The 57,671-nt window shown below is 72.3% G+C and carries 44 protein-coding genes (2 of these 44 cut by a window edge); 33 read left to right on the top strand and 11 right to left on the bottom strand.

Annotated elements, in window-relative coordinates:
• On the top strand, positions 1-25 hold the final stretch of the coding sequence (locus ACIGDI_RS30580; RefSeq protein WP_399903310.1) for a chitinase. Its footprint begins 1,781 nt before the window's first position; the window shows 25 of its 1,806 coding nt (coding positions 1,782-1,806); the start codon falls outside the window, past its left edge; it ends in the stop codon at positions 23-25.
• Here the strand turns inward: ACIGDI_RS30580 and ACIGDI_RS30575 are convergent.
• Positions 13-813: a phosphatase PAP2 family protein gene (locus tag ACIGDI_RS30575; RefSeq protein ID WP_399903307.1), complete on the bottom strand. Its 801-nt coding sequence runs from the start codon at positions 811-813 to the stop codon at positions 13-15. The genes ACIGDI_RS30580 and ACIGDI_RS30575 overlap by 13 nt on opposite strands.
• Positions 814-986: 173 nt before the next feature.
• Positions 987-2,321 (bottom strand): 4-aminobutyrate--2-oxoglutarate transaminase, encoded by a 1,335-nt coding sequence (gene gabT / locus ACIGDI_RS30570; RefSeq protein ID WP_399903304.1) that lies wholly within the window; start codon positions 2,319-2,321, stop codon positions 987-989.
• 296 nt (positions 2,322-2,617) lie between these two features.
• On the opposite strand from gabT, the gene ACIGDI_RS30565 reads away from it, so the two are divergent.
• The 3 genes from ACIGDI_RS30565 to ACIGDI_RS30555 all read left to right on the top strand — a co-directional run bounded on the left by ACIGDI_RS30565 (position 2,618) and on the right by ACIGDI_RS30555 (position 8,115).
• Positions 2,618-4,732 carry an ATP-binding protein gene (locus ACIGDI_RS30565; protein WP_399903301.1) on the top strand — a complete coding sequence of 705 codons (2,115 nt, stop codon included), beginning with the start codon at positions 2,618-2,620 and terminating at the stop codon, positions 4,730-4,732.
• Between the two features lie 146 nt (positions 4,733-4,878).
• Positions 4,879-6,540, top strand: coding sequence for a PucR family transcriptional regulator (locus ACIGDI_RS30560; RefSeq protein ID WP_399903298.1), 1,662 nt, complete (start codon positions 4,879-4,881; stop codon positions 6,538-6,540).
• Positions 6,541-6,669: 129 nt separating this feature from the next.
• Positions 6,670-8,115: an aldehyde dehydrogenase family protein gene (locus tag ACIGDI_RS30555; protein WP_399903295.1), complete on the top strand. Its 1,446-nt coding sequence runs from the start codon at positions 6,670-6,672 to the stop codon at positions 8,113-8,115.
• Between the two features lie 114 nt (positions 8,116-8,229).
• On the opposite strand, the gene ACIGDI_RS30550 is transcribed toward ACIGDI_RS30555, so the two are convergent.
• Positions 8,230-11,067, bottom strand: coding sequence for a glycoside hydrolase family 3 C-terminal domain-containing protein (locus ACIGDI_RS30550; RefSeq protein ID WP_399903292.1), 2,838 nt, complete (start codon positions 11,065-11,067; stop codon positions 8,230-8,232).
• 327 nt (positions 11,068-11,394) lie between these two features.
• On the opposite strand from ACIGDI_RS30550, the gene ACIGDI_RS30545 reads away from it, so the two are divergent.
• Genes ACIGDI_RS30545 through ACIGDI_RS30515 form a run of 7 tightly spaced genes read left to right on the top strand, consistent with a single transcriptional unit; the run spans position 11,395 to position 20,701 of the window.
• Positions 11,395-13,098, top strand: a complete 1,704-nt coding sequence (locus ACIGDI_RS30545) for an extracellular solute-binding protein (protein WP_399903290.1) — start codon at positions 11,395-11,397, stop codon at positions 13,096-13,098.
• Positions 13,099-13,126: 28 nt separating this feature from the next.
• A complete protein-coding gene (locus tag ACIGDI_RS30540) occupies positions 13,127-14,158 on the top strand; it encodes an ABC transporter permease (protein WP_399903288.1) in 1,032 nt (343 codons plus the stop codon).
• An 8-nt stretch (positions 14,159-14,166) separates the two neighbouring features.
• On the top strand, positions 14,167-15,090 hold the full coding sequence (locus tag ACIGDI_RS30535) for a carbohydrate ABC transporter permease (RefSeq protein WP_399903285.1): 924 nt from the start codon (positions 14,167-14,169) through the stop codon (positions 15,088-15,090).
• Positions 15,091-15,139: 49 nt separating this feature from the next.
• Positions 15,140-17,134, top strand: a complete 1,995-nt coding sequence (locus ACIGDI_RS30530; protein ID WP_399903282.1) for a beta-galactosidase — start codon at positions 15,140-15,142, stop codon at positions 17,132-17,134.
• Complete coding sequence (locus ACIGDI_RS30525) at positions 17,131-19,326, top strand: glycosyl hydrolase family 95 catalytic domain-containing protein (protein ID WP_399903279.1); 2,196 nt, start codon at positions 17,131-17,133, stop codon at positions 19,324-19,326. Before ACIGDI_RS30530 ends, ACIGDI_RS30525 begins: the two co-directional genes overlap by 4 nt.
• Positions 19,327-19,364: 38 nt before the next feature.
• Positions 19,365-20,081, top strand: a complete 717-nt coding sequence (locus ACIGDI_RS30520; RefSeq protein ID WP_390629816.1) for a hypothetical protein — start codon at positions 19,365-19,367, stop codon at positions 20,079-20,081.
• A gap of 35 nt (positions 20,082-20,116) precedes the next feature.
• Positions 20,117-20,701: a chorismate mutase gene (locus ACIGDI_RS30515; protein WP_399903275.1), complete on the top strand. Its 585-nt coding sequence runs from the start codon at positions 20,117-20,119 to the stop codon at positions 20,699-20,701.
• A gap of 65 nt (positions 20,702-20,766) precedes the next feature.
• Here ACIGDI_RS30515 and ACIGDI_RS30510 read toward each other — a convergent pair whose 3' ends face one another.
• Together ACIGDI_RS30510 and ACIGDI_RS30505 are read right to left on the bottom strand one after the other, a co-directional pair.
• Positions 20,767-22,806: a TIM-barrel domain-containing protein gene (locus ACIGDI_RS30510; protein ID WP_399903273.1), complete on the bottom strand. Its 2,040-nt coding sequence runs from the start codon at positions 22,804-22,806 to the stop codon at positions 20,767-20,769.
• 72 nt (positions 22,807-22,878) lie between these two features.
• Positions 22,879-23,895 (bottom strand): LacI family DNA-binding transcriptional regulator, encoded by a 1,017-nt coding sequence (locus ACIGDI_RS30505; RefSeq protein ID WP_272177397.1) that lies wholly within the window; start codon positions 23,893-23,895, stop codon positions 22,879-22,881.
• Positions 23,896-24,284: 389 nt separating this feature from the next.
• On the opposite strand from ACIGDI_RS30505, the gene ACIGDI_RS30500 reads away from it, so the two are divergent.
• The 12 genes from ACIGDI_RS30500 to ACIGDI_RS30445 all read left to right on the top strand — a co-directional run bounded on the left by ACIGDI_RS30500 (position 24,285) and on the right by ACIGDI_RS30445 (position 37,159).
• Entirely contained in the window at positions 24,285-26,228 is a 1,944-nt protein-coding gene (locus tag ACIGDI_RS30500; protein WP_399903270.1) for an acyl-CoA dehydrogenase family protein, read from the top strand.
• 95 nt (positions 26,229-26,323) lie between these two features.
• Positions 26,324-27,637 carry a 1-deoxy-D-xylulose-5-phosphate reductoisomerase gene (gene dxr, locus ACIGDI_RS30495; protein ID WP_399903267.1) on the top strand — a complete coding sequence of 438 codons (1,314 nt, stop codon included), beginning with the start codon at positions 26,324-26,326 and terminating at the stop codon, positions 27,635-27,637.
• Positions 27,638-27,645: 8 nt separating this feature from the next.
• Positions 27,646-28,938, top strand: coding sequence for a M50 family metallopeptidase (locus ACIGDI_RS30490; protein ID WP_399903836.1), 1,293 nt, complete (start codon positions 27,646-27,648; stop codon positions 28,936-28,938).
• Between the two features lie 167 nt (positions 28,939-29,105).
• Entirely contained in the window at positions 29,106-30,263 is a 1,158-nt protein-coding gene (gene ispG / locus ACIGDI_RS30485; RefSeq protein WP_272177400.1) for a flavodoxin-dependent (E)-4-hydroxy-3-methylbut-2-enyl-diphosphate synthase, read from the top strand.
• Positions 30,264-30,482: 219 nt separating this feature from the next.
• Positions 30,483-31,331 carry a GNAT family N-acetyltransferase gene (locus tag ACIGDI_RS30480; RefSeq protein ID WP_200705018.1) on the top strand — a complete coding sequence of 283 codons (849 nt, stop codon included), beginning with the start codon at positions 30,483-30,485 and terminating at the stop codon, positions 31,329-31,331.
• 54 nt (positions 31,332-31,385) lie between these two features.
• On the top strand, positions 31,386-31,958 hold the full coding sequence (locus ACIGDI_RS30475) for a GNAT family N-acetyltransferase (RefSeq protein ID WP_399903262.1): 573 nt from the start codon (positions 31,386-31,388) through the stop codon (positions 31,956-31,958).
• Between the two features lie 73 nt (positions 31,959-32,031).
• Positions 32,032-33,735: a proline--tRNA ligase gene (locus ACIGDI_RS30470; protein WP_390629822.1), complete on the top strand. Its 1,704-nt coding sequence runs from the start codon at positions 32,032-32,034 to the stop codon at positions 33,733-33,735.
• A gap of 132 nt (positions 33,736-33,867) precedes the next feature.
• Positions 33,868-34,158, top strand: a complete 291-nt coding sequence (locus ACIGDI_RS30465) for a hypothetical protein (RefSeq protein WP_399903259.1) — start codon at positions 33,868-33,870, stop codon at positions 34,156-34,158.
• A complete protein-coding gene (locus ACIGDI_RS30460) occupies positions 34,158-35,156 on the top strand; it encodes an FAD:protein FMN transferase (RefSeq protein WP_399903256.1) in 999 nt (332 codons plus the stop codon). The genes ACIGDI_RS30465 and ACIGDI_RS30460 overlap by 1 nt, the downstream gene beginning before the upstream one ends.
• Positions 35,153-35,734 carry a ferric reductase-like transmembrane domain-containing protein gene (locus ACIGDI_RS30455; protein WP_399903253.1) on the top strand — a complete coding sequence of 194 codons (582 nt, stop codon included), beginning with the start codon at positions 35,153-35,155 and terminating at the stop codon, positions 35,732-35,734. Before ACIGDI_RS30460 ends, ACIGDI_RS30455 begins: the two co-directional genes overlap by 4 nt.
• A complete protein-coding gene (locus ACIGDI_RS30450; RefSeq protein WP_399903250.1) occupies positions 35,731-36,945 on the top strand; it encodes an NADH-ubiquinone oxidoreductase-F iron-sulfur binding region domain-containing protein in 1,215 nt (404 codons plus the stop codon). Before ACIGDI_RS30455 ends, ACIGDI_RS30450 begins: the two co-directional genes overlap by 4 nt.
• A 1-nt stretch (position 36,946) precedes the next feature.
• Positions 36,947-37,159 carry a ferredoxin gene (locus tag ACIGDI_RS30445; RefSeq protein WP_399903247.1) on the top strand — a complete coding sequence of 71 codons (213 nt, stop codon included), beginning with the start codon at positions 36,947-36,949 and terminating at the stop codon, positions 37,157-37,159.
• Between the two features lie 30 nt (positions 37,160-37,189).
• On the opposite strand, the gene ACIGDI_RS30440 is transcribed toward ACIGDI_RS30445, so the two are convergent.
• From ACIGDI_RS30440 to ACIGDI_RS30430, 3 genes are read right to left on the bottom strand one after another with little or no spacing between them, the layout of a single operon-like run.
• Positions 37,190-38,083 carry an aminoglycoside phosphotransferase family protein gene (locus ACIGDI_RS30440; RefSeq protein ID WP_399903244.1) on the bottom strand — a complete coding sequence of 298 codons (894 nt, stop codon included), beginning with the start codon at positions 38,081-38,083 and terminating at the stop codon, positions 37,190-37,192.
• A gap of 26 nt (positions 38,084-38,109) precedes the next feature.
• Positions 38,110-38,568 carry a ferritin-like domain-containing protein gene (locus ACIGDI_RS30435; protein ID WP_399903241.1) on the bottom strand — a complete coding sequence of 153 codons (459 nt, stop codon included), beginning with the start codon at positions 38,566-38,568 and terminating at the stop codon, positions 38,110-38,112.
• On the bottom strand, positions 38,565-39,089 hold the full coding sequence (locus ACIGDI_RS30430) for a hypothetical protein (RefSeq protein WP_399903238.1): 525 nt from the start codon (positions 39,087-39,089) through the stop codon (positions 38,565-38,567). The genes ACIGDI_RS30435 and ACIGDI_RS30430 overlap by 4 nt, the downstream gene beginning before the upstream one ends.
• A 201-nt stretch (positions 39,090-39,290) precedes the next feature.
• Here ACIGDI_RS30430 and rimP point away from each other — a divergent pair, with 201 nt between their 5' ends.
• From rimP to ACIGDI_RS30385, 9 genes are all read left to right on the top strand, one after another.
• Positions 39,291-39,803: a ribosome maturation factor RimP gene (gene rimP / locus ACIGDI_RS30425; RefSeq protein WP_200705029.1), complete on the top strand. Its 513-nt coding sequence runs from the start codon at positions 39,291-39,293 to the stop codon at positions 39,801-39,803.
• Between the two features lie 2 nt (positions 39,804-39,805).
• Entirely contained in the window at positions 39,806-40,792 is a 987-nt protein-coding gene (gene nusA, locus ACIGDI_RS30420; RefSeq protein WP_142142876.1) for a transcription termination factor NusA, read from the top strand.
• Positions 40,793-40,882: 90 nt separating this feature from the next.
• Positions 40,883-41,164 (top strand): YlxR family protein, encoded by a 282-nt coding sequence (locus ACIGDI_RS30415; RefSeq protein WP_351480844.1) that lies wholly within the window; start codon positions 40,883-40,885, stop codon positions 41,162-41,164.
• A gap of 162 nt (positions 41,165-41,326) precedes the next feature.
• A complete protein-coding gene (infB, locus tag ACIGDI_RS30410; RefSeq protein ID WP_399903233.1) occupies positions 41,327-44,431 on the top strand; it encodes a translation initiation factor IF-2 in 3,105 nt (1,034 codons plus the stop codon).
• Between the two features lie 144 nt (positions 44,432-44,575).
• Entirely contained in the window at positions 44,576-44,869 is a 294-nt protein-coding gene (locus ACIGDI_RS30405; protein WP_399903230.1) for a DUF503 domain-containing protein, read from the top strand.
• A 35-nt stretch (positions 44,870-44,904) separates the two neighbouring features.
• Positions 44,905-45,357: a 30S ribosome-binding factor RbfA gene (rbfA, locus tag ACIGDI_RS30400; RefSeq protein ID WP_399903227.1), complete on the top strand. Its 453-nt coding sequence runs from the start codon at positions 44,905-44,907 to the stop codon at positions 45,355-45,357.
• Positions 45,354-46,259 carry a tRNA pseudouridine(55) synthase TruB gene (gene truB / locus ACIGDI_RS30395; RefSeq protein WP_399903224.1) on the top strand — a complete coding sequence of 302 codons (906 nt, stop codon included), beginning with the start codon at positions 45,354-45,356 and terminating at the stop codon, positions 46,257-46,259. The genes rbfA and truB overlap by 4 nt, the downstream gene beginning before the upstream one ends.
• A 323-nt stretch (positions 46,260-46,582) precedes the next feature.
• Complete coding sequence (locus ACIGDI_RS30390; RefSeq protein WP_399903221.1) at positions 46,583-50,134, top strand: trypsin-like peptidase domain-containing protein; 3,552 nt, start codon at positions 46,583-46,585, stop codon at positions 50,132-50,134.
• A gap of 127 nt (positions 50,135-50,261) precedes the next feature.
• A complete protein-coding gene (locus ACIGDI_RS30385) occupies positions 50,262-51,209 on the top strand; it encodes a bifunctional riboflavin kinase/FAD synthetase (protein ID WP_399903219.1) in 948 nt (315 codons plus the stop codon).
• Between the two features lie 71 nt (positions 51,210-51,280).
• On the opposite strand, the gene ACIGDI_RS30380 is transcribed toward ACIGDI_RS30385, so the two are convergent.
• From ACIGDI_RS30380 to eccE, 3 genes are all read right to left on the bottom strand, one after another.
• Positions 51,281-54,373 (bottom strand): SCO5717 family growth-regulating ATPase, encoded by a 3,093-nt coding sequence (locus tag ACIGDI_RS30380; protein ID WP_399903216.1) that lies wholly within the window; start codon positions 54,371-54,373, stop codon positions 51,281-51,283.
• 328 nt (positions 54,374-54,701) lie between these two features.
• Positions 54,702-55,544 carry a hypothetical protein gene (locus tag ACIGDI_RS30375; protein ID WP_399903213.1) on the bottom strand — a complete coding sequence of 281 codons (843 nt, stop codon included), beginning with the start codon at positions 55,542-55,544 and terminating at the stop codon, positions 54,702-54,704.
• Positions 55,544-56,866: a type VII secretion protein EccE gene (gene eccE, locus ACIGDI_RS30370; protein ID WP_200702655.1), complete on the bottom strand. Its 1,323-nt coding sequence runs from the start codon at positions 56,864-56,866 to the stop codon at positions 55,544-55,546. Before eccE ends, ACIGDI_RS30375 begins: the two co-directional genes overlap by 1 nt.
• 497 nt (positions 56,867-57,363) lie before the next feature.
• Here eccE and eccB point away from each other — a divergent pair, with 497 nt between their 5' ends.
• Positions 57,364-57,671 carry the start of a type VII secretion protein EccB gene (eccB, locus tag ACIGDI_RS30365; RefSeq protein WP_399903210.1) on the top strand. 1,270 nt of this gene lie beyond the right edge of the window, so only the first 308 of its 1,578 coding nucleotides appear in the window; its start codon is at positions 57,364-57,366; its stop codon lies off the right edge, out of view.

The raw sequence follows: 57,671 nt of genomic DNA, 5'->3' as shown, positions 1-57,671 counted from the left end.
GACGTTCGACGGCTACTTCGGCTGACGGCCGCTGCGGCCGAGGAACACCCACAGGCCCGTCAGCAGCATCGCGCACAGGCACCAGCTGGCCACGACGTCCAGTGGCCAGTGGTAGCCGCGCCGGACCAGGCCGAAGCCGACGGCCAGATTGACGACGGCGCAGGCGGCGACGACCGCGCGGCGGATGTTGATGCCGCGCAGCCAGGGGAGGAGGAGCAGGGTCGCCGCGCCGTAGGCGACGGAGGCGGTGGCGGTGTGGCCGGAGGGGTAGTAGCCGGTGCCGGGGCCCGTGACCGGCGGGCCCGGACGGTCCACCAGCAGCTTCAGCGGAACCACCAGCGCCGGGACCAGGGCCATCAGCACGGCCGCCGCGAGGGGCGGCAGCCACCACCGGTGCAGACCGGCGATACGGCCCTGCCGGGCGACGTACCCGATGACGACGGCGAGCACGGGCACCGCGACGGTGATGTCGCCCAGGTCGGCGAGGGCGCCGTAGAAGCGCTGCGGGTCGACGAGGGCGTGACTGACCCGCTCGTCCACGCGCAAGAGCAGGCCGCCGGAGACGACCTGCCAGGTGATGAGCGCGAAGCACAGGGCCGGAAGCCCGAGAAGGAGGAAGAGGAGGGTCGGCCGCCCCGGAACAGGGGGGGTGGTTCCGAGGCGGCCGTCCAGACCGGATCGACGCCCACCCCGGGGGGTTTGGGGCGGGCGACTGTCCGATCGGTGAGGAGATCCGAAGCCGGAAGCTCCGGGAGTGTGCGCGAGGGCACGACCAGGTCGTAGCTGGGGAGGCCACGGCCTGAGTTCGCCCACAGTCCCCTGTGGGCGGGGTGTATCTCTCATCTGGGTAGAACCTACGGCAGCTCGGTGGCCGAAGACAGACGGAAACCCGTCCCGCCATCCACCCCGCACACGTTCTTCACACGGCCTGCCGCTCACCGGAAGCCGCACGGCGCGCACCCTGTGGATGAGCTGCGGATTCCGGCTCAGATGCGCGCGAACGCCTGCTCGATGATGTCGAGGCCCTCGTTGAGGAGGTTCTCGCCGATCACCAGCGGGGGCAGGAAGCGGAGCACGTTGCCGTAGGTGCCACAGGTCAGGACCAGCAGGCCCTCCTGGTGGCAGGCCTTCGCCAGCGCGGCGGTCGCCTCCGGGTTCGGCTCCTTGGTCGCGCGGTCCTTGACCAGCTCGATGGCGATCATCGCGCCGCGGCCGCGCACGTCGCCGATGATGTCGAACTTCTCGGCCATGGCGTTCAGGCGGGACTTCATGACCGCCTCGATCTCCTTCGCCCGGGCGTTGAGGTCGAGCTCCTTCATCGTCTCGATGGAGCCGAGCGCACCGGCGCAGGCCACCGGGTTGCCGCCGTAGGTGCCGCCCAGGCCGCCCGCGTGCGCGGCGTCCATGATCTCGGCGCGGCCGGTGACGGCGGCGAGCGGCAGACCGCCCGCGATGCCCTTGGCCGTGGTGATCAGGTCCGGGACGATGCCCTCGTCCTCGCACGCGAACCACTGGCCGGTCCGGCAGAAGCCGCTCTGGATCTCGTCCGCGACGAAGACGATGCCGTTGTCGGCGGCGAACTTCCGGATCGCCGGCAGGAAGCCCTTGGCGGGCTCGATGAAGCCGCCCTCGCCGAGCACCGGCTCGATGATGATCGCGGCGACGTTGTCCGGGCCGACCTGCTTGGTGATCTGGTCGATGGCCTGCGCGGCGGCCTCCGGACCGGCGTTCTCCGGGCCGGTGGGCCAGCGGTAGCCGTACGCCACCGGCACGCGGTACACCTCGGGCGCGAACGGACCGAAGCCGTGCTTGTACGGCATGTTCTTCGCCGTCAGCGCCATCGTGAGGTTGGTCCGGCCGTGGTAGCCGTGGTCGAACACGACGACGGCCTGCCGCTTGGTGTACGCGCGGGCGATCTTGACGGCGTTCTCGACGGCCTCGGCGCCGGAGTTGAACAGCGCCGACTTCTTCGCGTGGTCACCCGGGGTGAGCTCGGCGAGCGCCTCGGCGACCGCCACGTAGCCCTCGTACGGGGTGACCATGAAACAGGTGTGGGTGAAGTCCGCGAGCTGCGCGGACGCCCGGCGTACGACGGCCTCGGCGGAGGCGCCGACGCTCGTCACGGCGATGCCGGAACCGAAGTCGATCAGCCGGTTGCCGTCGACGTCCTCGATGATCCCGCCGCCCGCGCGCGCGGTGAAGACGGGCAGCACGGAGCCCACGCCCTGCGCGACCGCGGCGGTACGGCGGGCCTGCAGCTCCTGCGACTTCGGACCGGGGATGGCGGTGACGACGCGGCGCTCCTGCGGAAGTGCGCTCATGAGGGGCTCCTGGGGGGAATTGCGGTTTCTTGCCTTCTTTTCTCGCAGGCTAGGGCTGGGGGAGGGGAGTGGGCATGCTCCATGTGGGCGTTGTCGGCGATTCGCGTTGTCCGGGTTGGACATAGCGCGCCGGCCGGGTGGCCACCACCGGGCCGGGGCGGCGGCGCGGCACCGGCGCCGGACCCCGTCCGGGCCGTCCCGCGGCGCCCGGCCCCGTAATCGGTGAACTCCCTTGCCGAGGGCGTTAGATTGACCGCTGAAGGTCGACGGAAGCGGCTGGTCAGGGAGCGAGGGCGATGGACAGCGACGGGACGCAGGACGCGCGGGGTACGCATGCGAATCCTGTGCCACGGGCACGCTCCGCCGTACCACCGAGGCCCACGGAGGCGCCGGGCGTGCCGCCGCGGCCCGACGGTTCGGCGTTCCTGGCCTGGCTCCGCACGCCGCGGCCCGAGGCGCTGCCCGGTGTGTGGCGGTTCGGGCACCGGCCCCGGGCCGCGGAGGAACCGGAGCTCATCCCCGCCCGCCAGCTGATCAGCGGTGCGCTGATCGCCTTCCTCGTCGGCTGGCTGATCTGGTCGCTGCTGTGGAACGGCTACCTCGGCGGCTGGTGGCTGCTCCCGCTCTACGCGATGATCCCCGACTCCTGGGCCTCGCCCCACAGCTTCGCCTCCGTCGTGGTCGTCTACGCCTACTACGTGCTCATCGCCGTGGTCATCATGATCGGCGTGGGCCGGCTCGGCCGCTGGTCGGAGATCTGGCGCCGCTACGGCCCGCCGGCCTGGAGCGGCAAGTCGTCCGCCGCCCGTACCGAACGGCCGTCCACCCCCGACCAGGATCCCGCCGAATGGCCGCAGCTGCGCGCCGTCGGCGCCGTCGACGCGGCCGAACGGCTCGCCGCCGAGGCCCGCGCCGGTCTGATGCGCGACGTCGACCACGCCCGCATCTCCCGCGCCTGGCAGGGCGTGCGCAACGGCCGTCACGACCTCGCCGCCTTCACCGGCGCCGTGCTCGAGAACGGCTCCGCCGCCTGCCTGCACCCCTCCGGCGAACGCGACCTGCCCGCCCGCATCGCCCGCCACGACCTCCTCACCGGCCAGGTGCGGCTCGGCACGGCCGCCGACGACCCCCGCAACCCCTACGCCTACCGCGGCGCCGGGCTCGCCCTCGGCCCCGACCTGCTCGGCACCTCCCTGCTGGCGGTCGGCCCGGCCGGCTCCGGCAAGACCGGCACCGTGATCCGGCCGCTCGCCGAGTCGCTGTGCCTGCACGCCCTCGCCGGACGGGCCGCGGTCGTCGTGGTCGGCGCGGCGGGCGCCGGGCTCGGCCCGACCGACGCCTACGACGTGGTCGTACGCATCGGCAACCCGGAATCGGTGTACGACCTGGACCTGTACGGCGGGACGAGCGACCCCGACGAGGCCGCCGCCGTGCTCGCCGAGGCGCTCGTCGGGGATCTCGCCGACCCGCACCCCGGCAGCGACAGCCGGCGCTCCACGACCGTGCTCGCCCAGCTCCTCGGGCCGTTCCGGGCGGTCCACGGCCGCTTCCCCTCCGTACCGGAGCTGCGGCAGCTGCTGGACGGGGCGCCCGGTCCGCTGGCCGCGCTGCGGACGGCGCTCGAGGGCTCCGGGCAGGAGTCGCTGGTGCGCGAACTGGACGCCCGGGAGCGGCAGTCGGCGCACCCCGGAGACGTCGCGGCGGTCCTCGCGGACCGGGTGGCGCTGCTCGACCGGCCCGCCTTCGCCGGGTTCTTCGACACATCGGGGCAGACGCAGCCGTTCTCGCTCAAGGCCCTCGACCACCCCGTGCGGGTCCGGGTCGACCTGCCCGAGCGCGGGCACGCGGACGCCTCGCGGATGCTGGCCCGGCTGGTGCTCGCGCAGTTCACGGCGAGCGTGGCCGTGCGCGAGGACCGGTCGCTGTTCGCCTGTCTGGTGCTGGACGACGCGACCGGGGTCGTCACCCCGGAGGCGGTGCGCGGCATCCAGCGGCTGCGGTCGGCGAACGCGGGCGCCGTGCTCACGCTGCGCACGCTGGACGACGTACCGAGGTCGCTGCGCGGTCCGCTGCTCGGCGCCGCCGGGTGCCGCATGGCGCTGTCCGGGCTGACCCCGTGGGACGGGCAGGACTTCGCCGAGGTGTGGGGCAAGGAGTGGATCGAGGCACGGGACGTCACCGACCGGCAGATCATCGCCGAGACGCCCGCCGGGAAGGCCCTGCACATGCTGCGCCGCGTGATCACCGGCAAGGCGCCGACCCAGCGTGCCGTCACCGTGCGTCAGGTCGAACGCGAGCGCTGGTCGGCGTCCGAACTGGCGCACGGGGTGCCGCCGGGCCACGCGGTCCTGTCCCTGACCGACGTCAAGGGCGAACACGCACCGCCGCTGCTGGTGGATCTGCGGGGTTAGGCGGCTCCGGGTCCGGGCTTTCGGGTGACCGGGTGACCTTACGGTGAGGCAGAATCGCCATAGGGCGTTCATACGTGACGGCCAAATGATCACAAGGTTCGCCCGATCCCCGCAGCCCGCCCGAGCCTCGCAGACCTGAAGGCCTCATGCCCCTGACCCTCGCCGCGCTCGTCCACCACTCCGCGCTCAAGCTGACCGTGCGGGCGGGTGAGGACCGTCTCGACGTGCCCGTCCGTTGGGCCCACGTCAGCGAGCTCGCCGACCCCGTGCCGTACATGGAGGGCGGGGAGCTGCTGCTGATCACCGCGCTGAAGCTGGACGCGGAGGACCCGGAGGCGATGCGCCGGTACGTGAAGCGGCTGGTGGGGGCGGGCGTCGTCGGGCTCGGCTTCGCCGTCGGCGTCAACTACGAGGAGACCCCCAAGGCGCTCGTCGACGCGTCCGAGGAGGAGGGGCTGCCGCTCCTCGAAGTACCCCGCCGCACACCCTTCCTGGCCATTAGCAAGGCCGTGTCCGCGGCCAACGCGGCGGACCAGTACCGGGCGGTGACCGCGGGCTTCGCCGCCCAGCGCGAGCTGACCAAGCAGGCCATCGCCGAGGGCCCGGAGGGCCTGCTGTCCGCGCTCGCCTCGCAGGTCGACGGCTGGGCGGCGCTCTACGACGCCTCGGGCACCGTCGTCGCCACCGCGCCGGAGTGGGCGGGCCGGCGGGCGGCGCGGCTGACGGCGGACGTGGAGCGGCTGCGCGAACGGCCGGCGCCGGCGTCGTCGGTGGTGGGCGGCCCGGAGAACGAGGACCGCGTCGAGCTGCACTCGCTCGGCACCGGCCGGCGGCCGCGCGCCGCGCTGGCCGTCGGGACGGCCGCGGCACCGGGCACGGCCGAGCGCTACGCCGTCCACTCGGCGATCGCGCTGCTCACCCTCACGACGGAACGGTCGCGCTCGCTGCACGCCGCCGAGCAGCGGCTCGGAGCCGCGGTGCTCAGGATGCTGCTCGCCGGGGAACCGGACCACGCGCGGGCCGTGGCCGGCGGCCTGTACGGCGGGCTGCTCGACGCGCCGTTCCGGATGGTCGTCGCCGAGGCGGCCACGTCGGCGCCGCGGATGTCCGTCGACTCGCACGCCCCCGCGGCGGTGGCCGCCAACGCCACGCACGGCGATCCGCTCGCCGCGCTCACCGAGGCCGTGGAGTCGGCCGCCGCTCGGGCCGGGGAGGCGGTGCTGGTGGTGCCCGAGGGGGACGGCGACGGAATGCGGCTGGTCGTGCTCGCGGCGGACGGGGGCGCGGCGGTCGGGGCCTGCGCCGAGTACGCGGCGGCGCTGGAGGCCGCGCGGACCGGAACGTCGGTGCGCGAGCAGACGGGCGGCACGGACGAGGACGAGCTGGTCCTGGGGGTGTCCGCGCCCGTGGGGCCGGTCGCCGCTGCCGCCGCCTACAAGCAGGCCGAGCAGGCGCTGTCGGTGGCCCGGCGGCGGGGCCGGGCGTACGTGGAGCACGAGCAGCTGGCGGCGGGCTCGGTGGTGCCCCTGCTGGCCGACGACGCGGTGAAGGCGTTCGCCGACGGGCTGCTGCGGCCGCTGTACGAACACGACGCGACCGGACGGGGCGACCTGGTGGCCTCGCTGCGGGCCTGGCTGTCGCGGCACGGACAGTGGGACGCGGCCGCCGCGGACCTGGGGGTGCACCGGCACACGCTGCGCTACCGGATGCGGCGGGTGGAGGAGATCCTCGGGCGCTCGCTGGACGATCCGGACGTGCGGATGGAGCTGTGGCTGGCCCTGAAGGCGGTGTCGGCGGAGCACGGCTGAGGCGCCAAACCGTAGCGTCGGCGGCCGCCACTGCTACACCCTGGACAAACACCTCCCCGGACGGCCCGTCCTACCGTGGACCCCAAAGCCACGAACAGCACCCCCAACGGGAAGGGCCGGGACTCGTACATGACTTCCACCACCGCCTTCTGGCTCGCCGGCCGCCAGGTCACCGGCGAGGACACCTTCGACGTCACCTCCCCCTGGGACGGCCACCTGGTCGGAAAGGTGAGCGTGCCGACGGACGCGCAGGTCGAGGAGGCCGTCGCCGCCGCCCACGCCGTGCGCGACGAGTTCGCCGCCACCCCGGCGCACGTGCGCGCCGCCGCCCTGGACCACGTGAGCCGGCGTCTGGCCGAGCGCACCGAGGAGATCGCCCGGCTGATCTCCGCCGAGAACGGCAAGCCGATCAAGTGGGCGCGCGGCGAGGTCGGCCGTGCCGTGTCCGTCTTCCGGTTCGCGGCCGAGGAGGCCCGGCGCTTCAACAGCGGTGAGGCCCAGCGCCTCGACACCGACCTCGGCGGCCAGGGACGGCTCGCGCTGACCCGCCGCTTCCCCAAGGGCGTCGTCCTCGGCATCGCGCCCTTCAACTTCCCGCTCAACCTGTGCGCCCACAAGGTCGCCCCCGCGATCGCCGCCGGCGCGCCCATCATCCTCAAGCCGGCGCCCGCCACCCCGCTCTCCGGCCTGATCATCGGCGACCTGCTCGCCGAGACCGAACTGCCGGCCGGCTCCTGGAGCATCCTGCCGGTCGCCAACGACAAGATGGCCGCCCTCGTCCAGGACGAGCGCCTGCCGGTCATCTCCTTCACCGGTTCCGAGAAGGTCGGCTACGCGATCATGGACTCGGTGCCGCGCAAGCACTGCACGCTGGAGCTGGGCGGCAACGGCGCCGCGGTCGTCCTCGGCGACTACGCTTCCGACGCCGACCTGGACTGGGCCGCCACCCGCATCGCGACCTTCTCCAACTACCAGGGCGGCCAGTCCTGCATCTCCGTGCAGCGCGTGATCGCCGACGCCTCGGTGTACGACCGGCTGCTGCCGCGCGTCGTCGCCGCCGTCGAGGCCCAGGTCACCGGCGACCCGAGCGACGACAAGACCGACGTCGGCCCGCTGGTCAGCGAGGACGCGGCGAAGCGCGTCGAGTCCTGGGTGAAGGAGGCCGTGGAGGCCGGCGCGACCCTGCTCACCGGCGGCGACCGCGACGGCGCCTCCTACGCGCCCACCGTCCTCACCGACGTGCCGGCCGACGTGACGATCTCCTGCGAGGAGGTCTTCGGGCCCGTGCTGACCGTGCAGAAGGTCGACGGGGAGGACGCGGCCTTCGCCGCCGTCAACTCCTCCAAGTACGGCCTCCAGGCAGGGGTGTTCACGCACGACCTGCAGGCCGCCTTCCGCGCCCACCGGGCGCTGGAGGTCGGCGGTGTCGTCATCGGCGACGTCCCCTCCTACCGCGCCGACCAGATGCCGTACGGCGGCGCCAAGCAGTCCGGCGTGGGCCGTGAGGGCGTGAAGTTCGCGATGGACGACTACACCTACGAGCGGGTGCTGGTGCTGACCGGCCTCGCGCTCTGAAACCTCCCGCACCCTGGTTGATGGGAACCGTTTCCAGCTAGGCTGCTCGAAGAAGCCCGGCACCGCTGCCTTCCGGTGCCGGGCCCCTTCATGTCGTCGGCCCGCTCCGGACCCTCAACCGGAGAAGCCGACATGCGCGAGCCGCAGTGGGCCGCGCAGCCTCAGGTGCACGTCGTGCACGCCCTCGACGGCGACACCGGCGCCGATCGAGGTGTAGTCGTACGGCGTCGCCGTGGCGGTGTCGAGGGGCAGTACGGCAACGGGCGCGCCCCCGTTCAGGCACAGCTCCACGACACCCTCGCCGGCGACCGTCGCGACGACCCGCGTGACACCGTCCCCGAAGTCGCAGTTCCGGTAGACCAGTTCGGCCGTCCGGCCCTCCTGCGGCGTCACCGCGTCACCGGCCGTCCTCGTCCGGTCGACGATCGCGACCCCGCTCTGCTCGTCGAAGTCGGCCGCCTCCAGGCCCCGTCGGAACACCGGACGCGGGGTGCCGGCCTCGCCGTCGAGCCGCAGGGTCGTCCGCAGGCGGACGTCCTCGCTGGAGGCGCCGACCAGGATGTCGTAGGAGCCCGGCTCGAGACGTGGGCCGCCCCGGGACACGTCCCAGAACTCGAAGGCGGACAACGGGACTTCGAAGGAGAGCTCCCTCTTCTCGCCCGGGCTGAGGGTGACGCGCTCGTGGGCGAGCAGCTCGCGGCGCGGACGGGTCACGGAGGGCTCCACGGCGCGGGTGTACAGCTGGGGCACCTCGTCCGCGGTCATGTCCCCGCTGTTGGTGACGGTGAAGGTGACGTGCAGCGAGCCGCCGTCCACCCGTGCCGTCAGGTCGCCGTAGGAGAACGAGGCGTACGACAGACCGTGCCCGAACGGGAACAGCGGCGTGCCCTCGAAGTACAGGTACGTCTGGCGGCCACCGATCACGTCGTAGTCGAGCAGCCCGGGCAGGTCGGCGTCGTCCGCGTACCAGGTCTGCGGCAGGCGGCCGGCGGGGGAGACGTCGCCGGACAGGACGCGGGCGAGCGCGGTCCCCGCCGCCTGGCCGCCGTGCGCCGTCCAGAGCACGGCGGGCAGGGCGGTCGTGTCCACCGCGTACGGGTACGCCGAGACCAGCGCCAGGGCCGTGCGCGGGTTCACCGAGCGGGCCGCGCGCAGCAGCCGCTCCTGCTGGGCCGGCAGGCGCAGCGTCGTACGGTCCTCGGTCTCGCGGCCGTTGATGTGCGGATCGTTCCCGGCGAAGACCAGGACCGCGTCCGCCCGCTCGGCGACCCTGCGCACGGCCTCCTCACCGCGCTCGGCGATCACCAGCTCCCACACTTCCGGATCGCCGTCGGCAACCTTCACCCCCTCGGCGGCGACGCAGACGTGACGACCTGTGCCCACATGCCTGAGGAGGTGGCCGTGTTCGTGGGGTTCCAGCCGGAACGTCTCCTGGACGACCCAGCCGCCGGGCTGGTCGGCGGAGGCCCGCACGTATCCGTCGTCGGCCACCGAGAGGTAGCGGCCGTCGGGCGCGCGGAGGGTCAGCAGGCCCTCGCCCCAGTCGACCAGGGCGAGTTCGGTGCCGGTGGCGTCGGTGGTCAGCGGGGGCAGGTCGGTGCGGCCGGCCAGCAGGGCCGGGTCCAGGGCGCCCTCGGCGCCGCGCACCCCGTCCGCCGCCGCGGGCGCCTCGGGCACGTGCAGGAAGGTCCCGGCGGAGGTCTTCAGGCGGACGCGGTCCACGCCCTCCGCGAACTCCACGCGTTCGGCGCCGAACCGCTCGTACAGGCCCTCCAGCGGGGTGGAGCGGTGGATCAACGTGCCGCTGTACCAGTCGAGTTTGCACTCGTCGGCCAGCAGGCCGACCACCGCGATCCGGGTGTCCGGGGCGAGCGGCAGCAGGCCGTCGTTGCGCAGCAGCACGATCGCCTGCTCCGCCGCCTCCCGGGCCAGGGCGCGGTGGGCCGGGGTGTCGAACTCCCCGGTGCCGGCGTGCGGGTCGTGGTGCGGGTCGAACTCGCCGAGCCGGAAGCGCACGGAGAGCTGGCGGCGGACGGCCGTGTCGATGTCGGCCTCCGTCAACAGGCCCTGCTCGTACGCCCTCCTGGCTCGGCCCAGGATCTGCGAGCTGTCCGTGCCGTGGTCGGTGAAGCTGTCCACGCCGGCGATCAGCGCGGCCGCCGTCGCCTCCTCGTGGGTGTCGAAGTAGTGCTCGTGGTCGACCAGGTTGGAGGGCGCGCCCGCGTCCGAGCAGACCAGCAGCTCCTCGTCCGTCCAGGCACGCAGGTGCTCGCGCAGGTACGGGGAGACGTGGTTGGGGCGGCCGTTGACCAGGTTGTACGCCGGCATCACCCCGGCGACGGCGCCCGCCTCGACCGTCTCCCGGAAGGCCCGCAGGTCGTACTCGTGGAGCACGCGCGGGCGGACCGAGCTGGACGAGGTCGCCCGGTCCGTCTCGTTGTTGTGGGCCAGCCAGTGCTTCAGGACGGGGGCCGTGCGCCAGTACGTCGGATGCTCGCCGCGCAGGCCGCGGGTGTAGGCCGTGGCGATGGCGGAGGTCAGCCTCGGGTCCTCCGAGTAGCCCTCCTCGTTGCGGCCCCACAGGGGGTGGCGCAGCAGGTTCACCGTCGGGGACCAGACGTTGAGGCCCACGCGGTCGTCGTGGGCGCGCATCGCGCGGACCTCCTTGGAGACCGCCTCGCCGACCCGGCGCACCAGGTCCGTGTTCCAGGTGGAGCCGAGGCCGACGGCCTGCGGGAAGACCGTCGCCGGACCCATCCAGGCGACGCCGTGCAGGGCCTCCTGTCCGGTGCGCCAGGCGGCGACGCCGAGGCGCTCCACGGCGGGCGTGAACTGGTGCAGGAAAGAGAGCTTCTCATCGAGCGTCAGCCGCTGCAGAAGGTCGTCGATGCGCTTCGCGAACGGCAGGTGCGGATCGCGGAACGGCGGCGTGGACGGCGTCTGTTCGGTCACGTGGGGATCCCCTTGCGATGGAGCGGCCGGGCGCTTTCGAAGCGCTTCGATGCTCATTCGACCGACGGCCGGGTGTCAAGGGTCGCTCACCGACACTTCAAGCGGTGTATGAGAAAAAGGTCGACTGTGACGGCTCCGAGGAATGTTGGGAGCGACCCTTGTGCACCCATGGGTGTTCACTTAACCTCACACCAACATCGAAGCGCTTCGACTGATACCGCGAGCCGCAGTCGTCGAAGGATCGCTTCAGCTCAGCCAGTTCCACTCGAGACACCACAGCCGACGGCCACCGCCGGGTGTCCTGGTGCGCCATGAAGGGTTGACGCAATGACGCCGAACGCCGCTTCCGGATCTTCCGGCTCCTCCGGAACCAGCCGGAGAAGCTTCCTCGCCTCCACCGCGGTCGCCACCGCAGCGGTGGCGGGCGGGATGCCACTGCTCGCCGCCTGCGGCAGCTCGGACGGCGGGTCGCGCGGAGGGACCACCTCGGGCAAGAACGCCAAGAAGATCCTGCCGGCCTACGTGGCCAGCAACGTGGTGAGCCCGGACATCCCGTCCAAGAACGGCTCGTCCATGGGCTTCACCGGCAAGCTCGACGTCGACACCCTCAAGACCTCGGTGCCCAAGAAGCTCGGCAAGGGCGGCAAGGTCACCATCATGTCGCCGTTCTGGGGCTCGCCGCCGAAGGGGAACTGCGCCTACTACACGGCGGCGAACTCCATGATCGGCGTCGACGTCCAGTGGCAGAACCAGGACGGCAACACCTACGACCAGAAGCTGGGCGCGGTCCTCGCCTCCAGCGACATCCCCGACGTGGTGGTCATCCCGGGCTGGAACATGACCGCCAAGATACCCAGCGCCATCATCGGCAAGTTCGCCGACCTCGGCCCGTACCTGTCCGGGGACAAGGTCAAGGAGTACCCGAACCTGGCGGCGATCCCGTCCGACGCCTGGCAGCGCTCCATCTTCGGCGGCAAGCTCATGGGCCTGCCGATGCCGGCGTCGTACGTGCAGAACATCGTGCCGCTGTACCGCCAGGACGTCTTCGACAAAAAGGGCTACCAAGTACCCAAGTCCGCCGACGAGTTCATGGCGCTGGCCAAGGAGATCACCAGCCCCAGGACCAAGCGGTGGGCCTGCGGTGACATGAAGTGGACCGCGTTCAACACCTTCGGCGTGATCAGCGGCGGCGAGAAGGCGCTCAGCTGGACCATGGTCGACGGCAAGATGACCCACCGCATGGAGACCCCGGAGTACCTCGAGGCGCTGGAGTGGACGCGCAAGCTGTTCGCCGCAGGGTACGTCCACCCCGACTTCAAGCTGGGCAAGAGCCAGGCCACCGACCCGAGCGCGAAGTTCGCCGCCGGCGAGTTCCTGATCTGGAACAACGACATCTCCAACTGGTACGGGCAGCAGGCCATCCAGGCCGCACAGAACCCCGGCTTCAAGGTCTGGGGCATGGACCTGTGGGGCCACGACGGCGGCAACCCCGTCCTGTGGGCCGCCAACCCGGCCGGCATCTTCGCCTTCGTCAACAAGAAGGCCTCCGAGTCCGTCATCCGCGACGTGCTGGCCGTCGCCAACGTCACCGCGGCGCCGTACGGCACCAAGGAGTGGATGATGACCAACTACGGCGTCGAGGGCACCCACTACACCCTCAAGAACGGCGTGCCCGTCAAGACCGACAAGGGCAACCTCGAGGTCGCCAACGCCTTCGTCATGGTCGCGAGTCCCGCCTCGACCATCGCCCACCCCGACCTCCCGGAGTACACGAAGGGCATGGTCGGCTGGCAGCAGCGGATGGGCGCCTTCACCAAGAAGTCGTCCTTCTGGGGCCTGCAGATCGTCGAGCCCAACCGCTACACCAACCTCACCAACGACATGGAGCAGTTGGAGGACGACATCGTCCGGGGCCACAAGAAGATGAGCGACATGCAGCAGTTCATCTCCGACTGGAAGAGCAAGGGCGGCGACAAGCTGCGCGACTGGTACAAGAAGCTGCTCGACGAGAACGGCTCGGCGGCGAGCTGACCCGGTACCCGAGGCAAGGAGATCCGCCGTGTCCCACAGCACGGTGCCTCGGAGGGCCGAGGCCAGCACACCGGTCGATACCCCGGTGGCGTCCGACGACGCCACCGGTTCCCGGGAGAAGACCGAGCCGGGCAGGCTGAGCCTCCGGCTCAGGTTCCGACGCGACCGCACCCTGCTCCTGATGACGGTGCCGGCGATCGTGCTGGTCCTGGTCTTCAACTACCTGCCGATCCTGGGCAATGTGGTCGCCTTCCAGGACTACGACCCCTACGTCAGCGACAACGGCATCGTCTCGATCCTGCACAGCCCCTGGGTGGGCCTGGAGAACTTCCAGCAGATCTTCCAGGACTCGGCCTTCTGGAACGCGGTCCAGAACACACTGGTGCTCTTCTTCGTCCAGCTCCTGCTCTTCTTCCCGATCCCGATCGTGCTCGCGCTGCTCATCAACAGCGTCGTCAGGCCCCGGGTCCGGGCGATCTCCCAGGCGATCCTCTATCTGCCGCACTTCTTCTCCTGGGTCCTGGTCATCGCCGTCTTCCAGCAACTCTTCGGCGGTGCGGGGCTGTTGTCGCAGCTGCTGCGGCAGCACGGCTTCGACGGGCTGGACATCATGACCGACCCGTCGACCTTCAAGTTCCTCGTCACCGCGCAGAGCGTCTGGAAGGACGCCGGCTGGGGGATCATCGTCTTCCTCGCCGCCCTGGCCTCCGTCCCCCCGGACCTCTACGAGGCGGCCGCGATGGACGGTGCCGGGCGCTGGCGGCGGATGTGGCACGTCACCCTTCCGGCGCTGCGGCCGGTGATCGCCCTGCTGCTGGTGCTGCGCGTGGGTGACGCGCTGACCGTCGGCTTCGAACAGATCCTGCTGCAGCGGGACGCCGTGGGCCCCGGAGCGGGCGAGGTCCTCGACACCTTCGTGTGGTGGAACGGCGTCCGCAACCAGGACTTCGGCTACGCGGCCGCCGCGGGCCTCGTCAAGGGCGTCGTCAGCATCGGACTGGTGCTCGCCGCGAACAAGGTGGCCCATCTCATGGGCGAGCAGGGGGTGTACAAGAAGTGACCGCCGTGATGACGAAACCGGCACGCGAGGAGTCCCGTTGGGCCGCTCCGCCCCGGCCGTCCTGGGAGGAGGAGCCCAGCAGGGCCGGAGTGGCGGGCAAGGGACTCGTCCTCGCCCTGGCCTGCCTGGGAATCCTCTTCCCGCTGTGGATCGTCGTGGTCACCAGCCTGTCCTCGCGCAAGACCATCAACGAGGCCGGCGGACTGGTGATGGTGCCCAAGGGGATCACCTTCGTCGCCTACAAGGAGCTCCTCAGCGGGGGGCAGGTCACCCGGGCCGCGATCATCAGCGTCCTCATCACGCTCGTCGGCACGCTGTTCTCCATGGCCGTGTCCGTGCTGTGCGCGTACGGACTGTCGCGGACCGGCTCGCTGGGGCACCGCTGGATCCTGATGATCCTGCTGGCGACCATGTTCTTCAGCGCCGGTCTGATCCCGACGTACCTGCTCGTGCAGTCCATCGGGCTGACGGACAGCTATCTGGCGCTCATCCTGCCCAGCGCGATCAGCGTGTTCAACATCCTCGTCCTGCGCGGCTTCTTCATGGGCATCTCGCAGGAGCTCATCGACAGCGCGCGGATCGACGGGGCCGGGGACTTCCGGATCCTGTGGCAGATCGTGATGCCGTTGTCCCGCGCGGTGCTGGCGGTGATCACGCTGTTCTACGCCGTCGGCTACTGGAGTGCCTGGTTCAACGCGTCGCTGTACCTGAACGACCAGGACATGATGCCGCTGCAGAACGTGATGATCCAGCTGGTGCAGAAGCAGCAGGCGCCGGTGGGGCTGGGGCAGGCCATCAGGACCGGGCAGCTGTCGGGACTGGCCGTGCAGATGGCCGTGATGGTGATGGCGCTGCTGCCGGTGGCCGTGCTGTCGCCGTTCGTGCAACGGCACTTCAAGAAGGGCATGTTGACCGGCGCGATCAAGGGTTGATCCCTTCGGGCCGCCGCGGTCCCCCTCTTTTCACAGATCGAGGTATGTCATGCTCGCGTCTCGTTCCGGCCGTCGGGCCGCCCTGGCCGACGCCACCCGAGGCCGCATCCTCTTCGGCGGCGACTACAACCCGGAGCAGTGGCCCGAGGAGACCTGGCACGAGGACGTCCGGCTGATGAAGGACGCCGGCGTCAACTCCGTGACCCTGGGCGTCTTCTCCTGGGCGAATCTCGAACCCCGGCCGGGGGAGCGGGACTTCGGGTGGCTGGACACGCTGATGGACCTGATGCACGACCACGGCATCGGCGTCGTCCTCGCCACCCCCACCTCCTCGCCCCCGCCCTGGCTCGGCCGCCTGCACCCCGAGACCCTGCCCCGCGACGAGGACGGCCGGACCGAGTGGTGGGGCGGCCGCCAGCACTTCTCGCACTCCAGCGCCGTCTACCGCCGGCACGCCGCCGCCATCACCGAGGATCTCGCCGCCCGCTACGGCCGGCACCCCGCCCTCACGATGTGGCACATCAACAACGAGTACTGCACCTACGACTACGGCGACGAGGCCGCCGCCCGCTTCCGCAGCTGGCTGCGGGACCGCCACGGCAGCCTCGACGCCCTCAACTCGGCCTGGGGGACCGCCTTCTGGAGTCAGGGCTACGGCGACTGGGAGGAGATCCTGCCGCCCCGGCACGCCCACTATCTGAAGAACCCCGGCCAGGTACTGGACTTCAAGCGGTTCACCTCCGACATGCTCCTGGAGTGCTACGTCGCCGAGCGCGACATCGTCCGCCGGCACACCCCGCCCCACATCCCGGTCACCACCAACTTCATGCCGCTGTGGGCCGGACAGGACGCCTGGCGGTGGGCCGAGGAGGAGGACGTCGTCTCCGTCGACCTCTATCCCGACCCGCGCGATCCGTTCGGCGCCCAGCAGGGGGCCCTCGTGCAGGACCTGACCCGCTCCCAGGCCCGCGGCCCGTGGATGCTGATGGAGCAGGCGGCCGGAGCGGTCAACTGGCGCGGGGTGAACCACCCCAAGCCCCGCGGCCTCAACCGCCTGTGGTCCCTGCAGGCCGTCGCCCGCGGCGCCGACGCCGTCTGCTACTTCCAGTGGCGCCAGTCCCGGCAGGGTGCGGAGAAGTTCCACTCCGGCATGGTCGGTCACGCCGGGGAGCAGGGGCGGACGTACCAAGAGATCAAGCGGCTCGGCAGCGAACTCGCGCTGATCGGCGCTCAGGTGACGGGCAGTCACTCCCGAAACGACATCGCGATCCTGCACGACTGGGACTCCTGGTGGGCCGGCGCCCACGAGGGCCGCCTCTCCACGCTCGTCGACCACACCCGAATCCTCACCGCCTGGCACCGCGCGCTCTGGCAGGCCCGTCTCGCCACCGACTTCGCCCGTCCGGAACACGACCTGAGCGCCTACAGGCTCGTCGTCGTCCCGCAGGCGTACGCCCTCACGGACGCGGCGATCGACAACCTCCTCGCCTACGTCCGTGACGGCGGCACCCTCGTCAGCGGCTTCCTGACCGGCATCGCCGACGAGCACGACCGGGTGCGGACCGGCGGCATGGACGCCCGGCTGCGCGAACTGTTCGGCATCCGCACGCTGCACGAGTGGTGGCCCCTGGACGAGGGCGACAGCGTCGAGACCGACGCATTCCCCGGCACCCTGTGGTCGGAGGAGATCGAGAAGGACGAGGACGCCTCGGCGGAGGTCACGTACAAGGGCGGCGAACTCGACGGGATGCCCGCCGTGCTGCGCAGGGGACGGGCGCACTACCTGTCCACGCTGCCCGAGCCGGACGCCCTGCGCGAGCTGCTCACCGGGATCGCGGCCGAGGCCGGCGTCCACCCCGTCCTGCCCGGGCTGCCCGACCAGGTCGAGGCGGTACGCCGGGGCGACCTGCTGTTCCTGCTGAACCACGGCCGCGACGCGGTGACCGTGGAACTGCCCGGCAGCCATCGTGACCTGCTCACTCAGGCGACTATCGAGGGCTCGTGCACGCTGGATCGCTACGGCGTGGTGGTGTTGGGCCCATGAACATCATGCACGGCACCTGGGAAGCACGGCCCGCAGCGCGCTGGGAGGACGGCTTCCTGAGCGGCAACGGCCGACACGGCGCACTCGTGTTCGGCGATCCGAACGACGAGCGGGTGGTCGTCACCCAGCACACCCTGGTCCGCCCCAACGGCGGCGAGAGCGCCCGCCCGCCGAAGCTCGCCGACCGGCTCCCGTCGCTGCAGGACCGCCTGCTCGCGGGCGAGGCCCACGCCGCCGAGACCTTCACCGACGGACGCGACCTGCAGTGGGTGCAGCCCTTCCACCCCGCCTTCCAGGTACGGCTGCGCAGGACGCCCGGCGACCCGCCGCACCGCTACCGCCGCGCCGTCGACTTCCCCACCGGCGTCGTGGAGGAGACCTGCGACGACTGGCTCAGCAGTGTCTTCGTCTCACGCGCCGACGACGTCGTCGTCCAGCAGGTCACCGCCGACGACCTGCACATCGCCCTGGACCACCGCCTGCCGAACGCCCCCACGCGGCTCGCCGTCGGTGACGGCGCCGTCCTCACCGCGGACGGCGCCCTGCTCACCCTGCGCGTCCGCTACCACGGCAGCGACACGGCGTACACCGGGCTGACGCTCGTCCTTGTCACCGGAGGGGCCGCGACCCTCACGCCGCCCGGCGTCCGGGTCACCGGCGCGGCATCCGTCCTGCTGCTCACCCGGGTACTGCGGCACACCGGCGAGCTGGACATCACCCCGCACGCCCGCGCCCTGCGCGACCTGCTGCCGGCCGACGAGGACCCGTACGCCACCCTGCTGTCCCGCCACACCGCCCTGCACCGCACCGCCTACGAGCGTGTCACCCTCGACCTGGGTGGCGACCCCGCCGAACGCGCGCTGCCGGGCTCGGAGCTGCTGACCCGCCCGGGCAGCCCCGCCCTGCTGGAACGCCTCTTCGCCGCCGGTCGCTACCACCTGCTCTCCGCGAGCGGCCTCAACCCGCCTCGCCTCACGGGCCTGTGGGCAGGCGACTGGGACACCGCCTGGTCCGGCGCCTTCACCAACGACGCCAACCTCAACCTTCAGACCGCCTCGGCCGCGGCCACCGCGCTCCCCGAAGTCACCGCCGCCCTGGCGGCCCTGATCGGCCGTCAGCAGACGGACTGGGCCGAGAACGCCCGTACCGTCCTCGGCTGCCGCGGCGTCGTCGCCCCCGCCCACACCGACGGCGAGTCCGGGCTGTCGTACCACTTCAGCCGCGAATACCCGCTGCACCTGTGGACCGCCGGCGCCGACTGGCTGCTCAAGCCGCTCGTCGACCACGACGAGACCCGCGGCGAACGCGACCCCCGCACGGCCGGCATCCTCGCCCGGATCGCCGTGTTCTACGAGGACTTCCTCAGCCGGGTGGACCAGGACGGGCGGCTGGTCGTCGTCCCCTCGTACTCGCCCGAGAACCGTCCGGCGAACGCCGGCTGGGGCACGATCAACGCGGCCATGGACCTCTCGGCCGCCCGGCACGCCCTCACGACCGCCGCCGCGTACCACCCCGGCACCCCCGAGGCCGACCGCTGGCGCGCGCTCGCCGAGCGACTGCCCCCGCACCGGGTCAACGCCGACGGAGCCCTCGCCGAATGGGCCTGGCCCGGCCTCGAGGACACCTACGACCACCGTCACCTCAGCCACCTCTACGGCGTCTGGCCGCTCGACGAGATCAACCCCTACGACACCCCGGACCTCGCGGCCGCCGCCCACCGCGCCCTCGAACTGCGCGGCGCCGAGAACGACTCCGCCCACGGACATCTCCACCACGCCCTGGTCGCCGCCCGCCTGCGCGACGGCGAACGGGTCGCGCACGCCCTCGGCCAGGTGCTCGAGGGGGACTTCTTCCACGCCTCCCTGATGAGCGCGCACTACCCGCACCGCGACGTCTACAACGCGGACGCCGCCCACACCCTGCCCGCCCTCGTCGTCGAGACGCTCGTGCAGTCCACCCCCGACCGGCTGGTCCTGCTGCCCGCGCTCCCGGCGGCCTACCCGACCGGCCGGCTCACCGGCCTGCGCACCAGGTTCGGGGCCGAACTCGACCTCACCTGGAACCCGCGGCAAGCGACCGCGGTGGTCCGCCCCACCCGGACCCACCGCGTCGAACTCCGGACTTCCTCCGGCGCGACCCCGCTCGACCTCGTCGCCGGAGAAGACCACGTCCTCACCTTGGAGGCGTGGTGACCACCCCCGCAACTCCCCCCACCCATGGAAGGGACACCATGGCAGCAAACACCCTCCGCCGCCGGATCACGATGGCAGTGATCGCCCCCGCTCTGGCGCTCGGAGCCACCGTCGGCCTCGCCTCCGCCCCCGCCTCGGCCGCCGTCTGGAGCTCCTGCGACCAGTGGGCCAGCACGACCCTGAACGGCTACACGCTCTACAACGACATCTGGGGCTCCGGCGCCGGCACCCAGTGCATCTGGGCCAACTCCGGCACCAACTGGGGGGTCAACGCCAACCACCCCAACACCGGCGGCATCAAGTCCTACCCCAACGCCAAGAAGGTGATCAACAAGTCGATCACCTCGCTCGGTTCGCTCTCCAGCAGCTACAACGTCACGGTCCCCTCGTCCGGCGCGTACGAGACCGCCTACGACATCTGGGACACCAACTACAAGTACGAGATCATGCTCTGGATGAACAAGACCGGAGCCGTCGGTCCGCTCGGCACCTCGCAGGGCACCGTCACGCTGGGCGGTCACACCTGGACCGTCTACAAGGGCAACAACGGCTCCAACGACGTGTTCTCCTTCGTCCGCACCTCCAACTCCAGCTCCGGCACCGTCAACATCCTGCCGATCCTGAAGTGGATCAAGGACACCAAGGGCTGGTTCGGCAACGTCACCATCGGCGACCTGCAGTTCGGCTTCGAGATCACGTCATCGTCCGGTGGCCTGAACTTCACCGTCAACAGCGAGAGCGTCAGCAGTAGTTGACCCGACAGCGGTCGGGGGTGGGGTTTCATGAACGCATGCGAATCTCCACCCCCCACCGCACCGTCCTGACCGTCGCCGCCGCGCTGCTCGCCGTGCCGGGCACCGCGGCGGCGGCCTCCGCGACCGACCGGCACCCGGCCGACGCCCTCCGGCCGGTCACCGCCCTCGCCGCCGACCGCCTGGCCACCGCCGACCTGGTCGCGGCCGCCAAGTGGGGCACCGACAGCCCCATCGACGACCCGGCACGCGAACAGCAGGTCCTCGACACCGTAGCCACGCAGGCACAGCGGATCGGCGCCGACCCCGACGAGATGCGGCGCATCTTCCGCGATCAGATCGAGGCCAACAAGCTCGTCCAGCGCGGACTGTTCGCCGAGTGGACCGCCCACCCCGACCGGGCCCCGACCACCAAGCCCGACCTGAACGTCGTCCGCCGGACCATCAACCGCATCAACACGGACCTGGTCCGGTCCCTGGCCGACACCACCGCGGATCGCACGGCGCCGGCCTGCCGCCCCGAACTCCTCGTGGCCGCCGTCGAGGTCCACCACGAAAAGCACCTGGACCTGCTGCACACGGCAGCCCTGGCCCGCTCCCTGGCCCAGATCTGCCGGAACTGACCCGCTTTCAGGGGCGCGGGGAACCGCGCGACAAGCCACGACGAGCAGCGGCCGCCCGACGCTGCTCAGCCCCGCACGGGCAACCGCGCCCCGTCCCGCAGGAACAGCGGGATGCGGTCCAGCGGGGCGTCGACCGTCACCCGGGCACCGCCCTCGTAGGTCTGCCCGGTCCACGCGTCCGTCCAGGTCGCGCCCGCCGGAAGGTAGGCCGTACGGGCCGTCGCGCCCGCCGTCAGCACGGGGGCGACCAGCAGATCCCGGCCGAGGAGGTACGCGTCGTCGACCGACCAGGCCGTCGAGTCCTCCGGGAACTCCAGGAACAGCGGCCGCATCACCGGCAGCCCCTCCTCGTGCGCCTCCCGCATGACCTGGAGCACGTACGGCTTCAGCCGCTCGCGCAGCCGCAGGTACCGCTCCAGGATCGCGCCCGTCTCCTCGCCGTAGGACCACACCTCGTTCGGGCCGCCGGTCATCTCCGGGCCGAGCGGCATGCCCGGGTCGCGGAAGCCGTGCAGCCGCATCAGCGGGGACAGCGTCCCGAACTGGAACCAGCGGACCATCACCTCGCGGTACGCCGGGTCGTCCGGGTCGCCGCCGTGGAAGCCGCCGATGTCCGTGTTCCACCAGGGGATGCCGGACAGCGCGGTGTTGAGACCGGCCGCGATCTGGCGGCGCAGCGTCGGGAAGTCGGTGCCGATGTCGCCGGACCACAGGGCGGCGCCGTAGCGCTGACTGCCCGCCCACGCCGAGCGGTTGAGGGTGACCACCTCCTCGCCCGCCGCCCGCAGGCCCTCGTGGAACGTCCGGGAGTTCTCGGCCGGGTAGATGTTGCCGACCTCCAGCCCGGGCCCCGCCCAGTAGCGCAGGTTCTCCTGGAAGCCCGGCTTCAGCTCGGGCTCGCACGCGTCCAGCCAGAACGCCGTGATCCCGTACGGAATCAGGTAGTTGTCCCGCACCTTCGACCACACGAAGTCACGGGCCTCCGGGTTCGTCGCGTCGTAGAAGGCCACCTGGACCGTCGAGGCGACCTCCTTGTCCGGCCAGTCGGCGTGCGCCGTCGGACCGTACTGGGTGCCGATGAAGTAGCCGCGCTGTTCCATCACCGGATGGTTCTCGGAGAGCGGGGACACCGACGGCCACACGCTGACCACCAACTTGATGCCCAGGTCCTCCAGTTCACGGACCATCGCCGCCGGGTCCGGCCACTCGGCCGGGTCGAACTTCCACTCGCCCAGGTGCGTCCAGTGGAAGAAGTCGCAGACGATCGCCGAGATCGGCAGGCCCCGGCGCTTGTACTCCCGTGCCACGGCGAGGAGTTCGTCCTGGGTGCGGTAGCGCAGCTTGCACTGCCAGAAGCCCGCCGCCCACTCCGGCAGCATCGGCGTACGGCCGGTCACCGCGCTGTAGCGACGCTGGCCGTCGGCCGGAGAGCCGGCCGTGATCCAGTAGTCGATCTGCCGGGCGGAGTCGGCCACCCACCGGGTGCCGTTGCCCGCCAGTTCCACCCGGCCGATCGCCGGGTTGTTCCACAGCAGGGTGTAGCCGCGGCTGGAGGTCAGCACCGGGATGCCGACCTCGGCGTTGCGCTGGACCAGGTCCAGGACCAGGCCCTTCTGGTCCAGACGGCCGTGCTGGTGCTGGCCCAGGCCGAACAGCTTCTCGCCGTCGTAGGCGGCGAACCGCTGCTCCAGACGGTGGTGGCCGTTGCCGACGGCCGTGTACAGCCGCGAGCCCGGCCACCAGAAGTGGGCGCGCTCCTCGGCCAGCAGCTCCCCGAGGTCGTCCGTGCGCAGAAAGCGGACCAGACCTTCGGCGCCGACGTGCACGGTCAGCGCGCCGACCGTCAACTGCCCTTCGCCGTCACCGATCTTGACGCTGCTCTCGGTGGCCGGCGCCTCGTCGAGGAGGGCACCCGGCAGACCGTCCAGGATCGGGCCGCCGAGCCGCGCCCGGACCCGGACCGCGTCCGGGCCCCACGGCTCGATACGGAGGGTCTCCTGGCGGCCGCTCCACTCCAGCGCACCGTCCCGCTCACGGAAGGTGCCGACGGTGGGGGACGACTGCGCGAGCGAGACCTGAGTCTGGTTTTCGGCAGGCTGATTCACGAGGGGTGCTCCCGAAAGGACATGTCCCGGCCGGGACACGGTGGTGCCCCGCAGGGCGATGGAAGGCGGGTCTCAGGAAGAGCCGGAGGGCGCCGGACCCGTGCTCGCCCGTACCGTCAGCTCCGGTGCGATCAGCACGACGTCGTCCGTGCCGCGGCCGTCCAGCTTGGCGACCAGGTACTCCACCGCGTACCGGCCCATCTCCTGCGCGGGGATGGCCACGGACGTCAGCCGCACCGAGGCCTGCACGGCCACCTGCTCCGGACAGATCGCCACCACGGACACGTCCTCGGGGACGGCCCGGCCCTGCTGGCGCAGCAGGGCGAGCATCGGCTCGACCGCCGACTCGTTCTGCACGACGAACCCGGTCGTGCTCGGGCGCTCGTCGAGGATGCGGGCGAGGGTGACGGCCATCGCGTCGTACCCGCCCTCGCACGGCCGGTGCAGCAGCCGTACGCCCAACTCCTGTGCCCGCGACCGCAGTCCGTCGAGGGTGCGCTCGGCGAAGCCGGTGTGCCGCTCGTACACCGCGGGCGCCTCGCCGATGACAGCGATGTCGCGGTGCCCGAGCATCGCGAGATGCTCCACGCACAGGGCACCCGTCGCCCTGAAGTCCAGGTCGACGCAGGTGAGACCGGACGTGTCGGCGGGCAGTCCGATCAGGACCGACGGCTGGTCGGTGCCGCGCAGCAACGGCAGCCGCTCGTCGTCGAGTTCGACGTCCATCAGGATCATCGCGTCGGCCAGCCCGCTGCCGGTCACCCGGCGCACGGCGTCCGGACCCTCCTCGCCGGTCAGCAGCAGGACGTCGTAACCGTGCGTGCGGGCCGTCGTGGCCACCGCGATGGCGATCTCCATCATCACCGGCACGTACATGTCGGTGCGCAGCGGGACCATCAGCGCGATGATGTTCGACCTGCTGCTGGCCAGCGCCCGTGCGCCCGCGTTCGGGTGGTAGCCGAGCTCGCGGATGCTCTGCTCGACCCGCTGCCGGGTGGTCGTGGAGATGGACCGCTTGCCACTGAGGACATAGCTCACCGTGCTCGCCGAGACTCCGGCGTGCTGGGCGACCTCGGCGAGGGTGACCATCCAGCCTCCAAGCGGTGTGAAGCGCTTCGACAGTGCGCATGACGTACAGGGGCGGGTGTGAGGGTGGTTCGACACTAGCTCTAGCGCGGGTGGGTGTCCATAGTCTGTCGAAGCGCTTCGACAGCTTTTCTCGCGCGGGGGGAGCCTGTGCCGTGGGGGTCAGCACGAACAGTCCCCCGGTAAGGGCTTCCGACGCAACACCGCGGACGCAACACGGCAGACCCGCACCGCGGACGCGACATCGCGGAACGCACCCCTGCACGCGTCTCTTCGGCCGAACGGCTGCGCGCGGGGTGGTGGGGCCGCCCGGGATCGGGTACATACGATCGGGTAGCACCCGTCGGTAACCAAAACGGCCCAAGATCCCGATTCGCGGCGAGGTGAGCCTCATGTCCGCCAGTCCCTCCGAGTCCGCTGGACGTCCCACAGTCTCCGAACGTGAGGCCCGTCAGGTGGCGGAGGCCGCCCGGGAACAGGAATGGCGCAAGCCCAGCTTCGCCAAGGAACTGTTCCTCGGCCGCTTCCGGCTCGACCTGGTCCATCCCCACCCCACCCCCTCCACCGAGGCCGCCCAGCGCGGCGAGGAGTTCCTCGCCAAACTCCGCGACTTCTGCGAGACGAAGGTCGACGGCTCGCTGATCGAACGCGAGGGCCGCATCCCCGACGAGGTCATCAACGGCCTCAAGGAGCTCGGCGCCCTCGGCATGAAGATCGACACCAAGTACGGCGGCCTCGGCCTGACCCAGGTCTACTACAACAAGGCCCTGGCACTGGCCGGTTCCGCCAGCCCGGCGATCGGCGTACTGCTGTCGGCCCACCAGTCGATCGGCGTACCCCAGCCGCTCAAGCTGTTCGGCACCGACGACCAGCGGGAGCGGTTCCTGCCGCGGTGCGCCCGCACCGACATCAGCGCCTTCCTCCTCACCGAGCCCGACGTCGGCTCCGACCCGGCCCGGCTCGCCACCTCCGCCGTACCCGACGGGGACGACTACGTCCTCGACGGAGTGAAACTGTGGACCACCAACGGCGTCGTCGCCGACCTGCTCGTCGTCATGGCCCGCGTGCCCAGGAGCGAGGGCCACAAGGGCGGCATCACCGCCTTCGTCGTCGAGACCAACTCGCCCGGCGTCACCGTCGAGAACCGCAACGCCTTCATGGGCCTGCGCGGCATCGAGAACGGCGTCACCCGCTTCCACCAGGTCCGCGTGCCCGCCGCCAACCGCATCGGCCCCGAGGGCGCCGGCCTCAAGATCGCGCTGACCACCCTCAACACCGGCCGCCTGTCACTGCCCGCCTCCTGCGTGGCCGCCGGCAAGTGGTGCCTGAAGATCGCCCGCGAGTGGTCGGCGGCACGCGAGCAGTGGGGCAAGCCGATCGCCCGGCACGAGGCCGTCGGCGCGAAGATCTCCTTCATCGCGGCGACCACCTTCGCCCTGGAGGCCGTACTCGACCTCTCCTCGCAGATGGCCGACGAGAACCGCAACGACATCCGCATCGAGGGCGCCCTGGCCAAGCTGTACGCCTCCGAGATGGGCTGGCTGATCGCCGACGAACTGGTCCAGATCCGCGGCGGCCGCGGCTTCGAGACCGCCGACTCCCTCGCGGCCCGCGGCGAACGGGCCGTCCCGGCCGAGCAGGTCCTGCGCGACCTGCGCATCAACCGCATCTTCGAGGGCTCGACGGAGATCATGCACCTCCTCATCGCCCGCGAGGCGGTGGACGCCCACCTCACCGTGGCCGGCGACCTGATCGACCCCGAGAAGTCCCTCCAGGACAAGGCGAAGGCGGGCGCGAACGCGGGCGTCTTCTACGCCAAGTGGCTCCCCAAGCTCGTCGCAGGGCCCGGGCAACTGCCGGTCTCCTACGGCGAGTTCAAGCACGAGGTCGACCTCTCGCCGCACCTGCGCTACGTCGAACGGCACGCCCGCAAGCTCGCCCGCTCCACCTTCTACGCCATGTCCCGCTGGCAGGGGAAGATGGAGACCAAGCAGGGCTTCCTCGGCCGGATCGTCGACATCGGCGCCGAATTGTTCGCGATGAGCGCCGCCTGCGTCCGCGCCGAACTCCTGCGCAGCCAGGGCGACCACGGCCGCGAGGCCTACCAGCTCGCCGACGTCTTCTGCCGCCAGGCCCGCATCCGCGTCGAGGAACTCTTCAACCGCCTGTGGACCAACACCGACGACATCGACCGCACCCTGGTCAAGGGGGTCATGTCCGGCACCTACGCATGGCTGGAGGAGGGCATCGTCGACCCGTCCGGCGAGGGCCCGTGGATCGCCGAGACGGCCCCGGGACCGTCCAAGAAGGACAACGTGCACCGGCCGATCCGCTGACCGGCCGCGGACAGCGCGTCCCTCTCGACCCCCCGTGCGGGGGACGAGAGGGACGCGCTGTCCTCACACACCGTCCTTACGGCCACAATGGAGGGATGAGCGACAGTCCAGCACTCCGAGGGCGCGGCCCGGAGACCCCGTCCGCCCCGCGACGCCCAGCACGCGCCCTCGCCGACCCGCACCTCGTCTACGACCCCGTGACCGGCAGCGGTCCCAAGGACGTGGTGATCCTCGGCTCCACCGGATCGATCGGCACCCAGGCCATCGACCTCGTGCTGCGCAACCCCGACCGCTTCCGGGTCATCGGCCTCTCCGCGAACGGCGGCCGCGTCACCCTCCTCGCCGAGCAGGCGCACCGGCTCCGGGTCCGGACCGTCGCGGTCGCCCGCGAGGACGTCGTACCGCAGTTGCGCGAGGCGCTGACGAGCCGCTACGGCGCCGGGGAGCCGCTCCCCGAGATCCTCGCCGGCCCGGACGCGGCCACCCAGCTCGCCGCCTCCGACTGCCACACCGTGCTGAACGGCATCACCGGCTCCATCGGCCTCGCGCCCACCCTCGCCGCACTGAAAGCGGGCCGCACCCTCGCGCTCGCCAACAAGGAGTCGCTCATCGTCGGCGGCCCGCTGGTCAAGGCGCTCGCCGAGCCCGGTCAGATCATCCCGGTCGACTCCGAGCACGCGGCCCTGTTCCAGGCGCTCGCGGCCGGCACCCGGGCCGACGTACGCAAGCTCGTGGTGACCGCCTCCGGCGGCCCGTTCCGCGGCCGTACGAAGGCCCAGCTGGCGGACGTGACGGTCGAGGACGCCCTCGCGCACCCCACCTGGGCCATGGGCCCGGTGATCACGATCAACTCCGCGACCCTCGTCAACAAGGGGCTGGAAGTCATCGAGGCACACCTCCTCTACGACATTCCCTTCAGTCGCATTGAGGTGGTCGTGCACCCTCAGTCGTATGTCCACTCGATGATTGAGTTCACGGACGGATCGACGATCGCCCAGGCGACGCCCCCCGACATGCGCGGGCCCATCGCCATCGGGCTCGGCTGGCCCGAGCGCGTCCCGGACGCGGCGCCGGCCTTCGACTGGAGCAAGGCCTCGACGTGGGAGTTCTTCCCGCTCGACAACGACGCGTTCCCCTCGGTGAACCTCGCCCGGCACGTGGGTGAGCTCGCGGGCACCGCCCCGGCGGTGTTCAATGCGGCCAACGAGGAGTGCGTGGAGGCGTTCCGCACCGGCGAGCTGCCCTTCAACGGGATCATGGAGACCGTGACACGGGTCGTGGAGGAGCACGGCACACCGGTCACGGGAACCTCGCTCACCGTGTCGGACGTCCTCGAAGCGGAGACCTGGGCGAGGGCCCGGGCCCGGGAACTGACAGCGCAGACGGCGACCGCGGAGGCGCGTGCATGACGAGCTTGATGATGATCCTCGGCATAGTCGTCTTCGCGTTCGGCCTGCTGGTCTCGATCGCGTGGCACGAGCTGGGGCACCTGTCCACGGCCAAGCTCTTCGGCATCCGCGTGCCCCAGTACATGGTCGGCTTCGGACCGACCATCTGGTCGCGGAAGAAGGGCGAGACCGAGTACGGGGTCAAGGCCGTCCCGTTCGGCGGCTACATCCGCATGATCGGCATGTTCCCGCCCGGTCCGGACGGACAGCTGACCGCCCGCTCCACCTCGCCCTGGCGCGGCATGATCGAGGACGCCCGCTCCGCCGCCTTCGAAGAGCTCAAGCCCGGCGACGAGACCCGCCTCTTCTACACCCGCGCCCCCTGGAAACGGGTCATCGTGATGTTCGCGGGCCCGTTCATGAACCTCATCCTCGCGGTCGCGCTGTTCCTGACGGTCCTGATGGGCTTCGGCATCTCCCAGCAGACCACCACGGTCAGCTCGGTGTCCCAGTGCGTGATCTCGCAGAGCGAGAACCGCGACACCTGCAAGAAGGGCGACCCGGCCTCCCCGGCCGCCGCCGCGGGCCTCAAGGCCGGCGACAAGATCGTCTCCTTCGCCGGGGTGCGGACCACGGACTGGAACAAGCTCTCCGACCTCATCCGGCAGAGCCCCGGCAAGAACGTGCCGATCGTCGTCGACCGCAAGGGCGAGCAGGTCACCCTCCACGCCACCATCGCCACCAACCAGGTCGCCAAGAAGGACTCCAGCGGCCAGATCGTCCAGGGCAAGTACGTCAGCGCCGGCTTCCTCGGCTTCAGCGCCGCCACCGGCATCGTCAAGCAGGACTTCGGCGAGTCGTTGACCTGGATGGGCGACCGCGTCGGCGAGGCCGTCGATTCCATCGCGGCCCTGCCCGCCAAGATCCCCGGCCTGTGGGACGCCGCCTTCGGCGACGGCAAGCGCGCCCCCGACTCCCCGATGGGCGTGGTCGGCGCGGCCCGCGTCGGCGGCGAGATCTTCACCCTGGACATCCCGGCCACCCAACAGCTGGCGATGTTCGTCATGCTGGTCGCGGGCTTCAACCTCTCCCTGTTCCTCTTCAACATGCTCCCGCTGCTGCCCCTCGACGGCGGCCACATCGCGGGCGCCCTGTGGGAGTCGCTGCGGCGGACCGTGGCCCGCGTCCTGAAGCGCCCGGACCCGGGCCCCTTCGACGTGGCGAAGCTGATGCCGGTGGCCTACGTGGTCGCGGGAATCTTCGTCTGCTTCACCCTTCTGGTGCTGGTCGCGGACGTCGTCAACCCGGTGAAAATCACCTAGTCACGCGTCGTTCACGGCGGCCCGGGACCCTCGGTTCCGGGCCGCCCCCCTTTGGGTGGGTCGAGGTGGGGGAGTGCTCGGGACCTGCGTCGGTACCGTAATCTCGAAGCCTGGAGCCCGTTGTTCCGGGACCGGATCCTGATCCACGACTTGGGGTTGCACAGCAGATGACTGCGATTTCTCTCGGCATGCCGTCCGTTCCGACCAGGGTTGCCGAGCGGCGGAAGAGCCGGCAGATCCAGGTCGGCTCCGTGGCGGTCGGCGGGGACGCGCCGGTTTCGGTGCAGTCGATGACCACGACCCGTACGTCCGACATCGGCGCGACCCTGCAGCAGATCGCCGAACTGACGGCCTCCGGCTGCCAGATCGTGCGTGTGGCGTGCCCCACGCAGGACGACGCGGACGCCCTCGCCACCATCGCCAAGAAGTCGCAGATCCCCGTCATCGCCGACATCCACTTCCAGCCGAAGTACGTCTTCGCGGCCATCGAGGCTGGCTGCGCCGCGGTCCGGGTGAACCCCGGCAACATCAAGCAGTTCGACGACAAGGTCAAGGAGATCGCCAAGGCCGCCAAGGAGCACGGCACCCCGATCCGCATCGGCGTCAACGCCGGCTCCCTCGACCGGCGACTGCTGCAGAAGTACGGCAAGGCGACGCCGGAGGCGCTGGTCGAGTCCGCGCTGTGGGAGGCGTCCCTCTTCGAGGAGCACGACTTCCGGGACATCAAGATCTCGGTCAAGCACAACGACCCGGTCGTGATGATCGAGGCCTACAAGCAGCTCGCCGCCCAGTGCGATTACCCGCTGCACCTCGGCGTCACGGAGGCGGGCCCGGCCTTCCAGGGCACCATCAAGTCCGCGGTGGCCTTCGGCGCCCTCCTCAGCCAGGGCATCGGCGACACGATCCGCGTCTCGCTGTCCGCGCCGCCGGTGGAGGAGGTCAAGGTCGGCAACCAGATCCTGGAGTCGCTGAACCTCAAGCAGCGCGGCCTGGAGATCGTCTCCTGCCCGTCCTGCGGCCGCGCCCAGGTCGACGTCTACAAGCTCGCCGAAGAGGTCACCGCCGGCCTGACCGGCATGGAGGTCCCGCTGCGCGTCGCCGTCATGGGCTGCGTCGTCAACGGCCCCGGCGAGGCCCGCGAGGCCGACCTCGGTGTCGCCTCCGGCAACGGCAAGGGCCAGATCTTCGTCAAGGGCGAGGTCATCAAGACCGTCCCCGAGTCCAAGATCGTGGAGACCCTCATCGAGGAGGCCATGAAGCTCGCGGAGCAGATGGAGGCGGACGGCACGGCGTCGGGCGAGCCGTCGGTCTCGGTGGCGGGCTGAGCCTCGCTTCCCTCTGACGCCGCCCGGCACCCATCAGCCCGTCCGGCGTTCGAGGACGAGGGCGTTCAGGCCGAAGCGGGGTCCGGGGGCGGCAGCCCCCGGTACGGCACCCCCGACACCGCCCCCCTCCGGCCAACGGCCACCCAGGCAGGGCGGCACGGCCCAGCATCCGCAGGTACAGTGCGGAGATCAGCAGAACCTCAGGGTGAGGGCCCGCACGTGTTGACGCAGACCACCTCACGGGTGCTCGAACCGAGCGACCTGGACGCCGCGCTCGCCGTCCTCGACCGCGAGCCGGTCGCGAACGCCTTCGTGACCTCCCGCGTCCAGGTGGCCGGCCTCGACCCGTGGCGGCTCGGCGGCGAGATGTGGGGCTTCTACGAGGAGGGCATGCTGACCTCCCTCTGCTACGCCGGAGCCAACCTGGTCCCGATCTGCGCGACCCCGCGGGCCGTCCGCGCCTTCGCCGACCGTGCCCGGCGCGCGGGCCGCCGCTGCTCCTCCATCGTCGGCCCCGCCGAGGCCACCACCCAGCTCTGGCGCCTGCTGGAACCCAGTTGGGGCCCGGCCCGCGAGGTCCGGTCCCACCAGCCGCTCATGGTCACCGACCGCATGCCCGACGACATCGCCCCGGACCCGTACGTCCGTCGCATCCGCAAGGACGAGATGGAGACGATCATGCCGGCGTGCGTGGCGATGTTCACCGAGGAGGTCGGCGTCTCCCCGCTGGCCGGCGACGGCGGCCTGCTCTACCAGGCCCGGGTCGCCGAACTCGTCGGCTCCGGCCGCTCCTTCGCCCGCCTCGACGAACACGGCAAGGTCGTCTTCAAGGCGGAGATCGGCGCGGCGACGCCCCAGGCCTGCCAGATCCAGGGCGTCTGGGTGGCCCCCGAGTACCGGGGGAGGGGCATCGCGGCACCGGGCATGGCGGCGGTCCTGCGCTATGCGCTGGCGGACGTGGCCCCGGTGGTCAGCCTGTACGTGAACGACTTCAACACACCGGCCAGGAGGACCTACCGGAGGGTGGGCTTCCAGGAGGTCGGCGCCTTCATGAGCATTCTCTTCTAATGGCTGTTCACAGGGCTGGTCCGACCCCCGTACGAGACCTGTAGTCTCCCCGGCATGCTGCACTTTCCCGGTCACGGTCATCGCCACCAGCCCGACGACGTCGTGATCGGCCCGCTCGATCTGTCCGCCCGGGTCGACGAGGCGCTCGCCGTGCAGGCCGTGGCCTTCGGACTGGGCGCCGACGAGGTCGCCGTGCGCCGGCAGATCGTGCTGCGGCACATGACCTACCCGGGGGCCCGCGCGCTCGGCGCCACCCTGCCCGACGGCAGTCTGGTCGGCTTCGTCTACGGCATGCCCAACGACCGCGCCCACTGGTGGTCGACGGTCGTGGAGCCGTACCTGCGCGCGCACGGTCACGAGGGGTGGCTCGACGACTCCTTCGTGATCACCGAGCTGCACGTCCACCCCCGTCACCAGAACCGCGGCGTCGGCCGCTCGCTCATCACGAACATCACCGACGGCGCCGCCGAACCCCGCTCGATCCTCTCCGCGATCGACACCGACAGCCCGGCCCGCGGCCTCTACCACTCCCTCGGCTACCAGGACCTGGCCCGCCACGTCCTTTTCCCGAGCGCCCCCAAGCCGTACGCGGTGATGGGAGCCCCCCTGCCGCTGCGCCACCGATAACGGATTTCCACCGGCACAGTCGGCCCGGCTAACCTCCTAGCCATCACCCTTTCCCGGCAGGAGTACGAGAACCATGGCCAACGCACCGGTCCAGCGCATGTCCCAGTTGATGGCGAAGACGCTGCGCGACGACCCGGCGGACGCCGAGGTCCTCAGCCACAAGCTTCTCGTCCGCGCCGGCTACGTCCGCCGGACGGCGGCCGGCATCTGGTCGTGGCTGCCCCTCGGCAAGAAGGTCCTCGCCAACGTCGAACGGATCGTCCGCGAGGAGATGGACGCGATCGGCGCCCAGGAGGTGCTGCTGCCCGCCCTCCTGCCGCGGGAGCCGTACGACGCCACGGGCCGCTGGGACGAGTACGGCCAGGAGCTGTTCCGGCTCAAGGACCGCAAGGGCGGCGACTACCTGCTCGGCCCGACCCACGAGGAGATCTTCACCCTGCTGGTGAAGGACCAGGCGTCCTCGTACAAGGACCTGCCGGTCATCCTCTATCAGATCCAGCACAAGTACCGTGACGAGGCCCGTCCGCGGGCCGGCATCCTGCGCGGCCGCGAGTTCCTGATGAAGGACTCCTACTCCTTCGACCTGGACGACGAGGGCCTCGGCCGGTCCTACGCCCTGCACCGCGAGGCCTACCAGCGGGTCTTCGAGCGCCTCGGCCTCGACTACCGCATCTGCGCCGCCACCGCCGGCGCGATGGGCGGCTCGAAGTCGGAGGAGTTCCTCGCCCCGGCCGGCGCCGGCGAGGACACCTTCGCCGACTGCCCCAACTGCGACTTCGCGGCCAACACCGAGGCGATCACGTACGAGCTCAAGCCGGTGGACGCCGCCGGCGTGCCCGCGCTCGAGGAGATCCCGACCCCGGACACCCCGACCATCGAGACCCTCGCCGCCCACCTCGGCGTCGAGGCCTCCGCCACCCTGAAGAACCTCCTGGTGAAGGTCGACGGCGAGATCGTGGCCGTGGGCGTGCCGGGTGACCGCGAGGTCGACATGGGCAAGGTCGAGGCGCACTTCGCCCCGGCCGTCGTCGAGATGGTCACCGAGGCGGACTTCGCGGGCCGCCCGGACCTGGTGCGCGGCTACGTCGGCCCGCAGGGCCTGGGCGAGAAGGTGAAGTACGTCGCCGACCCGCGCGTGGCCCCGGGCACCGCCTGGATCACCGGCGCCAACAAGGAGCACACGCACGCGAAGAACGTCGTCGCGGGCCGTGACTTCGAGGTCGACGAGTACGTCGACGTCGTGGTCGTGCAGGAGGGCGACCCGTGCCCGAAGTGCGGCACCGGCCTCAAGCTGGACCGCGCCATCGAGATCGGCCACATCTTCCAGCTCGGCCGCAAGTACGCCGACGCCCTCAAGCTCGACGTCCTCGGCCAGAACGGCAAGCCGGTCCGCGTCACCATGGGCTCCTACGGCATCGGCGTCTCCCGTGCCGTCGCCGCGCTCGCCGAGCAGACCGCCGACGAGCAGGGCCTGTGCTGGCCGGCCGAGGTCGCCCCGGCCGACGTGCACGTCGTCGCGGCCGGCAAGGCGCTGCAGACCGAGCTGGCGCTGGAGGTCTCCGAGAAGCTGCGGGCCGCGGGCCTGCGCGTCCTGGTCGACGACCGGGCCGGGGTCTCGCCGGGTGTGAAGTTCACCGACTCCGAGCTGATCGGCGTACCGAAGATCCTGGTCGCCGGCCGCCGGGCCGCCGACGGTGTGCTGGAGCTGAAGGACCGCAGGACCGGTGAGCGCGAGGAGCTGACGGTGGACGAGGCGATCGCCCGCCTCACCGCGTGACCGCGGCACCCACAACCGCATAAAGGAACTCCTCAGAAACGTCTTGGGGTGTCTGAAGGCACCTCACAGACTTCTCTGAGGTCCGTCCCCGACCGTGGTGCGTGACAGCACGTCACCAGGGAGGGAACGGCCATGACGAACAGGGAACGAGGTGCCGTCGCCGCGGTCCGCAGAGGGGCCCGGCGCACGGCGGCGACAGCGACGGCCGTCACACTGGCGGCCGTCGCCGGAACGTTCGCGCTGATCGGCACGATGCACACGGACACCGGCGCCGTGTCCTCGACGACGAGCAGCAGCACCGGGTCGAGCGGCACCGGCGGCTCCGACAGCAACGGCAGCGGTACGAGCTCGTCCTCCTCGTCCGGCGGCCTCACCGCCCCCAACGGCAGCGGCTCCGCCGACTCCACCTCGGGGGCGTCGTGATGAGCGGCGCCCTCCACCCCCGCACCACGGCGGCCACCGAATGGCGCGCCCTCGGCACCACGGTCCGCCTGGTCGTCACCGGCCCGGCCCTGCTGGACTCCTGCAACCTGCTCCTGGCCCGGCACCTCGCCGACGTCGACGCCGCCTGCAGCCGCTTCCGCACCGACTCCGAACTCGTCGCCCTCGACGCGAGCGAGGGCCGCCCGGTCCGGGTGAGCCCCCTGCTCGCCGAGGCCGTCGGGGTCGCCCTGCGCGCGGCCGAAATGACCGACGGCGCCGTGGACCCGACGGTCGGCTCCGCGATGGACGCGATAGGCTACGACCGGGACTTCACCCTCGTCCAGGAGGACGACCGCCCGGTGCGGCTCACCGTGCGGCGCGTTCCCGGCTGGCGCACGGTCCGCCTCGACCGCGCGGCGGGCACGGTCACCGTCCCGGCGGGCGTCCGCCTCGACCTCGGGGCCACGGCGAAGGCCTGGGCCGCCGACAAGGCGGCAGCGATGCTCGCGGCGACGGCGGGTTGCGGAGTCCTGGTGAGCCTCGGCGGCGACACGGCCGTCGCGGGGGAGCCTCCGGCGGGCGGCTGGCAGATCCGCGTCCAGGACGTCACCGGCCCGGTCGACGACGGCCCCGCCGAGGGCCCGTACGCCACGGTCGGCCTGCACAGCGGCGGCCTCGCCACCTCGGGTACGGCCGCCCGCAACTGGCGCCGCGGCGGCCAGACCCTGCACCACATCGTCGACCCCGGCACCGGCCTGCCGGTCCGCACCCCGTGGCGCACGGTCTCCGTCGCCGCCCCCACCTGCGCCGAGGCCAACGCGGCGACCACGGCGGCGCTGGTGAAGGGCGCGGGCGCGGAGCGCTGGCTGACGAGGAGGGGCTTGCCGGCGCGTCTGGTGAGCCAGGAAGAGCTGGTCGTGACGACTCCGGGCTGGCCGAACCCCCCGAGGGGCGCGGGGAACCGCGCGCCCAGCCCCCACCGGCGGGCAGCCGCATGACAGGCGAGACCCTCTGGTACGCCGACCGAGCCACCGGCGCCGTCTGCCTCGTCCTCTTCACGGCCGTGGTCCTCCTCGGCATCGGCGTCCGCCTGCGCGGCAGACTCCCCGGCCTCCCCCGCTTCGGCACCGTCACCCTCCACCGCACCCTCTCCCTCTCCGCGACGGCCTTCCTGGCCCTGCACATCGCGCTCGCGGTGCTCGACGGCTACGTGAACATCACCCTCACCGACGTCCTGATCCCCTTCGTCTCCGCGTACCGGCCCCTCTGGCTCGGCCTCGGCACGGTCGCCCTCGACCTGATGCTCGCCGTCCTGGTCACCAGCCTGCTGCGGGAACGCGTCGGCCACCGCGCCTGGCGGGCACTGCACTGGCTGGCCTACGCCGCCTGGCCCGTCGCCCTGGTCCACGGCATCGGCATCGGCACGGACACCGGCACCGACTGGATGACCTGGCTGACGGTCTCCTGCGTGGCCGCCGTCGTCGCCGCCGGAGGCGTCCGCGTGGCCCACTCCGTCCGCGCCGCCCGCCGCACCCCCGCCGCCGTTCTCCGCACGGCCGAAGGAGCCCGCTCATGACCGCCACCCACGCCGACCTGTACATGCCCCCGCGCCTGCTCGCCCCGGCCGGCACCCCCGCCGACCTGCCCACGCACGAACAGCGCTACGGCCCCCTGCCGTACGGCGATCCGGCAGCGCTGCTGAGAGCCGTCAGCGCGTCCGGCCTGACCGGCCGGGGCGGAGCGGCCTTCCCCGTGCACCGCAAGCTCGCCGCGGTCACCGAGGCCGCCCGCCGCACCGGCCGGGCCCCGGTGGTCGTCGCCAACGGCGCCGAGGGCGAGCCCGCCAGCCGCAAGGACAGGACGCTGCTGGCCCTGTCGCCGCACCTCGTCCTGGACGGCGTCCAGGTGGCGGCGCAGGCGGTCGGCGCCGAGGAGGCGTACCTCGCGGTCGAGGAGGGCGCGTCCTACCTGCAGGCGACCGCCGCCCACCGCGCGGACCCGGTCGCCGTCACGGTCGTACGACTGCCCGGGCGGTTCCTGTCCGGGCAGGCCTCGGCGCTCGCCCGGTTCGTCGGTGGGGGCGCCGCGCTGCCCGGGTACCAGAACCCGCCGGTCCGGGAAGAGGGCGTGCACCGGGCGCCCACCCTGGTGCAGAACGTGGAGACCCTGGCCCACCTGGCCCTCGTCGCCCGCTACGGCGCGCAGTGGTTCCGCTCGGCCGGCACCGCGGCCCAGCCGGGCAGCGCGCTGTGCACGGTGCACGTGCCGGGCCGCGGGCCGCGCGTGGTCGAGGCCCCGTTCGGCATGCCCCTGCACCGCCTGCTCCCCTTGGACGGCATGTCGGCCGTCCTCCTCGGCGGCTACCACGGCAGCTGGATCCCGGCGGCAGAGGCGGCCGGACTCCCGCTGGATGCCTCGACGATGGGCGCCGGCGTCCTGGCGGCCCTTCCCGCCTCCCGCTGCGGCGTGGCCGAGACGGCCCGCGTGCTGCGCTACCTGGCCCTGCAGTCGGCCGGGCAGTGCGGTCCCTGCCTCAACGGGCTGCCGCGTATCGCCGCCGCCTTCCGGGCGCTGGCCGCCCCCGGACCGCAGGGCGGCGCGCGCACCGACGTCGCCCGCTGGGCCGGCCTGGTCGAGGGCCGTGGCGCCTGCCACCACCCGGACGGCACCGTCCGCCTGGTCCGCAGCGCGATGACGACGTTCGCGGCCGAACTCGACGCCCACGCACGGGGCCTGTGCACCGCGACCGACCGCACGCCCGTGCTCCCCGTCCCCCAGGAGGCCTGACATGGACCAGCGGATCGACATCGACTGGACGTCCTGCCAGGGCCACGGCCTGTGCGCGGAACTCCTCCCCGAGCACATCACCCTGGACGAGTGGGGCTACCCCCTCGTGGCCGGCACCCCGCTCCCTGCCCACACGGTGAAACGCGCCCGCAGAGCGGCGGCGGACTGCCCGGTCCTCGCCTTGAAGCTCACGGTCGGCGAAGCGCCCCACTGAGGGGCGAGCGCACCCCCGAGCCGTACCGCCCTAAAGCCACCCGGCGAATTCGAGCAGCAGCTCCGCGTCCTTCGGCCGCCCCACCCGAAGGGCCCGCACCCCCGACTCCACAGCCCGGAACAAGGTCCACCCCCGCAACCGCTCCTGGTCCACGTCCAGCGACTCCGCGAGCCGTTTCACCCGCCGCCGTGTCGTCGCCGCCCCCGACGGCGAGGCGATCAGGTCCTCCACCCGGTCCCGCACGAGCCGCGCCAGGTCGAAGGCGCACTCGCCGACCACCGGATCGGGCCCCACGGCCAGCCAGGGCATCCGCTCGCCCGCGAGGACCTTGCTCTGCCGGAACGTCCCGTGCAGCAGCCGCCGCTCGGGCGAGGAGCCGAGCAGCTCCGCACGCGCCGTGAGAGCCGCGTCCACGAGCGGTACGACCTCCGCGGCCGCACTCGCCCGCATGGCCGCCGCCTGCCGCTCCGTGCGCTCCGCGACGCTCTCGAAGACGTGGCCGTCCGGCGGCTCCACCCACAGCCGCCGCAAGGTGCCCGCCGCCTCCAGCAGCGCCTTCGCCTCGGGCAGCGACCGCACCGACACATCGGGGTGCAGCCGTTCCAGCAGCAGCACACCCTCCTGCGAGGACTCCTCGACGAGCTGCACGGCACCCGCCCCGCCCCAGCGCGCCAACGCCGCCCGCTCGGCCTCCGGGCGGAATCGCGGCGGGGCCAGCTTGAGCACGGCCGGGCTGCCGTCGGAGCGCCGGACCAGCACCACCAGGCTGCTGCGCCCGCCGGGCACCTGCACCCGCTCCACGGTCAACTCGCGCAGCGCGACGGCCCGTTGAGCCGCCGCGGGCAGCTTCTCCAGCCAGTCGTCACCGTCCGGTGCCGTCTCGCCGAGCGCCCTCACCAGACGCTGCGGCGGTTCGAATGCCATGCGCGAGTCGTTCCCTTCGCTGCCGGTCAAGCCGAGGGCGTCGGTGCGGCGGTCGTGGTGGCCGCCCGCTCCGCGAGCCCAGGGAAGGCTACGCTCTCCCCGCTCCAGCGCACGGCCCGCACCGCTGCCTCCCGCAGGGCCCGCGCGGCCCCGTCGCGCCGCGTGCCGCCGGTGGCCCGCACCACGTCGGAGTACACGTCGGCCACCCGGTCCTCCAGTTCGGCGGCCAGCCGCACGGCCGCGGCCGAGTCCGCCACCGGGAACGGCAGCGCGTACCCGGCCGCCGCGGCCACCGGCGTGCCGCCGAGGTCCCGGATGTCGCGGACCAGCGCGTCGCGCCGGGCGCGGTGGGCGTCGTACGCCGCCCTGGCCTCCGTACGACGGCTCTCGCCGATCCGGCCCCCGACGACGCCGTAGCCGTACACGGCGGCGTGCTCGGCGGCCAGCGCCGCCTGCAGGGCCTTCAGGGTCTGCTGCTCGCTCACCGGGCACCCTCCGTCAGCAGATAGGCGTGCACCGCGCCGGCCGCCGCGACCGAGGCCATCAGCCGCGCCAGCTCGCCGGGCACCTCCAGCAGAGCGGCCGACCGCCGGTCGGCGAGGGCCCGTTCGGCGGCGGCGAGGCCGGTGAGGGCGTCCTTCTCGTCCGCCGGCGGGGAAGCCGAGGCGGAGACGGAAGGGCGTGCCGTGGGGGACGCCTTCCCCTTGGCCTTCGGCACCCCGCCGAACGCCTCCGTGTGCCGGACCACCTCCGCGCGCAACGGCGCCAGGTGCTCCGCCAGCCCCGGGAACGCGGCGATCGCGGCGTCGTAGCGCTCCACCAGCCCCGCGCTGTCCCGCGCCGCACGCGCGCGTGCCTTCTCGGCGACCGACGGGCTGCCGCCGGTGCTCCCGGAGTCCTCGGAGCCGTTCGAGCAGCCCACCAGCAGGGCGGCGCCGGCGGCCGAGGCGAGCAGGGATCTTCTGCGCGTCCCCGAGGGGATGCGCGACGGTGGGGGGTACGGCACGGCTGACGTCCTCGGGGGGCTCGTACGAACACACGGGCGGGAGACCGGCCCGCCGTGATCACGGTACCCGCGTCCCCGGCCGGTGCCGCTCATCGGCACCGCCCGTACGCACTGGACGGCAACACCCCTTGCGACCGGATACCCTTTGACCAGACACGCGACCCATCCCACAACAGCACACGCGGCCGAGGAGTCACCCGGATGAGCACCACCCAGAGCGAGAGGCTGCGAGAGCTCCTGGAACCGCTCGTCACCTCCCAGGGCCTGGATCTCGAAGAGATCGCGGTGGACTCCGTCGGACGCAAGCGAGTGCTGCGCGTCGTCGTCGACTCCGACACCGGGGCGGACCTGGACCAGATCGCCGATGTGAGCCGCGCGCTCTCGGCGAAGCTCGACGAGACCGACGCGATGGGCCAGGGGGAGTACACCCTCGAGGTCGGTACCCCCGGCGCGGAGCGCCTGCTCAAGGAGCACCGCCACTACGTGCGTGCCGTGGGCCGCCTGGTCAAGTTCCAGCCCGCCGAGGGCGGGGAACTGGTGGCCAGGATCCTGAAGGTGGACGACGAGGGCCTCGACCTCGAAGTGCCCGGCGTCAAGGGCCGCAAGGCCACCAGCCGCAGACTCGCCTTCTCCGAAATCGACCGGGCGCGCGTGCAGGTCGAGTTCAACCGCAAGGAAGACGACAAGAACACCGAGAAGGAAGAGGAGGCGTAGCCGTGGACATCGACATGAGTGCCCTGCGGGGCTTGGTACGGGAGAAGGAGATCTCCTTCGACCTGTTGGTCGAGGCGATCGAGTCGGCCCTCCTCATCGCCTACCACCGCACCGAGGGAAGCCACCGCCACGCGCGCGTGAAGCTCGACCGCGAGTCCGGTCACGTGGTCGTGTGGGCGAAGGAAGACCCAGAGGACCTCGAGGAGGGCCAGGAGCCCCGCGAGTTCGACGACACCCCGTCCGACTTCGGCCGTATCGCCGCCACCACCGCCAAGCAGGTCATCCTGCAGCGGCTGCGCGACGCCGAGGACGACGCGACGCTCGGCGAGTACGCCGGCCGCGAGGGCGACATCGTCACCGGCGTGGTCCAGCAGGGCCGCGACCCCAAGAACGTGCTCGTGGACATCGGCAAGCTCGAGGCCATCCTGCCGGTGCAGGAGCAGGTGCCGGGCGAGACGTACCCGCACGGCATGCGGCTGCGGTCGTACGTCGTACGGGTGGCGAAGGGCGTCCGCGGTCCGTCCGTGACCCTCTCGCGCACGCACCCCAACCTGGTGAAGAAGCTTTTCGCCCTGGAGGTGCCGGAGATCGCCGACGGATCGGTCGAGATCGCCGCGATCGCCCGTGAGGCGGGTCACCGCACCAAGATCGCCGTACGGTCCACCCGTTCGGGCCTGAACGCCAAGGGCGCGTGCATCGGCCCCATGGGCGGACGTGTGCGCAATGTCATGGGCGAGCTGAACGGTGAGAAGATCGATATCGTCGACTGGTCGGACGACCCGGCCGAGATGGTCGCGAACGCGCTCTCGCCGGCCCGGGTCTCCAAGGTGGAGGTCGTCGACCTCGCCGCCCGCTCCGCGCGCGTGACGGTGCCGGACTACCAGCTGTCGCTGGCGATCGGCAAGGAGGGCCAGAACGCCCGCCTGGCCGCCCGCCTGACCGGCTGGCGGATCGACATCCGCCCCGACACGGAGCAGACCGGGGAATAGATCCAAGCCGCACGTCGCTTGGATCACGACAACAACCGTTCGATTCCTCACCCAGAGGGGTGAGGTCGGTACGGGGAGGTAGACTTAGCAGTGTCTGGCCGGACGCACGCCCGAGCATGCCCTGAACGCACCTGTGTGGGCTGCCGGGAACGAGCGGCCAAGCCGGACCTGCTGCGGATCGTGGCGATCAAGGACGAGTGCGTCCCTGATCCTCGCGGTACGCTGCCCGGCCGGGGTGCGTATGTACACCCCGCGCTGGTCTGTCTCGACCAGGCGGTCCGCCGCCGGGCGTTCACGCGGGCGTTGCGCGCCCCGGGAGCGCTCGACACAAAGGCGTTGCGCCACTACGTCGAACAGTCAGAGAGTTGCTGAGCAGGCAACACCGTAAGGAGAGTCGTACGGAACCCCCGTGCGGCCCTGGTACCCCGCGAGTTGGAAGTAGGTCGAGATTGCGATGAGCACTCGATGAGCACGCGATGAGTACGCCCATGAAGTAGCGACGGTCCGGACGCACCCGGACCTAAAAGGAGCGAAGTGGCTAAGGTCCGGGTATACGAACTCGCCAAGGAGTTCGGGGTTGAGAGCAAGGTCGTCATGGCCAAGCTCCAGGAACTCGGTGAATTCGTCCGTTCGGCGTCTTCGACCATCGAAGCGCCCGTAGTCCGCAAACTGACGGACGCCCTCCAGCAGGGCAACGGAGGCGGCAAGTCCGCCCCCGCACGCAAGGCTGCTCCGGCGAAGCCGGCAGCCCCCTCTCCCGCGCAGGCAGCCCGTCCGGCCGCCCCGCGCCCGCCGGCCCCCAAGCCGGCCGCCGCCGAGAGGCCCGCGGCTCCCGCCGCACCGGCCGCTCCCGGCCCCCGTCCCACCCCGGGCCCGAAGCCCGCGCCGCGGCCCGCCCCGGCGTCCCCGGCTCCGACGACGCCCGAGTTCACGGCCCCGCCGTCGGCTCCCGCCGCTCCGGCCCAGGGTTCCGGTTCTGGTTCCGCCCCGCGTCCCGGCGCTCCGCGTCCGGGTGCCCAGGCTCCCCGTCCGGGCGCCCCGCGCCCGGGTGGCCCCGGTCAGGGCCGCGGTGACCGCGGCGACCGTCCCGGTGCCTCGCGTCCGGGTGGCCAGGCGCCGCGTCCCGGCGCCCGTCCGGCCGGTCCCCGTCCGGGCAACAACCCCTTCACCTCCGGCGGCTCCACCGGCATGGCGCGCCCCCAGGCGCCCCGTCCGGGCGGCGCCCCGCGTCCCGGCGGCCCGGGTGGCCCCGGTGCTCCCGGCGGCGCTCCGCGTCCGCAGGGACAGGGCGGTCCGCGTCCCCAGGGCGCTGCCGGCGGTCCCCGTCCGCAGTCTCCGGGCGGTCCGCGTCCGACCCCGGGCGGCATGCCCCGTCCGCAGGGCGGTCCGCGTCCCGGCGGCGGCCCCGGCGGCCCGCGTCCCAACCCCGGCATGATGCCGCAGCGTCCCGCTGCCGGCCCCCGCCCCGGTGGCGGCGGTCCCGGCGGTCGTGGTCCCGGCGGCGGCGGTCGCCCCGGTGGCGGCGGCGGTCGTCCGGGCGGCGGCGGTTTCGCCGGTCGTCCCGGCGGCGGTGGCGGCGGCTTCGCCGGTCGTCCCGGCGGTCCCGGTGGCGGTGGCGGCGGTTTCGCCGGTCGTCCCGGTGGTCCGGGTGCGGGCGGCGGCGGTCGTCCCGGCTTCGGCGGTCGTCCCGGTGGTCCGGGCGGTCGTGGTGGCACGCAGGGCGCCTTCGGTCGCCCCGGCGGTCCCGCGCGCCGTGGCCGCAAGTCGAAGCGGCAGAGGCGCCAGGAGTACGAGGCCATGCAGGCCCCGTCGGTCGGCGGCGTGATGCTGCCTCGCGGCAACGGCGAGTCCATTCGCCTGTCGCGCGGTGCCTCCCTCACCGACTTCGCGGAGAAGATCAACGCCAACCCGGCGTCGCTCGTCGCGGTCATGATGAACCTCGGCGAGATGGTCACGGCCACGCAGTCCGTCTCCGACGAGACCCTGCAGCTCCTCGCCGACGAGATGAACTACACGGTTCAGATCGTCAGCCCCGAGGAGGAGGACCGCGAGCTGCTCGAGTCCTTCGACATCGAGTTCGGCGAGGACGAGGGCGACGAGGAGGACCTGGTGGTCCGCCCGCCGGTCGTCACCGTCATGGGTCACGTCGACCACGGTAAGACCCGACTGCTCGACGCCATCCGCAAGACGAACGTCATCGCGGGCGAGGCCGGCGGCATCACCCAGCACATCGGTGCCTACCAGGTCGCGACCCAGGTCAACGACGAAGAGCGCAAGATCACCTTCATCGACACCCCGGGTCACGAGGCCTTCACCGCCATGCGTGCCCGTGGTGCGAAGTCGACCGACATCGCGATCCTGGTCGTCGCGGCCAACGACGGCGTCATGCCGCAGACGGTCGAGGCGCTCAACCACGCCAAGGCGGCCGACGTCCCGATCGTCGTCGCGGTCAACAAGATCGACGTCGAGGGCGCTGACCCGACCAAGGTGCGCGGTCAGCTCACCGAGTACGGGCTGGTGGCCGAGGAGTACGGCGGCGACACGATGTTCGTCGACATCTCCGCCAAGCAGGGTCTGCACATCGACTCCCTGCTGGAGGCCGTGATCCTGACGGCCGACGCCTCGCTCGACCTGCGGGCCAACCCGAACCAGGACGCGCAGGGCATCAGCATCGAGTCCCGCCTCGACCGCGGCCGCGGTGCCGTGGCGACGGTCCTCGTCCAGCGAGGCACCCTGCGGGTCGGCGACACGATGGTGGTGGGCGACGCCTACGGCCGCGTGCGCGCCATGCTCGACGACAACGGCAACAACGTCGCCGAGGCCGGACCCGCGACGCCGGTCCAGGTCCTGGGCCTGACCAACGTCCCGGGTGCGGGCGACAACTTCCTGGTGGTCGACGAGGACCGTACGGCCCGTCAGATCGCCGAGAAGCGCGCCGCCCGTGAGCGCAACGCCGCGTTCGCCAAGCGCACGCGCCGTGTCTCCCTCGAGGACCTGGACAAGGTGCTCAAGGCCGGCGAGGTCCAGCAGCTCAACCTCATCATCAAGGGTGACGCTTCCGGTTCCGTCGAGGCGCTCGAGTCGTCCCTGCTCCAGCTGGACGTCGGCGAAGAGGTCGACATCCGCGTCCTGCACCGCGGCGTCGGTGCGGTCACGGAGTCGGACATCGACCTGGCGATGGGCTCCGACGCCATCGTGATCGGCTTCAACGTCCGCGCGGCCGGCCGCGCGGCGCAGATGGCCGAGCGCGAGGGCGTGGACGTCCGGTACTACTCGGTCATCTACCAGGCGATCGAGGAGATCGAGGCGGCCCTCAAGGGCATGCTCAAGCCGGAGTACGAGGAGGTCGAGCTCGGCACGGCGGAGATCCGCGAGGTCTTCCGTTCGTCCAAGCTGGGCAACATCGCGGGTGTGCTCATCCGCTCCGGCGAGGTCCGCCGCAACACCAAGGCGCGCCTCATCCGCGACGGCAAGGTCATCGCGGAGAACCTCAACATCGAGGGTCTGCGTCGCTTCAAGGACGACGTCACCGAGATCCGCGAAGGGTTCGAGGGCGGTATCAACCTCGGCAACTTCAACGACATCAAGGTCGACGACGTCATCGCGACGTACGAGATGCGCGAGAAGCCGCGCGGCTGATCCAGCACGCGATCGGGGCCGGTCGGCGGGAAAGTTCCCTCACGGAATTTCCGTCGATCGGCCCCGGCCGTTACGTGTACGGTTCCCGTATCGGCGTCGAAGCGTGGCGCCCGTACCCCGAACCGGCGGGACATCCGGACACACATGTATGTGGGGACTCTGTCCTTCGACCTGCTCCTCGGTGACGTCCGCTCGCTGAAGGAGAAACGCTCTCTCGTCCGTCCGATCGTGGCCGAACTCCAGCGCAAGTACGCGGTGAGCGCGGCGGAGACGGGCAACCAGAACCTCCACCGCCGGGCCGAGATCGGGCTGGCGATGGTCTCCGGGGACACGGGACACCTCACGGACGTACTCGACCGCTGTGAGCGGCTGGTCGCGGCGCGGCCCGAGGTGGAACTGCTCTCGGTTCGACGCAGGCTCCACAGCGACGAAGACTGAAGCAAGCAGCAAGAAGTTACTAAGGAGACGGACCAGTGGCCGACAACGCGCGTGCCAAGAGGCTGGCGGACCTCATCCGAGAGGTGGTGGCCCAGAAGCTGCAGCGCGGGATCAAGGACCCGCGGCTCGGCTCCCACATCACCATCACGGACACCCGAGTCACCGGGGACCTGCGGGAGGCGACCGTCTTCTACACCGTCTACGGCGACGACGAGGAGCGGGCCGCCGCGGCCGCCGGTCTGGAGAGCGCCAAGGGCATTCTGCGCTCCGAGGTCGGCCGGGCGGCCGGCGTGAAGTTCACGCCGACCCTGGCCTTCGTCGCCGACGCCCTGCCGGACAACGCCCGCACCATCGAGGACCTCCTCGACAAGGCGCGCCAGTCCGACGAGAAGGTGCGCGAGGCGTCCGCGGGCGCCGCGTACGCCGGTGGTGCGGACCCGTACAAGAAGCTGGCCGACGACGAGACGGAAGCCGACGCCTCCGAATGACGCAGAAGACCACCACGCCCGACGGGCTTGTCATCGTCGACAAGCCGTCGGGCTTCACTTCGCACGACGTCGTCGCCAAGATGCGCGGCATCGCGAAGACGCGCCGCGTCGGACACGCGGGCACCCTCGACCCCATGGCGACGGGCGTGCTCGTGCTGGGCGTGGAGAAGGCGACCAAGCTCCTGGGCCATCTGGCGCTCACCGAGAAGGAGTACCTGGGCACGATCCGCCTCGGGCAGACGACGGTCACGGACGACGCGGAGGGCGGGATCACGGGGTCGTCAGACGCCTCGAAGGTCACCCGGGACGCGATCGACGCCGGGATCGCCAAGCTCACCGGCGACATCATGCAGGTGCCGTCAAAGGTCAGCGCCATCAAGATCGACGGCGTGCGGTCGTACAAGCGGGCCCGTGAGGGCGAGGAGTTCGACATCCCCGCCCGCCCGGTCACCGTCTCCTCCTTCGCGGTGTACGACGTCCGGGACGCCGTCGCGGAGGACGGCACCCCCGTCCTCGACCTGGTCGTGTCGGTCGTCTGCTCCTCCGGCACCTACATCCGGGCGCTCGCCCGCGACCTGGGCGCCGACCTCGGCGTCGGCGGCCACCTGACCGCCCTGCGCCGCACCCGCGTCGGCCCGTACAAGCTGGACGCGGCGAAGACGCTGGACCAGCTCCAGCAGGAGTTCACGGTCATGCCCATCGCCGAGGCGGCCGAGGCCGCCTTCCCCCGCTGGGACGTGGACGCCAAGCGGGCCCGCCTGCTGACGAACGGCGTACGCCTCGACATGCCCGACGAGTACGCGTCGGCGGGAACGGTCGCCGTCTTCGACCCCGAGGGCCGCTTCCTCGCGCTCGTGGAGGCGCACAGGGGCAAGGCGAAGAGCCTGGCCGTCTTCGGCTGACCGGGGAGACCCGGGAGACCGGGGAGACCGGGGAGACCGGGGAGACCGGGGAGACCGGGGAGACCGGGGAGACCGGGGAGTCTGCCCGTGGAGCGGCGATCACGGGGTTGTGCCGCCGCTCCACGGTCCCCCCTCGGTTCCCCCACCCCTAGGGTGTATCCACCGACCCCCCACTGTTCACCCGTGCGGGCAGGCGCTCGGAGTGAAGCGGGGGAGCGGAAGGGGGCGCGTTCACCACGCGATCTGTCCCGCCGATCACCGCACGCCTACCGTCGAAGACAGAGCACGGATGTACGGCGCAGGTGTACGGCGGGAGGTTCGCCATGGCGGCACGGGGCCCGCGAGGCGGAGGCGGACGCCGGGCGACGGCGAACGGGCCGACGGCTCCCGGAACACCGGGGGACGAGCCCGCCGAGGACGTTCTCGTCCGCATCCACGACCTCGCCGGGCGCCCCCGCGGCATCGGCTTCGTGGCCGACCACCACGGCACGGTGATCACCAGCCACGAGGCGGTCGACGGACTGCCCAGGCTGGTGCTGCGTGCCGACGGCGACCGCAGCTGCCTGGTCACCGCGGAGGCCGTGACGGCGCTGCCCGACCTGGACCTGGCCCTCGTACGCACCGAGGGACTCGGCGTGGAGCCGCTGCCGGTCACCACCCGCGACCGCGTCGAGACCGGCACCTACGTGCGGCTGGCGGCCGGCTGCTGGCGCGAGGCGCGCGTCCTGGCCGCGACCTCCGTCACCTACGCGGCGACCGACCGCTTCCGCGCCCTCGACGACGCCCTGGAAATCGCCATCGGCACGGCCGGGCAGGACGCGCTGCGGCTCGGCGGCGGCGCGGCCGGCGGCCCGGTGCTCGACGCCGGCACCGGCGCGGTCGTCGGCGTCCTCGGCACGGCCCTGCAGAACGGCCACCGCGACACCGGCTTCGCCGTCCCCCTGCGCCCGGCCCCGCCCGGGCCCCTGGCCGACCTCCTCGCCGCGAACACGGCCACGGTCCCCGCCTACGGAGCCGACCTCAACCTCGCCGGGGTACTGGAACTGACGGCCACCTCGGTGGGGCAGGACGGGCCGCCGGGGACGCTCGGCCACACCGGGGGAGGGGCGGCGGCAGCCGTGCCACCGGTCGAACGCGGCGAGACGGCACGGCAGTTCACCCGCTTCACCCGGGCCTGCGCCCCGACCGCCGTACTGGGCCTGGTCGGCGCACCGGGCAGCGGCCGTACGACGGAACTCGCCGCCCTCGCCGCCCGCCGCAACCGCGGCGCCGAACCGGCCCCCACGCTGTGGCTGCGCGGCGCCGACCTGCGGGACGACGACACATCGGTCGCGGACGCCGCCCGCCGGGCGCTGACCCGCGCCGCACGCATCGTCGCCGCGTCCCGGTCCGCCCCCGTGCCGGACCTCGGCGACCTCGCCCCGGACCGCCTGGCCCGCATCGCCGACGCCGCCGGCCGCCCCCTGCTGCTTCTCCTGGACGGCCCCGAGGAGATGCCACCGATCCTGGCCCACCGCCTGCCGCAGTGGACGGAGGGCACGGCTGCATGGCTGCGGACCACGGGGGCCCGGCTGGTGGTGGCCTGCCGGGAGGAGTACTGGGAACGGGCGGGAGCGGAATTCCCACGCGAGCTGCTGTACGACCCGAGGGGGTGGGGCGGTCGGGCGGTGGGCGGTGCCGGGGGCTCGGGAGTGGCTGATGTGGGCGGTGGCGGTGCGGAGTCCTCGGAAGTCGGGGAGCCGCCCTGTGTGCGTCTCGGGGAGCTTCGTGAGGACGAGGCCCGTACGGCCCGCGCACGCTATCGCGTCCCCGAGGGCACCCTCGTGGGGGCGGACGCCCGGCATCCCCTCGCCCTCCGGCTCCTCTCCGAGGTCCTCACCGCCCTGCCCGACGCCCCCGGTGCCCGGGTGGACCGCGACGACGTCTTCTCCGCCCACCTCGACCTCATGTGCCTGCGCATCGCCGTCCGCCTGGCCGCCGGCAACGGCCTGCGCGGCACCGCCGTACGCCGTCTCGCGGCCAAGGTCTGCGGACAGGTCCACGAGGCCGCCCGGCGCAGCCTGGGCCCCGGCCAGGGCGAGCTGGACCGGGCGGCGTTCGAGGCGACCTTCCCCTGGGGGCAGGCCCCGGCACGGCTCGGCGGCGGCACCGGCTGGGCCTCCGCCGTCCTCACCGAAGGCCTCCTCGTCCCCGCCGGCACCGGCTACCGCTTCGCCCACGAGGAGTTCGCCGACTGGATCCAGGGCATGCACCTCGACCTGGACGGGGCCCTGCGCGCACTGGTCCACCGCCCGGCCACCCCCGCCCACCCGGTCCCCGTGCCGCACCACCGCATCGGCCCCGTCGTACAGGCCCTGCTCCTGGTGGCCCGCGACCACGGCACCCGCCGACTCGCCCTCCGCCTCGAGGAGCTGGCCCGCGCCCTGCGCGACGATCCGGACTCCTGGTGGGCCGCGCGCCTGCTCACCGAGACCCTGCTGCGCGTACCGGACGCGACGCCGTATCTCGGCGTACTGCGACAACTGGCCGACGACCTCGTGGCCCCGACGAGCACCGGGCGAGGTCCGCTCGGCCCCGCCTTCTGGACCGCCCTGCCCGTCCCCGAGCTCGAACGCCTCGACCTACTGCGCCGGCTCCTGCCCGCCGACGGCCCCCCGCAGGACCCCGCGGCGGCCTCACCCCGCTTCCTCGACGCCGCCTCCCGCCTCCTCGCCGCCGACCCCACCGTCGTACAACCGCTCCTCACCCGCTGGTTCGACGACGACCGGCCGCTCCCGGCGACCCCGCACGCGACCGTGGCGAAGGCCGCGCAGGCGCTGCTGCACACCCATCGGCACCTGGCCCTGGACGACCTGACCGAGGTGCTCGTCGACTGCGCGCACCGGCGGGCCGACGAGCTGCTCGCGGTGCTCGCCGAGGACGAGCCGTCGGCCGTCTGCCGGGCCGTCGACCGGTGGGCGCACGACGAGCGGCCGGCCCGGCGTGTGGCGGCGGTCGCGTACGGGCTGCGGGCCGCGCCCCACGTCCGTACCGAGGCCGACCGCGAACTGCTGCGCTACGCGGCCCTCGCCCTGCTCGCCCGCCCCACCGACGCCACCCTGCACGGCGCCGCGCTCGCCCTTCTCGTACGCGACCCCCGCACCCGCGCCCGCCATCTCCCGCAGGCGCTGCGGCACTTCGCGGCCGGCGACCCGCAGTTCCCGCCGAGCGCCCTGGTCGCCGCCCTGGCCACCCATCCGGAACAGGTCCTGGACGCCTTCCGCGAACGGCTGCGCGGGCGGGGTGACGTCGGTGACGCGCTGCGCACACTCGCCGACGTCACCACACCCCCGCTGGCCCGCCGCGTCGCCGTCCTGGTCCGGGAAGCCGTCGAGCGGCGCCCGGAGACCGCGGACGACGTGGCCGCCTACGTCGACCGGCGCCTGGACCAGGGGCCCGAGGCGCGCACCGTACTGCTGCCGCTGGTCACCGGGCTCCTCGACGGCGGCCCGGAGGAGGTGCGGGCCGCCCTCGCCGCCGTACTCGCCGCGCCGGGCGCCCCCGCCTCGCGCCCGCTGCGCCGCGAGCTCCTCGACTTCCTCCTCGCCCACGAACACGCCCCGGCCGTTCTCGACGTCCTGCTGCACGCCACCGCCCACGCCGACGGCGAAGAGGTCCGCGACCTGGTCCACCGCACCGGCCTGCTGCTCGTCCGCACCCCCGACGGCGCGGCCCGTTTCGACCGCGGCCTGGTGGACCTGGGCCGCCACGTGCCCGGCTTCGCGGCCCGGATGGCCGGCTGGCTCACCGACACCCCGCAGGCCTGGGCGGCGGTGGTGGGCCCCAGCACCCGCCGGATGATCGAGAACCTGGCGGGCGTCCGCGTCCCCGCCTGAACCGTTCCCACCACGTGCGTCGGGTCACAGCCCCCATGCCGATGCGGGCGAGGTGGGCCCGGCATGGCACCCTTAGACCTGCGTAAGAGGTCGGTACACACGGACACGGGTTCGAGGAGCGGTCACAGTGCAGCGCTGGCGTGGCTTGGAGGACATCCCCGAGGACTGGGGGCGCAGCGTCGTCACCATCGGTTCCTACGACGGGGTGCACCGCGGGCACCAGCTGATCATCCGGCATGCCGTGGACCGCGCCCGGGAGCTGGGCGTCCCCTCCGTCGTCGTCACCTTCGACCCGCACCCCAGCGAGGTCGTCCGTCCCGGCAGCCACCCGCCCCTGCTCGCCCCGCACCACCGCCGGGCCGAGCTGATGGCGGAGCTGGGCGTGGACGCGGTCCTGATCCTCCCCTTCACCAAAGAGTTCTCGAAGCTGTCGCCGGCCGACTTCGTCGTCAAGGTCCTGGTCGACAAGCTGCACGCCAAGGCGGTCGTCGAGGGCCCCAACTTCCGCTTCGGCCACAAGGCCGCCGGGAACGTCGAGTTCCTCGTCGAGCAGGGCGAGGTGTACGACTTCGAGGTCGAGGTCGTCGACCTGTACGTCACCGGCGAGGCGGGCGGCGGCGAGCCGTTCTCCTCGACCCTCACCCGGCGGCTGATCGCCGAGGGCGAGGTCCAGGGCGCCGCCGAGATCCTCGGCCGCCCGCACCGCGTGGAGGGCGTCGTCGTCCGCGGCGCCCAGCGGGGCCGGGAACTCGGCTTCCCGACCGCCAACGTCGAGACGCTGCCCCACACCGCCGTACCCGCCGACGGCGTCTACGCCGGCTGGCTGCACGTGAACGGCGAGGCGATGCCGGCCGCGATCTCCGTCGGCACGAACCCGCAGTTCGACGGCACCGAGCGCACGGTGGAGGCGTACGCGATCGACCGCGTCGGACTCGACCTGTACGGGCTGCACGTGGCGGTGGACTTCCTCGCCTTCGTGCGCGGGCAGGCGAAGTTCGAGTCCCTGGAGGGTCTGCTGGAGCAGATGGCCGAGGACGTGAAGCGCTGCCGCGAGCTGGTGGCCGCCGCCGAGTAAGCGCGGCCTCCGTCACGACGACGAAGGGCGGCCGGTGCCCGAAGGCACCGGCCGCCCTTCGGTCTTGAGGGCTACTGCTGCGTCCAGCCCGGCGGTACGGCACCGGGCTGACCCTGCTGCGGGTCCTGCGGCGGCGCCGGTTGCTGCTGCCAGCCCTGGCCCGGCGCGGGCTGCTGCGGGGGCTGACCCCAGCCCTGACCCGGCTGGGGCTGCCCGTGCTGGCCGTAGAGCTCCTGCTGGGGGTGCTGCGGGTGCTGCTGCGGGGCCGGGTAGCCCTGCTGCGGCTGCTGGTACTGCATGTTGGGGTTGCCGAAGCCCTGCTGGGTACGGGCGATGTCCTCGGCGATCAGCGCCGCGAGGTCGAAGTAGGCCTCGCGGGTCTTGGGCCGCATCATGTCGAGGTCCACCTCGGCGCCCGCCGCGAGGTGCTCGTCGAAGGGGATCACGACGACACCGCGGCAGCGGGTCTCGAAGTGGGCGACGATGTCCTCCACCTTGATCATCTTGCCGGTCTCGCGGACACCGGAGATCACGGTGACCGACCGCTGGACGAGGTCGGCGAAGCCGTTAGCCGACAGCCAGTCGAGCGTGGTCGAGGCGCTGCTCGCGCCGTCCACCGACGGGGTGGAGATGATGATCAGCTGGTCGGCCAGGTCGAGGACCCCGCGCATCGCGCTGTAGAGCAGACCGGTACCCGAGTCGGTGAGGATGATCGGGTACTGCTTGCCCAGCACGTCCAGCGCGGCCCGGTAGTCCTGGTCGTTGAAGGTGGTCGAGACCGCCGGGTCCACGTCGTTGGCGATGATCTCCAGACCGGAGGGCGCCTGCGAGGTGAAGCGGCGGATGTCCATGTAGCTGTTGAGCTGCGGGATCGCCTGCACCAGGTCACGGATGGTGGCACCCGTCTCGCGCCGCACCCGTCGGCCGAGGGTGCCGGCGTCCGGGTTGGCGTCGATCGCCAGGATCTTGTCCTGCCGCTCGGTGGCGAGCGTCGCGCCCAGCGACATGGTCGTCGTGGTCTTGCCGACACCGCCCTTGAGGCTGATGACCGCGATCCGGTAGCAGGACATCACCGGCGTACGGATCAGTCCCAGCTTCCGCTCCCGCTCGGCCTGCTCCTTCTTGGCACCGAGCTTGAAGCGCGAGGGGCCCTGGTTGTTCTTGCGGGCCTTCGGCTGGTTGCGCAGCAGCCGGTCCGAGGAGAGCTCGACGGCGGCGTTGTAGCCGAGCGGCGTGCCCGGCGCGGCCTGCTGCTGCGGCGGCGCACCAGGGCCGGCCTGAGGACCCGGAGGCGCGGTCCAGCCGCCCTGGGCGGGCGGGGCGCCCTGGTTGCCGTAGGGGGTGGGGGGCTGTTGCTGGGCCTGCGGGTGGGGCTGTGGCTGCGGTTGGGGTTGGGCCGGGGGCTGCGGCGCGGGGGGCTGCGGCTGCTGGGCCTGGTCGGGCTGGGGGTAGCCGTAGCCGGCGGGGGGCTGGGGTTGCGGCTGCGGCTGCTGGTGGGGCGGGTAGCCGTAGCCGGGCTGCGGAGGCGCGACGGGCTGGCCCGCTTGGGCCGGCTGACCGGGCTGGCCGGGGGTCTGGGGGTAGCCGTATCCGGCGGGCGCGGGCGGCCCGGGGTGGGGCTGCGGCTGGGCCGGGTGGGGCTGGGGTGCCTGGGGCGCCTGCGGTGCCTGCGGTACCTGGGGATAGCCGTAGCCGGCCTGTTGCGGGTGCGGGGGCTGCGGGGGCAGGGGCGCCTGCCGGGGGTCGACCGGTGCCGGCTGGCCGGGGTGTGCGGCCGCCGGACCGAAACCGCCCTGGACGGGGGGCTGTTGGCCGGGGTGACCGGGCTGGCCGGGCTGGCCGGGGGCCTGGGGGTAGCCGTATCCGGCTGGGGGCTGAGGCTGGCCCGGCTGGACCGGCGGCTGGCCCGGCTGGGGCTGGGCGTGCTGGACGGGCGGCCGGCCCGGATGCGGCTGTGCCGGCTGGGGGGCCTGCTGCGGATAGCCGTAGGGGCCCGCCTGCGGATCCGGGTGGCCGGGCTGCGGATCCGGGTGGCCGGGCTGCTGCGCGGCGGACGCCTGGGCCGGGTCCGCGGGGACGAAGCCCTGCGGCAGCGGCGGCAGGCCGGGGGCGCCCTGCGGCGGTACGGGGGGGTGCCCGGCCGGGGTGGCCTGCGGCGGCTCGGCCTGCACCTGGGCGGCGGGCGCGGGGGGCTCCGGCGCGGACGCCGGCTCCGGCTCGGCGTCCGGCTGCGCGGGGGAGCCGGCGCCGGACGGGTCCTGGGCGGGCTCGCCGTCCTGGGCGGTGGCCGGGGAGTCCGCCTCGCTCTCGTCGACGGCGGTCTCCTCCGGCTCCTCGGCGTCGTCGTCCCCGCCGAAGAGGCGGGCCGCCTCGGCGTCGGCAGCGGCGTAGTTGAGCTCCGACTCCTCGGGCTGCTCGGGCTCCTCGGACTGCGTGGGCTGTTCGGGCTGCGTGGGCTGCTCGGGGGTGGCCGCCGGGACGCCGGCCGGCGGGGTGGCCGTGGCGGGCGCGCTCGACTGGTTGTCCTCGTCGACCGGGCGCAGCACGGGGAAGCCGGGCGCGGCGGCGGGCTGGGCGGGCGCCTGCTGCGGGGCCGCGGGCGGGGCGGCGGGCGCCTGCTGCTGGGGTGCGGCGGGCTGCTGGGCCGGGGCCTGCTGCTGGGGTGCGAGTGTCGGAGCGGGCGCGGGCGCGGTCACGGGAGCAGGCGGGGGCGCGGCCGCCGGTGCGGCGGGCTGCGCGGCCGGCTGCGCCTGGGGTGCGCCGAACCCGCCGGACGTGTCCTGGCCGGGCTGGGGCGCGGCGGCCGTCGGCTGCTGCGGGTAGCCGTACCCGCCGGGCGCCGCGGGTGCGGTGCCCGGAGCGGCCTGCTGCGGGTAGCCGTAGCCGTCCGGAGCCGTGCCCTGCGCCGGTGCGGGCGGCGCCTGGGCCGGAGCCTGCGGCGCGATGCCCGGTGGCCCGGTCGGCGATCCGATGGGCGGACCGGTCGGCGGTGGTGGTGAATTCTGGCCGGAGTCCTGCTGTCCACCGCCCGTGCCACCGGTGCTCTGTGCGTACCAGGCGGGAGGCGTGTAGACGATTTCGAACTCGCCGGTGAGATCCACCTCGTGATCGTCCCCGTCCGAGGAAGGGCTCCCGCCGTTGTACTCGGACCGATCCCTGTTCACTGCTTGCCTCCTGGTCAGCCACTGCTGCTGAGCTGGTCGTCGTCGCGGCCGGGCGGACCGAGTGGCGAGTCCCACCCGACTGCGATCGTCACCGCACCACCAGAAGCCTAATCACTCGCTTGGCGGGACGGAAAAGCCCCCATGGGCCCGAACGGCCAAGCCCCCCGGGCTCGGACGGCCCTGGACGGCGAAGTTCCGCGTGCAGGGGCGGACGAGCCTCGTGGGCGCGGACGGAGGGTCCTGACGAACCGTTCCCGGGGACCGTACGAAATGCCCCGTGGGCGCGGCTCGTTCGGGCTCCGCCCCCGCGCCCACGGACGACGACACGTCAGTCCATACGGCGGGCCACGCCGAGCAGCCCCGTCTCCGCGTCGGTGGGTTCGGTCATGACGAACTTCTGATGCTTGCGAGTGCACCACATGGCGACGCCGTCGTGAAGGGTCGGCAGGTGCTGGAGTTGCTCCTCGGGAATGCCCAACGTGTCGCGCACGACCTCCGTCTCGAACGGCGAGATGCGCTGAACACCGACGAGATGCGCCTGGGCCAGCCAGCGCGGCGCGTGCTCGCTGACGAAGGGCAGCACCGTCACGACGGCCTGCCACGGCACGGAGGTCACCCGCCCGCGCGGTGGACGAATACCGCAGTCCCGGATCAACACCACCGGACTGGACACCGACGGCCCCTGCGCGGGCACCCGGCCCACCGGATACACCGTCACGCACTGCTGGCCGCCGCCCGCCGCCTGCGCCAACTGCTGCCAGGCCTGGGGGCGCCCGGTCTCGACACCCACGCGCGCGCCCGTCGCGGCGGCGCGCAGCGCCAGCACCTGGGCGAGCCACAGACCGCCCACGAGGACGACGTCGAACGGGGTCGGCCGGGACAGGCCGAGCACGGCCGGCTGCCCTTCCGCGTCGGTGCCGATGAGCACACCGTCGTCACCGATCGGCATGCTGATCGCTGCGAGCTCCTCGGCGGCGACGACATGACGGTTGCGGCGCGGCCCGCGCAACCCGAACCCCGGGCTGGCGATGCGCCGTTGCTGCTGCGAGGTCTCCGGCTGCCGGATGATCGGGATCATGCCGGTGTCGGTGGGCGAGGCCACGTGGGCGGGCGTACGGCCGGGGGCGCGGTTCTGCTGTCCCTGGGTCATGGCCGGAGTTGGCTGGGACATCAGTAGGTACCTCCGAGCGGCAGAGTCGCGAGGGCCCCGGGCACCTGCTCCCGGTCGAGACGGACGAGACCGACCTTCGCGGCGCTTGCGGCCCGCTCCAACTCCCGTCCCACCTGGCCGAGTTCGTCGTCGCCGCGGGCGGTCACCCGGATGTGTCCGGCGAGCGAGACACCGCGGTTGCCGGCCTTGCTCAGGGTCATGCTGAACGTCGTGGCGAGCACCGGCAGCGAGGTGAGCCGCGTGACCAGCTCGGGCAGCGACACCCCGCCGTTGCCCAACTGCGGCCAGCGGGACACCCAGTACGTGGTGTGCCAGCGGTCGTCGACCCGCCAGGTCTTCACCGCCTCGACCGTACGGCGCTGGCTCCGCCCGTCCTGGGCGGCGTGCTGCTGGCTGGAGCGCGGGTTGAGGCAGCTGGACGTCGCCAGCGCCTGCACCAGCTCGGTCTCGTCGAGGATGGTCGCCTTGAAGCCGGCGCCGGCCAGCCGGCTCGACAGCTGGTCGGCCACCCGCAGCAGCGCCTTCTGCGCCCCGGGGACACCGTCCCCGCGCGCCTGCACCGCCTCCGGGCACAGCTCCGGATCGAGCTTGAGGGCGACCCAGGTCAGGCGCAGCGCGGGCGAACCTACCTGGGCCTGCAGGGGGCCGTACGACCGTGCGGCGAGCGACTGTTGGGGCAGGTGCGGGGCGGGCGCCGGCTGGGTGTGCTGCACGACCTGCGCGGAGGCCAGCCGGATGCCGTCGACCTCCAGGGCGTCCTGGACGAGCTTCAGCGGCAGTTGCCGGTGGGCCGCCGCGGGGCGCAGCGGTTCGTCGGCGGGCTGCACGAACAGGACGGCCGTCAGAAAGGTCCCGTCGCCGATCATGCCGATCTGGCGGTTGTCACGGGAGACGAAGGCGTACGTCCGCAGGGCCGGGTCGCACTCCACCACCGGGGCCAGCATCGCCTCCGTGCCGGGCGGCACGGGCAGCTTGGCGTCGCGGCGGCGCTGCCGGAGGGCGCGCGTGGTCTCGTACCACTCGGGCAGAGGCCGTCGGGCGCGGCGCAGGACCGCCAGGAGCAGCAGCAGGACGGCCACGACGCCGGCCGGCACCAGCAGCCAGGAGACGTCAGCGGCCCATGCGGCGAGCAGGACCGCCGCCGCGAGTTCCACCAGGATGAGCTGTTGCAGTCGTACCGGACCCAGGCCGCCCGGCCGGGGCAGCGTGCGCGGCGACGCGGCGACGGCGGCGGGCGGTGCAGCCGTCGTACGTCTGTCGCCCGGGCCCCCTTGTGGCTGCTGTGCGCGGCGTCCGCGCCGAGTGCTCGTAGCGCTGCTCATCCCCCGGGACATCCCTTTCGCGAATTCAGTGGCCGCTCGCTGGGCCCACGACAACCATGTGGGCGGCTCACGGTACCCGTTGCGCGACGGCGGGCGACACACGGGACACCGAAACCCCAGGTGGCCACCCTGTCACGGAGCCGCCTCGCGTGGTGGAGCGCTGTGGTGAAGCTCTGTGAAGATGCGGGGTCGGCCGAACACCTGGTGAACCGTCCTCCCACGGCGCAGGGCATAGTAGGTGCCTGCGCGACCGAAGGTGCCTCAGCCGCTTCGCGTTGGCGATCGGACATCACAGACGCGATCGAGCAGGGCGGGCAGTACGGGCACTGCGGACAGTGCGGGCACTGCAGGCACTGCGGACGGTGGGGGCACTGCACGCACCGCGGGCAGTCCGTGCACCGCGGGCGGTCCGTGCACCGCGGGCAGTCCGCACACCCGCGGGCACCGTGGGCACTTCGGACACGATCGAGCAGTACGAAACGGGAGAAACGGGGACCATGGCCAAGCGTCAGGACGAGCTCGCCGCCTACAACTTCGCTCGCAAGCGCACCGTCGCGGCCTTCCTCGCGCCGTCACCGGGCGGCTCGGAGGAAGGCGCCCCGCGGCCGGTCCGCACGGTGACGCCCAGCCTGGCGCTCGGGGTCGTCCTGGTGGTGGGCTTCATCGCCTGGGGCGTGATCAAGCCGACGGCGCCCGCGGGCTGGGACAAGCCCGGCGAGTACATCATCGTCGACAGCGACTCCACGACGCGTTACGTGGTGCTCCCCGACGAGACGTCGAGCGGCAAGAAGGTCCCGACGCTGCA

This window comes from Streptomyces sp. NPDC085900 (assembly GCF_044540925.1).
GTDB lineage: Bacteria > Actinomycetota > Actinomycetes > Streptomycetales > Streptomycetaceae > Streptomyces > Streptomyces gilvifuscus.
Note: the sequence above shows the minus strand (reverse complement) of the source record. Positions and strands in the feature narration are given on the sequence as shown.

Excerpts from the sequence above, each read along its gene's own strand:
- gabT (WP_399903304.1), bottom strand. The coding sequence starts at position 2,321 with ATGAGCGCACTTCCGCAGGAGCGCCGCGTCGTCACCGCCATCCCCGGT.
- ACIGDI_RS30565 (WP_399903301.1), top strand. The coding sequence starts at position 2,618 with ATGGACAGCGACGGGACGCAGGACGCGCGGGGTACGCATGCGAATCCT.
- ACIGDI_RS30560 (WP_399903298.1), top strand. The coding sequence starts at position 4,879 with ATGCCCCTGACCCTCGCCGCGCTCGTCCACCACTCCGCGCTCAAGCTG.
- ACIGDI_RS30555 (WP_399903295.1), top strand. The coding sequence starts at position 6,670 with ATGACTTCCACCACCGCCTTCTGGCTCGCCGGCCGCCAGGTCACCGGC.
- ACIGDI_RS30545 (WP_399903290.1), top strand. The coding sequence starts at position 11,395 with ATGACGCCGAACGCCGCTTCCGGATCTTCCGGCTCCTCCGGAACCAGC.
- ACIGDI_RS30535 (WP_399903285.1), top strand. The coding sequence starts at position 14,167 with ATGACGAAACCGGCACGCGAGGAGTCCCGTTGGGCCGCTCCGCCCCGG.
- ACIGDI_RS30530 (WP_399903282.1), top strand. The coding sequence starts at position 15,140 with ATGCTCGCGTCTCGTTCCGGCCGTCGGGCCGCCCTGGCCGACGCCACC.
- ACIGDI_RS30525 (WP_399903279.1), top strand. The coding sequence starts at position 17,131 with ATGAACATCATGCACGGCACCTGGGAAGCACGGCCCGCAGCGCGCTGG.
- ACIGDI_RS30520 (WP_390629816.1), top strand. The coding sequence starts at position 19,365 with ATGGCAGCAAACACCCTCCGCCGCCGGATCACGATGGCAGTGATCGCC.
- ACIGDI_RS30515 (WP_399903275.1), top strand. The coding sequence starts at position 20,117 with ATGCGAATCTCCACCCCCCACCGCACCGTCCTGACCGTCGCCGCCGCG.
- ACIGDI_RS30505 (WP_272177397.1), bottom strand. The coding sequence starts at position 23,895 with ATGGTCACCCTCGCCGAGGTCGCCCAGCACGCCGGAGTCTCGGCGAGC.
- ACIGDI_RS30500 (WP_399903270.1), top strand. The coding sequence starts at position 24,285 with ATGTCCGCCAGTCCCTCCGAGTCCGCTGGACGTCCCACAGTCTCCGAA.
- dxr (WP_399903267.1), top strand. The coding sequence starts at position 26,324 with ATGAGCGACAGTCCAGCACTCCGAGGGCGCGGCCCGGAGACCCCGTCC.
- ACIGDI_RS30490 (WP_399903836.1), top strand. The coding sequence starts at position 27,646 with ATGATGATCCTCGGCATAGTCGTCTTCGCGTTCGGCCTGCTGGTCTCG.
- ispG (WP_272177400.1), top strand. The coding sequence starts at position 29,106 with ATGACTGCGATTTCTCTCGGCATGCCGTCCGTTCCGACCAGGGTTGCC.
- ACIGDI_RS30475 (WP_399903262.1), top strand. The coding sequence starts at position 31,386 with ATGCTGCACTTTCCCGGTCACGGTCATCGCCACCAGCCCGACGACGTC.
- ACIGDI_RS30470 (WP_390629822.1), top strand. The coding sequence starts at position 32,032 with ATGGCCAACGCACCGGTCCAGCGCATGTCCCAGTTGATGGCGAAGACG.
- ACIGDI_RS30465 (WP_399903259.1), top strand. The coding sequence starts at position 33,868 with ATGACGAACAGGGAACGAGGTGCCGTCGCCGCGGTCCGCAGAGGGGCC.
- ACIGDI_RS30460 (WP_399903256.1), top strand. The coding sequence starts at position 34,158 with ATGAGCGGCGCCCTCCACCCCCGCACCACGGCGGCCACCGAATGGCGC.
- ACIGDI_RS30455 (WP_399903253.1), top strand. The coding sequence starts at position 35,153 with ATGACAGGCGAGACCCTCTGGTACGCCGACCGAGCCACCGGCGCCGTC.
- ACIGDI_RS30450 (WP_399903250.1), top strand. The coding sequence starts at position 35,731 with ATGACCGCCACCCACGCCGACCTGTACATGCCCCCGCGCCTGCTCGCC.
- ACIGDI_RS30445 (WP_399903247.1), top strand. The coding sequence starts at position 36,947 with ATGGACCAGCGGATCGACATCGACTGGACGTCCTGCCAGGGCCACGGC.
- ACIGDI_RS30440 (WP_399903244.1), bottom strand. The coding sequence starts at position 38,083 with ATGGCATTCGAACCGCCGCAGCGTCTGGTGAGGGCGCTCGGCGAGACG.
- rimP (WP_200705029.1), top strand. The coding sequence starts at position 39,291 with ATGAGCACCACCCAGAGCGAGAGGCTGCGAGAGCTCCTGGAACCGCTC.
- ACIGDI_RS30405 (WP_399903230.1), top strand. The coding sequence starts at position 44,576 with ATGTATGTGGGGACTCTGTCCTTCGACCTGCTCCTCGGTGACGTCCGC.
- truB (WP_399903224.1), top strand. The coding sequence starts at position 45,354 with ATGACGCAGAAGACCACCACGCCCGACGGGCTTGTCATCGTCGACAAG.
- ACIGDI_RS30390 (WP_399903221.1), top strand. The coding sequence starts at position 46,583 with ATGGCGGCACGGGGCCCGCGAGGCGGAGGCGGACGCCGGGCGACGGCG.
- ACIGDI_RS30375 (WP_399903213.1), bottom strand. The coding sequence starts at position 55,544 with ATGTCCCAGCCAACTCCGGCCATGACCCAGGGACAGCAGAACCGCGCC.
- eccE (WP_200702655.1), bottom strand. The coding sequence starts at position 56,866 with ATGAGCAGCGCTACGAGCACTCGGCGCGGACGCCGCGCACAGCAGCCA.